Genomic DNA, 56,623 nt, shown 5'->3' with positions numbered 1-56,623 from the left:
CGTCGAGGAGAACTTCGCCCTCAGCGTCGGTGCCGACGCCGTCGGCAACGTCCTGAGCATCCTGGCCTCCTCGATGCTGACGGTGACGACCTTCTCGCTGACCGTGCTGGTGAACGCCCTGGGGGCCGCCTCGTCGGGCGTGACGCCGCGCGCCACGATCCTCTGGAGCGAGGACCGGCGGGCACACGACGCGCTCGCCACCTTCCTCGGGGCGTTCCTGTTCTCGGTTGTGGGGATCGTGGCCTTGTCGACCCGCCTCTACGGGCCGGGCGGGCGCCTCGTCATGCTGGGCGCGACGGTGGTGGTCATCGGCCTGATCGTCGTCACCCTCCTGCTTTGGATGCAGCAGCTCACGCGCTTCGGCCGGGTCGGCGAGACGATCCGGCTGGTCGAGCAGGCGGCGGCCCAGGCGCTGCGCTGCCGGCGCGACCAACCGCATCTCGGTGGCATCCCCCCGGATCCGGCGCACCGCCACACGCGGCCGGTCCTCGCGGATCGGATCGGCTACATCCAGCATGTCGACCTGGCGGTGCTGACGCGGGCCCTCGGTGGCCGCGACGCGATGCTGGACGTGGCCGTGCTCCCCGGCGCCTTCGTCCACGCCGCCACGCCCCTCGCCTTCGTCGACCCGGAGATGGAGGCCGCCGCCCTGGCGGCCGTCCGCCGGGCCTTCCTGATCGCCGACGATCGTGCCTGGGAGCAGGATCCGCGCTTCGGCCTGTCCGTCCTCGCGGAGATCGGATCGAAGGCGCTTCCGCCGACGGCCGCCGATTACGGGACCGCGATCGCGGTGATCGGTGCAGGTTTGCGCGTGCTCTCGGAGTGGATACCGGACCCGGACCGGCCGCCGCGCGAACCCGAGCATCCGCGCATCCGGGTCCCGGCCCTGTCGACCGACGACCTGATTGCGGATTTCTTCCATCCGCTGGCCCGTGAGGGCGGCGGGATCGTGCAGGTCGGCGTGCGGCTGCAGAAGGGCCTGGCGGCCCTGCGAAGCATGTCACCGGAGTGCTTCTCCGCCGCAGCCATGCGCGCCTCGATCCTGGTCACGGAGCATGCGGGCTTCGCCCTGCTGGTCCCGTCCGAGAAGGCCGCCGTGGAGGCCCTGACCCTGCGCTGATGCCCAAGCGGGCTCGGCCGTCTCGACCGCCGTTCGCCTCATGCGCGCAGGGTGACGCCGAGGCGACGCGCCGGAGAAGCCTCGGCGCGGCACCGGTCATCGCCGGTTCGGAACTGCCGATGCGCTGATCCATTGGCTCACCGGACGCGGACCGACCGGCTTTCGAGGATGACTGGATTGATGATCCTGATGCACGCTCTCCCTGTCGGCTTCGCACGGACTGCCATGCGCCGCGCGGCCATGGGGGTTTGCGCGCTGATCGCGCTCTCTGGACCGGTGCTCGCCCAATCGGCGGCGAGCCGGATCGATCAGCCGACGCCGGCCACGCTCCCCCCCGGGGTCAGCACCACGCCGGGCGGCCCTTCCCCTGCCGATCGACCGAGCGGCCCTGTCTCACCCCCGAGCGCCCTCTCTTCATCGACGGACGTCATGCGCGGGGGGAGCACCGGGACCGTATCCGGCCGGAACAAGGACGCGCGCACCAACCCGCTCGATCATCTCTCGCCGGAATACAGGCGGTAGATCGAGGGTTCCCTCGGGGGACGTCTCGGGGTCCCGAACGGCACCGGCGGTCGGATGGGCGGTCCATCGTCGGTCGCCGCACGCCGCCGATGACGGCACGGCGTTCTGGACCGGCCCCTCTGTCGGGTTCTCGTTCCGGTGTCTTTCGGCTGACATGCTTTCGCCGCCTCGCTGTGCGACGGGCTGCGCGAGCGGCATCACAGCCTCGCGGGCCGATCGCGCCCGTGGCAGCCCGAGTTTCGAGAAGCAACGATGAACACGCAGGTCGAGAAGGCGGGGGGCAGGCCTTCGAAAGGCATCGACCGGAACAAGGTGATCGCGCACTCGCTGCGGCAGTTCGCACGCCTGCCGGGCCTTCCCGACACCAAGAAGGGCGTGCGCTCGTACCAGAGTCACGTCAAAAGCGATCCCTGGCTACCGCTCCTCTTCGTCGTCTGCTTCGTCCTGCCGACCCTGGGCGGCGCGATCTTCTACGGCCTGATCGCCTCCGACCGCTTCGTGACCGAGGCACAGTTCGCGATCCGGCCGACCGTCGGGACGGCCGACAAGGCGACACCGGACACGGTCGGCACGAATGCCGGCGTGATCAAGGCGACGGTCGCCCAGGAAACGCTCATCGCACAGGAATACATCCACAGCCGGCCGCTGGTCGAAGCCGTCGCGGCGGAGCTTCCGATCCGCGACTGGTTCGGTCGCGACAGCATCGACATGTTCTCGCGGTTCAGCCCGGAAAAGCCGGTCGAGAAGTTCCTGAAGTACTGGAAGCGCCGCGTCGACGTCGACGTCGAGTCGGCGTCCGGCATCATGTCGCTGACAGTCGAGGCCTTCGACCCCGACGAGTCGCTTGCCATCACGAAGGCCGTGATGGCGGATACCGAGCGGATGTTGAACGACCTGAGCATGAGGTCCCGCCAGGACGCGCTGGACGTCAGCGCGCGTGTCCTGAAGCTCGCCGAGGAGCGGGAGGCGCAGGCCAACGCCGCATTGAACGATCTGCGCAACCGCGAGGGCGTGCTCGACGTCGTCAAGTCGAATACCGCCACCATCAAGGCGATGTCGGAGCTGCGGGACTCGCGCACCAAGCTCGCCATCCAGCTCGCCGTGCTTCAGCGGGATCTCGGCCCGCAATCCCGCAGCATCATCGACCTGAAGCAGCAGATTGCCGATCTCGATGCCAACATCGCCAAGGTTCGGCAGCAGCTGGCCGGCACAGCACCGACGGAGAAGCGGCGCCTCTCGGACGCGCTCACGCGGTTCGAAGACCTCGAGCACGAGCGCGAGAACGCCGAGAAATACCACCGCGACGTGCAACTGGCCTATGACCGGGCCCGGATCGTGGCCCAGCAACAGGTCGTGGCCCTCGTGCCGATCGTCGAACCCGTCAAGGCCGGCTCTTCCACGGAGCCGAGACGGATCCTGATGACGAGCCTCGTCACGGCCGGCGCCGCCGTGCTGTTCGCGGCCGCGATGTTCACCCGCCGGATGATCACGAGCTGACGGGGGCCCGGATCGGTTCTCGTCCGTGACGGTGGACGAGCCGATCGCACCGGAACCTGCCGTGCAGCCGGCGGCGGTATCCCGCGTCGCACCGACGAAAAGGCCCGCCGCGGCGAACCGGGCGGGCTGAGGGAGTGCTTGGGAGGAAGCGCAGCTTTACGAGGCTCGTATCTGGCATACCAGCCCTGGGAACGCAGGGCAGGTCTGCGAAATCACGAGGCATTCCTCAGGGGCATTGGCGCCCACTGCCCCGCGGGTGCGCGGCGGTGGACGACCGTGACATCGCTGAGGCGCTGGCTCCAACGGGCTGGCAGACACGCGGATCGGCTGAAGGGCGGGTGTCTCGGGCGGACCGGGCTCGCCGCTCCGGCCCATCGGCACAGGAAGCCGCCGATCCGGTGTCGATCTCAGGCGGCCACCGCCTGGGCGCGTGTCCGCCCCTCGAGGTCGCGGATCGTCGCGGCGAGAAGGGTCTCCAGCCCGTCGCAGGCCTCTTGCGGCTCGGCGCAGGCCGCGTTCCGGGCGGCATCCTCGATGGCGCGCAACCGCGCGACGAGGGCGCGGGCGCCGATATTCGCACTCATCGACTTGAGGCTGTGGGCCGCCCTGGCGATGGCAGGCTGATCCGAGACGGCGAGGGCCGATCGGAGGGTGGCGAGCGCGACAGGGCCTTGCGCCCGGTACAGATCGAGGACGCGGTCCAGGAAGGCACCGTCTCCGAGGCCGAGGAGCCCGTCCAGCACCTCGGCGTCGAGCAGATCGCCCTCTGGCGATGCTTCGGGTGCTGCTCCGGGTGATACTCCGGTCGGCAAGGCGGCCCGGGCCTCTTCCGATCCCACCGCAGCCTCCCGTGCCGCGTCCCGGAGGGACGGGACATGCGCCTGCAGGAGATCGGCGAGCTGCCGCAGGGTGAAGGGCTTCAGGAGCGTTCCGTTCATGCCGGCGGCCTCTGCGGCTTCCGCAGCCTCGCCGAGGACGTGGGCCGTGAGCGCGACGATCGGGGTGCGCCGGTCCGTGGCCGCCTCGCGCTGCCGGATCGTCCGGGCGGCCGCGAAGCCATCCAGGACCGGCATGCTGCCATCCATCAGGATCAGATCGAAGTGCTGCGACCCGGCCGCCGCCACGGCCGCGGCCCCGTCCTCGACGGTCACGACATCGGTCACGCCGCAGCGGGCCAGGGCCTCGAGGGCGACCTCGCGGTTGACCGCGCTGTCGTCGGCGACGAGCACCCGCGCGCCGGAGAACTGCGGCAGCAGATCGGTCGCGACGGCGACCGCCGCGGACGCGGTGAAGGGATCGCCCGCGGCCAGCGCCGCCAGGAGGGGCCGCCACTCCGCCTGGATCACGGGCCAGCGCAGCACCGCGTCGGCGAGGCCGGACCGGAGAGCCTGATCGGCCGCATTGTCGCCCGCCCCCGCCAGGACGAGCACGCGCCCGGCCCGATCCGGCCGGCGACCCGCCGCCACGAGGGCGGCCGCGTCGAGGACCCAGTGGGCGGGGGCCGCGCCACGGTCCGCCGCGACCGGCGCGAAGCCGGCCCCGCTCAGACTGGCGGCGAGGGCAACCCGGGTCGCGGGACCGGCGGTGTCCAGCACGATCGCGGCCGGCACCGTGCCGTGGCGCAGGATCGGCCGGGCGGGTTCGGCGACGGTCACGGGAATGCGCGCCGAGAAGGTCGAGCCCGCGCCGACGCGGCTCTCCACCGCCACGGTGCCGCCCATCGCGGCGATGATCTGCTGGGCGATCGAGAGCCCGAGGCCGGTCCCGCCGAAACGGCGGGTCGTGGATTGATCGGCCTGCGAGAAGGCCGAGAAGATCGTGGCCAGCTTGTCCTGGGGGATGCCGATCCCGGTATCGGCGACGGCAATGACGAGGCATCCGTCCCCGGCATCGAGCGCCATCCGGACGGAGACGTGCCCGGCCTCGGTGAACTTCAGCGCGTTCGACACGAAATTGCTCACCACCTGACCCAGGCGGACCGGGTCGCCGAGGATCGCCTGCGGCACCTCCGGCGCGATGTCGGCCGCGAGGTCGAGCCCGGCCGCGCGGGCCCGCTCGGCGAAGAGCGTCACCACGGTATCGGCGATCTCGGCGGGGCACACCGGCACGTGTTCGAGATCGAGCTTGCCCGCCTCGACCTTCGCGAAGTCGAGGATGTCGTTGATGATCGCCAGGAGCGACCGGCCGGACCGGGCGATGACTTCGGCGTAGCGGCGCTGGCGCACCGGCAGGTCGGCACTCGCCAGCAGTTCGGCCATGACCAGGACGCCGTTCATCGGCGTCCGGATCTCGTGGCTCATCGTGGCCAGGAAGGTCGACTTGGCGGCGTTGGCGGCGTCGGCGGCCTGCTTGGCCTCCCTCAGATCGGCTGTCCGCGCCTGGACCTCCGCCTCCAGGTGGGCGCTGTGGGCGGCGAGGCGGTGGTCGCGCTCGTTGACCGCGGAGAGCAGGTCATTGAGGGTGCGCGCCAGCGCGCCGACCTCGTCGTCGCTCTCCACGGGGGCGCGCTGCGTGTAATCGTGGCGCAGGCGGACCGCCTCCATGGTCCGGGTGAGGGCCCCCAGGGGCCGCGTGACGCTGCGCTGCAGGTAGAACGACACGCCGATCCCGATCGCGACGGCCAGCAGGGCCGCCAGGGCGGCGTTCTGGCCGGCGGCCCAGACGTGGTCGCGGATGTCGTCGGTCTCGCCGATCAGGACGACCCGACCGACGGGGCGCCCGTTCTCGAGGATCGGCGCGGTCGCCCGGAGACTCTGGGTGGCGAACAGATGAAGGAGCGAGAGATCCGCCCCGTCCAGGGCTGCGTCCTGCGTCAGCCGCAGGCCGATCCCCTGCTCGGCGAGGACGGACCCGTCCGGTCGCTCGATCGCCCCGTAGACGATGGACGGCACGTTGCCGATCGCCCGGAGGGAGGCGGCGGCCGCGGCCTCGTCGTTGGCGGCCGTGGCCCGGGCGCCCCCGTGGGCGAAGACCTGGGCGACGGCCTCCAGCGCCGCTTGCTTGTCGGCGGCGTAGCGGTCGACCTCGCGCCAGACCGAGAGGGCCGCCGCCAGGACGAGAGCCGCCGTGACGGCGCCGGTCACCGCCAGCGCCAGCCGGCCGGCCAGGGAACGTCTCGGCCTGAGCCACGCGAGATGCACGCTCTTCTCCTTCAGGCGGCCCGGAGGGGCCCGGTCGCGGGACGGGGGCGGCGGAAGAGACGGGATCAGGCGGCGGCGCGGATGCAGGTCCGCGTCACCATCTCCCAGCCCGCCAGGAAGGCCTCCACGCAGCGCGGATCGAAGTGGCGGCCTGCCTGGTCCGCCAGGAAGGCCCGTGCGCGCTCGAGGGGCCAGGCCGCCTTGTAGGGCCGCTCGGTCACCAGGGCGTCGAACACGTCCGCCACCGCCACGATGCGACCGGAGATCGGGATCGCCTCGCCGCGCAGGCGCTTGGGATAGCCGGTTCCGTCCCAGCGCTCGTGGTGGCTCTCGGCGATCTCGGCGGCGAGGCGCACGACGTCGGAGGTGCTGCCCTCCAGGATGCGCCGGCCGCGCTCGGCGTGCTTCTCCATCTCGGCGCGCTCCTCGACCGTGAGCGGCCCCGGCTTGAGCAGGATCGCGTCGGGAACGCCGATCTTGCCGACATCGTGCATGGTGGAGGCGAGCTTCAGGATCCGGATCTCCGCCGGATCGAAGCCGAGATTGGCGGCGATGATGCCCACGTAGCCGGCCACCCGGGCGATGTGATCGCCGGTATCGGTGTCCCGGTGCTCGGCGGCGCGCATCAGCAGGGCGATGATCTCGCGCTCCCGCGCCTCGATGACCGCGACCGCCGCCGCGACCTCGCGGGCGAGCACCGCGGCCCGGTCCTGCTCCTGCCGGTGGGCCGCGCTGATCGTCATCAGGTTGGTGATGCGCGCCTGGATCTCGACGGGATCGCAGGGCTTGCCGAGGAAATCCGTCGCGCCGGCGCGCAGGGCCTGATGGCGCAGGCTGCGCTGGTCGAGACTCGTCACCATGACGATCGGCACGTGCGCGAAGCCCGGGACCGCCCGCGCCGCCGCGATGACGTCGAGGCCGGTCAGGCCGGGCATGTCGTAGTCGGTGACGACGACCCCGATCCTGTCGACATGCGCCCGCAGGAAGTCGAGCGCCGCCCTGGGGCAGGTGAAGGCGACCGGCTCGCAGCCGGCCACGGGCTTGAGCGCCTGCATGACCAGCAGGTTGTTCATCTCGGAATCGTCGATGATCAGCGCGAGCACCGCGTCACTCCCAGACGAATGGCCGGCAGCGGAGGATCGGCATCGTGGCTTCCGCTATTGCGAGAGCAGCAGCTTGCCCGAGAGGGGGCCGACCCCCTTGGGCACCGGCACGCTCGTCGCGTCGTAATTCGCGTTCAGATAGAGATTCGGACCCTCGTAGAGATTGACCTGCTGGGCCACGATCACCGTGTAGGCCGATTGGTCGGCAACGGGTTTGCTCGCGTCGATCACCACGCGGCCCGCCGGCAGGTAGAGCGTGCCCAACATGGTCCGCGCATTGTCGCTGATGATCCGGTAAGTCCGCATCGGCTTGGTCGCGGCCAGCGGCGGCGGCGTCGGCGCGATCGGGCTCAATACATCCCCGAGAACGGCCTGGGTGGGGTCGACCGGATCGCTGACCACCCGCTCCTCCATCATCAGCAGGCCGGCCATGGGACCTGTGGTGGGCGCCGACAGACTGACCGTGGTCTTCTTGTCGAAGACGAGGCCGCCCTTGTTGCCGGTGAAGTAGAAGGCGACGTCGATGCCGGTCATGGCGGCATCCTTGTCGACGATGAGCGGCCCGTCCTTCATCACATAGGTGCCGGCGCGCAACGCGACGGAGGCGCTCTTGGTGATGTGCAGGCCGCCGCAATAGGTGCCCGGATCGAGGGTCACGCTCTGATCGACGAGATTGCCGCTGGTGTCGCGCTTGCTGTTGGCCGAGGCCGGGATCGCCGTGCAGGCGCCGATCGGCGGTGGCGCCCGATCCTTCAGGGGATCCTGGATGGGCGGACAGCTCGTCTGCGGCGGCGGGGCAAAATTCGCGCGGGCGCCGTCGAAGCCGCCCGCGGTGCAGATGGTCTGCGCCCGGGCATAGGCGTTGTCCTTGCCGACCATGCCGCGAGGGCTCAGCGAGTTGCTGTAGAGCGAACAGTCCTGGGCCGTGACCTCGGCGCTCTTCTCCAGTTCGAAGGCCCCGTCGGCGAGCGGATCCAGCGTGAGCAGGCACAGGCGCATCTTGCCGACGACGCGCGCCTTCGAGCGCACCGCGACCTTGACCATCGGCACGCCGACGAAGCCGCCGAAGGCGAGCTTGACGGTCTCGTCGACCGTCACGGCGACGCTGGTCCTGTCGTCCGCCACGTCGACCTGGAGCGCATACGGGCTCTCGGTGCGGGGCGCCGCCTGGGCCTGGATCGTGTCGACCACGATACTCTTGGCCGCCGCCGAGGTCGCGACAGCCAGCTTGAGGTAATTGCCCGCCGCCAGAACGCCGGCATCGGCCGCGTTCTGGAGCTGGCTGCGCCGGGAGGCGAGGCGGGCATAGTCGATGCCGCCGCCGGTCAGGCCGAGCAGCACCACGGCGCTCAGACCGAAGGTCAGGGCCACCGAGCCGGACCGGTCCGCCAGGGCGCGCGAGCCGATGCGGAGCGCTCTCCAGAAGGGTAAAATGGGCAGTTCTCCCCGGGCGGGATCGGTGCGGCCATCGCGACGGCACCAACCGCCGACCCGACCTGGCTAGCGCCGAGCTCCTAAGAATCCGTCGCGTTGGAACGCCAAAATGCCAGCGCCGCCCGTCCGGCCACGCTTGGCTGTGAAAATCGTCGGACCCCTTGCAGATCGAAGACCGCTCGCCCCGGAACACAGGGCCGCGATACAAGCAGAAGAGTGTATAATCGAATTATATACAACTAAAGCGCGAAAAGACAGTCCTCCACAGACTCGTCGCCGCCGAACCTCGATAAGGTGGCAAATTCTACTCATGTTTGAACGTTTTCTAAACGAGCCGATCTTACATCTAGCTTCGTCCGGCCGTTGAGCTGGGACGGCAGCAGGCACAGGACCTGCAGAGTTCGTTTGTCATGATGGGCATCTTGCGGCGCGTCGCGACTGTCTGGCGCACACGCGAGCCGGGCGGCCGGGCTGGCACCGACGGAGGGATCCGACGGCTGCGCGGCCACCGCGGCGGCGCCTCGGCGGTGGAGTTCGCGCTCCTGGCGGCGCCGTTCCTGGCACTTCTGGGCGTCGTGGCGGAATCCGGCGTCGTCGCCATCGAGCAGCAGACCCTCGATATCGCCGTCGACCGCAGCGTGCGCCAGCTGCGCACGGGCGCCTTTCAGGACGGCGCCGACGGCAGCGATCCAAGCCAGCGCTTGCGCAAGCTCGTCTGTGCCGGCCCGTCGGCGCTGTTCCCCTGCGCCGATCTGCGCCTCGACGTGTCGCGGACGGCTTCGTTCTCGGCATCGCAGCCGGCGGAGCCGTTCGACAAGACCACGAAGACGTGGACGACGGGCTTCGGCACCCGGTTCGAATGCCCGCAGGGCGGCGATACGGTGACGGTCCGGGTCGCCGTGCCGGTGATGCGCCTCTTCCAGATGCTGGACTTCACCGGGCGGATCATGTCCGACAAGTCGCAGCTGCTCGTCACCACCGAGATCTTCCGGGCCGAGGATTACGAGCCCAAACCGTGCTGAGCCTCCGTCCCCGCGCGGGCCTGACCGGCCTGATCGGCAGCCGGGACGGCGTCAGCGCGATCGAGTTCAGCGTGATCGCGCCGATCCTGCTGCTGATCCTGATGGGGTCAATCGAGTTGCCCCGCGCCTTCATGATCGGGAAGCGGCTCGACAACGCGTCGGCCACGATGGCGGATCTGATCGCCCGCGGCAGCTACGCCGACCTGAAACCGGTCTTCGCCGCGACCAGCGCGATCTCCAACCCCTACGACGTGAGCGGCGCGAGCATCGTGCTGACGGCCGCGGGCACCTACAGCGACGGCAGCTCGGCGACGACCAAGGTCTGCTCGAGTGCCGAATCCAATGGGCAGGCCTACGCGGCCGGCACCTCCCTCGGCCCACCGCCCCCGGGGATGACCCGAAACGGCGATCGCTTCGTCGTGTCGGAGGTGACGATGATCTATAATCCGATCTTCCCGGTGCTCTCGAAGCTGACCCGGTGGACCTTCCGGTCCAGAAAGGTCTGGCCGGTGCGCGGGGGCGAGATCTACAACGGACAGAGCGAGGTGGTTCTGCCCGGCGGCAAGCCCTGCCCGGCCTGAACGGGCGGACGGTGGCAGGCCCGTCAAGCGGAGGCCAATCCTCCGCGGCAATCCGGTCGGCGATGGAGGATGGCGCCTGCGGCACGCAGGACGGGGTGCGCGGGCACGGCGGCGGTCTTCCAAGCGCGGCGCGGGCGATCCGGCGACGCGGCCGGCGCCACCGGATGGACCCGGTGGCGCCGGATCGCGGCCATCGCCCGCCTCAGCGGGTCGAGACCGCGGTGGCGACGACCCGCCGCGAGGCCGGGCTCGCCGGGACAAGACGCGGCGTCGTGGTCAGCTCCGAGGCCGGACGAACCGCGGCGGTGGGACGCGCCTGCTCACGGTAGAGCGGGGGAGTCAGCGCGATGGTCTCGTCGGCCAGGGCGGTGCCGATCATCGGAACGGCGGCGAGGGCGGCGAGAACGATGGTGCGAACGGTCATGATGCGAAGTCCTCTCGTTGTCCGGGTCGTGCCCGGCTTCGAGGGGGTATTTACGTTGCAGAGCAACATGATCCAAACAGATGCAATCGATACCGCATATCGATGCGATCAATGTTTGCCGTGCCGATTCCGTTTCCGAGCGACTAGGCAGGCGGACCTTGCCGCCTGCGCCTCATCGACCGGTCGGCTCGAGGAGACCGCGCTCTGGGAGCCGGCCGATGCATCGCCAAGGATCGGCCGACCGGAAGGACGGACCGAGTTCATACAATATTAAACCGCACACCCGAAGGTCGGTCAGCCCATTGAATGTTTGTGAACCCACAGAGACTTAACGCGTAAAAGTTTATCTTTTCGCGCGGAAGGAGACGGCCCGTTGCTGGTTGCTGCCCTGCTCTTCGCGGTGGGCGTATGGGAGGGCTGGCGGTATCGGGCAGCGGTTCTGATAGCCAGCTCGATGCTGGTCAGCATCGGGTGGCTGGGCCTGTGGGCCTTCGTATGGACGCATCTCGACGCCGAGAAGATCCTATTGCTGTTCGCCTATCTCACCGCCCATCAGGCCGGGTATCTTGTCGGCGCCTATCTCGGGGCGGATTTCGGCGAAGATTCTTGACCGAACGGATCGTCGGCCCGCGGGCTGCAATCATCGTGGCGATGTCGACGCCAGGTTGACGCAGTGGCGCAGACAGGCCGGCGGGGCGATCGAAGACGAAGCCGCGATGCGCAACCCGTTCTCCGGGCGCCGCCACCGGCCGCCAGAGCTCAGTGGCCGAGTTCCACCGGGATGCTGAGATCGACGATCCCGTCCCCGCTCAGGAGAGCGGGCGGCGGGGCGGAGGTCGGGCTGATCCCCTGCAGGGCGCGGAGCGCGCGCTGATCGAGTTTCGGCGAGCCCGAACTCTGCTCGATCTCCGCGCTCTGCACCGCCCCGTCCGGACCGATCTGGACGTGGACCAGCACGGTTCCGCCGCCCCGAGCCGTACCCGATCCCCTCTGAGCGCGGTCGGCGGCATCGATCCGCGTGACGAGGTCCGAGAGCCAGGCCCGCACCGCGGGTCCTGGAGTCGCCTGCGCTCCGCTCGCCAGAGCCAGACCGAACACAACAGCACCGGACATCAGGACGCGCGGCGACATGGGAAACGGTGGCTCCCTGAGCCCAGGATCGAGGGGCGACCCTACGCCCCGAACGGGCCGCTTGCGACCCCGATCCCGTGTCGCCGTCACGCGACGGCGGCGGTTTTCCAGCCTTTCGGGCCGGCGGCGGCCAGCATGACGTCGTCGCTACCGATCTCGAGGCCGGTATAGCCCAGCATCTGCGCGAGTTGCGTCCGGGCCCGCCAGACCCGGCTCTTCACCGTGCCGATCCGGCACCGCATGATCGCGGCGGTCTCCTCGTAGGTCAGGTTCTCGATCGCCACGAGCACGAGCGCTTGCCGCATCGGCGGCGTGAGACGACCGAGGGCCGCCTGGACGTCGCTCAGGTCGAGATGGCCGCCCTGCTCGGGCAGCGAGACCATCCGCTCCGCCTGCGCTCCATCCTCGTCCTGCACCTCGCGCCCGTGCCTCCGGTGCTCGTTGTAGAACGCGTTGCGCATGATCGTGAACAGCCACGCTTCCAGGTTGGTGCCCGGTACGAAGCTGGCGCGCGAGCGCCAAGCCCGCAGAAGCGTGTTCTGCAACAGGTCGTCGGCACCGACGTGGTTGCGCAGCAGCGAGCGCGCGAAGCGCTGCAGGTTCGGCACCATGCCCAGGAGCGAGGCCTGGAATTCCTTCTCACGGCCGTCTTGCGCCTCGCCGAAGGCACCGTCCAGCAACCTCAGCAGTTCGGCGAAGCGCTCCGCGATCGTCGGCTCAACGGCGTCCTGCGCGTAAGTCGCCGCCAGCAGATGGCCGAGATGAGATTGCACGCTGTCGGGGAGCCGGGGCGCCGGTGGGTCGATTGTATCAGCGTCAAGCAAGACTCCGAGCATGATAGCCGATCACCTGAACAGGATGAAAACATGATTTCGGATATTAATCCCGGAATATGTCACACTCGCCGCAACATAGATCAGCCAATACGAATATATATGGACAGAAACATGCCGGTCGGCGCGGCCGACACGAGAAACGCCCCGGAACGAGGAGGGTTTCGATGGCATTGGACGCGCTGAAAAACGCTACGCCCCGGCGCCGAATCTGCGGCGACGCCGTCCGAGACCGCGCCGCTCCGCATGTCGTCTTCGACACGGGGTCAGGCGCGGCGGGTTGAACACAAGGATCGAACCCATGACCAGACTCTCGGATCTCGAGATGGATCCCGCCTTCCAAGAAGCCGTCAGCGCCGTACGAGGCGCGGCCAGCACCTTGAGCGGTCGCTCCGTGACGGCCGCTGAGGCCCGCTTTCTCGTCGGCATCGCCCTGACGACCTTTGCGCATGCCGGTGGCCTCGAGGAGCCGAGCCGTGGGCGGCTCGCCCGCTTCGCGGAGCGCAGCGGGACGGACACGGCCGTCGGGACGCGGACCCGGCACTGAGCCACCGCCGGCCAACGGGAGACGCCCGGACCGCAGATCCGAACGCCGCTCCGGTCTCAGGCATCGCGGCCCGCCAACGCCCGACCCGGATCGCGCGCCACCACGCGCAAGCTCGCAGTGCCCCCCTCGGTGCCATGCGGGCCGAAGATCGGGAGGTTCCCCTCGGGGGCCCCGGCCGCCGCCCGGCCGCGACCCTCGCCGACTGTGCCGCGTGGTCCGCCCCGCGCCCCGACCGATGGACCGCAGGGCGCGGATCCCTCCGAGGAAAACGCCTCGACCGGAGGGCGCGCGGATCGGAGCGTCCGGTCGATCAGCCGATCTGCTGGGACTCGGCGCCGCTGTCGGGGCGCGCCGGGCCGAGCACCGGCTCCTCGCCCATCGGCTGGTTCTGGACGACGCTGAACGTGCCCTTGCCGTCGAGCGACGGGCCCTGCGTCCAGCGGCCGGCCGGCGGCGGCGAACCGTCCGCCGACGTCCCGAAGAAGGCGTAGTTGAACTTCTGGTTCTCCTTCTCCTGCGGGAAGGAGTTCGGGATCGGCAGGGTGCCCGCGTGGCCGCCGAGTTCCTCGATCACCGCCAGCCATTGCTGCTGGTGCATGGTGTCGCGGGCGATGAGGAAGCTCCACATGTCCCGCATGCCGGCGTCGTTCGTGGCGTTGTAGAGCCGCACTGCGAGGACGCGGCCGGTGCTCTCGGCGGCGACGTTGCAGTACATGTCGGCCGCGATGTTGCCGCTGGCGTACACGTGACTCATGTCGAAGGGCAAGCCGTCGGAATTGCCCGGGAAGGCGGCCATGCCGGTGGACAGCAATGTCTTGTGCAGCATGCCCTCGGCGATGTGGCGCGGGTTCTCACCGCCCATGATGGCCCCCACGATCGCGTCGGCCGCCCCGGCCTCCTGCACTTTGGTCGGCGCGTTCTCAAGATTCAGCGCGACCGCCGTCGCGAGCATCTCGATATGGCCGAGTTCCTCGGTCGCGGTGGCGAGCAGCATGTCCCGGTACTTCGTGGTCGGAGCACGATTGCCCCAGGCCTGGAAGAAGTACTGCATACAGACCCGGATCTCGCCCTCGATACCGCCGATCGCCTGCTGGAGCATGCGGGCATAGATCGGGTCGGGGCTGTCGACCTTGACCGGATACTGAAGACGCTTGTCATGATAGTACATGGTGTCTGTCCCTCGCGAGAGGCACGGCGTGCTCAAGCCCACCGCACGATCGGCCGTCGGCTTGGCACCCCCGTGGGAGCATCGAGCCTCGCACCCTGTCCAACCCCGCGTCAGGACGACGGTTCGATTTCTCGATCTATTTATAACGACCAATATTTGGTCAAAGCTATTTTCTTAAGCTCGATCAGGCTATTGGCACGGTCAATCTCGATCATTCCCGCGCCAGAGCATCTCGTATTACATAACGTATGTTAAAGGAGACCAACCCTGGTTCAGGGCGCTTGGCGGGCATCTCCGGCCGGGCACCGTGCAAGCGTCCCCGGTCCGGCGGTCGCGGCCCGTGCGGCCTCACGAGGATGCCGCACCGACGTCCCGGAGCTCAGAGGAGCCCGGCTCGGCGGGCGAGCATGATCGCGAAGGCGAGGCCGGCGGCGAGGCTGACCCCCAGCATGGCGACGTTCGTCCAGAAGCGCACCGGCCGGCTGGAGCCTTCGATCCCGCTGGCGCGCAGCCGGACCCACGGCACATACAGGTAGAGGGCGATCAGCGTCAGGATCAGAAACGCGAAGGTGGCGAGCCGGCCGGTGATCAGGGCCGCGCCGGCCAGGACCGCCCAGCCGAAGACGAGGCCCAGCATGGTGAACAGGGCTGTCGAGTTCACGTCCGCACGTCCCCTTCCGCGGATGATGTCGGCAGGGCAGCCGCTGCGATCCTCAGTCTGCGCCGGGACCCGTCGAGGAACCCGCAGCGTCAGCCGGACCGGTGATCAGATCGAGAAGGTTTCTGGTGCTGCGAGAGAGGATTGAACTCTCGACCTCTTCATTACCAATGAAGTGCTCTACCACTGAGCTACCGCAGCAGGTGACCGGGGCGCCCCCGCGGGGGGCGTGTCCGTCCGGCCGAGTGGGGCCATAACGGATCGCCGCAGCGTTGGCAACGCCGTGTTGCGCTTCCGCGCATTTTACGTGCGCGATGCGGCCCGGATCAGGGCGGCGAGGCCCGGCTCGGAGACCGCCTCGGCGGCTTCCACCGGCGTGAACCAGCGCAGGTCCCGTTGACGTGCCTCGGGAAAGTCCTTGAGCTGCTTGCGCACCTCGAGGGGAAAGACCTTCACTTGGCACAGGACGGTGTCGAGGTTCCTCAGGCGCTTCTGGTAGAGGTAGAAGCCGATCGGACGCTTGCCGACCGCACCGCGCAGGCCCGCCTCCTCGTAGGCCTCCCGCGCGGCCGCCTCGAACGGCTTGCGCCCCTTCATCGGCCATCCTTTCGGGATGACCCACCGACGGCTTTCCCGCGACGTCACCAGCAGGATCTTGGGCTGGCCATCCCGCCCGCGCCGGAACGGCAAGGCTCCCACCTGCCGACGCGGCTCCCCGTCATCGTCGTTGAGGGTCATGGTCGCACCGCGCGAGGCGGAAGGCTGCCCCGACCCGGCGTCATCGACGCCGCGTGCGGGCTCTGTGCAGTCTGGCGGATGATCGGACCCTCGGTCGACGGCTCTGAGCACACGCTATAGGGCGAGCCGGCACATTCAACTGCCAGTAGACGAACGGCGCGACCTCTCCGTGAAGTCGCGCCGGTCCTGTCATGATCTGCGGGGATGATCGGCGCTTGGCGCGGCCGGTCATCCCATCCGACGAACGGCGCGATCCGCCGATCCCGGCGGCAGCGCTGCGGCCGCCATCCCGGCCGAGACCGGATCGGCGCCGGCGGTCTTCGCGCTGGCTGCCTTCGCCGGCAGGACGGTGGGCACAGGCACCGGCGTTCCCGATCCGGGGGCGACCGGTGCAGAGGCCGATGCAGAGGACAGTGCAGAGGCCGACGGGGCGACCGATCCGGGGACGGGCGCAGAGGGGCGCGTCGCGGCCGGGACGAGGGCCGGGGCGGCCGACTCCGCTTCCGGCTCCACTGCGGGTGCGGCGGCCAGGGTGTTCGGCGGCTCGCGCCACGTGAAGGCGTCGAGGCGCCCGGTCACCGGCGAGACCGGCGCCCAGGTTTCGGTGGCGATGCCGTCGGCGATCCAGACGCGGTCGCGCGGGGCGCGGGCGGCCCGGGCCAGCCACTCGCGGGCCTGGCCGGAGGCGGCGCCGTGTTCGGCCTCCTCGATGGCCGCCATCATCAGGCAGGCGCGGGCGGTCGGCCGGTCGGTGAGCAGGGGCTTCACGGCCTCGCGGGCCCGCTTGTAATCCCGCGCGTCGAGGGCGGCCTGCCCCAGGGCGAGCCGGGATTCGGGATCCCAGACGGACAGCTTCGCCAGGACCTCGGCGCGGGCGAGACGGTCGCGGACCGAATCGCCGGGCCGCAGCCCGAGATAGACCTTGGCGAGGTCGGGATGGGGATTGGCCTTCCAGGCCGCCTCGACGATCCGGGCCGCCTTCTTGACGTCGCCGCGGCGGGCGAGGAGGCGTCCGGCGATGCAGGCCGCCGGGACGAGATCGGGGGCGAGCTTGACCGCCTGCAGGATGCGCTCCGCGGCGAGTTCCGGCTCGCCGGCCTCGCGCTCGCCGGCGATCGCGGTCAGCAGCACGGCCCGCTGCCGCCGGGCGGTGGCCTTGTCGATCAGGCCGAGAGACGAGCGGCGCTCGATGGTCTCCAGAGCGGCGGCCCAGTCGCCGTCGGCGCTCTGCGCCTCGAGCAGGGCCTCGTTGGCCCAGGTGACGCTCGGGGCGAGGCGGGCGGCCTCGGTGGCGTAGGCGCGGGCGGCCGTCTCGTCCTCCCGGCGCCGGGCCTCCACGAACAGGCCGCGCAGGCCCAGGACCCGGGTCTCGGGATCGTCGACCATGCGCTGGAAGGCGCTTTCGGCGGCGTCCCGGTCGCCGGAGATCTGCGCGGCCTGGGCCTTGAGCAGCAGGGTCAGCGGCTCGGTGCCGAGGAGCCGCTCGGCGTCGCCCGCGAAGCGGCGGGCCGCCAGGGGATCGCCCGAGCCCACCGCCACCATGCCGCGGGAGAGGGCGGAGAGGCCCTTGGCGCGGCGCCGCTCGGCGGAGCCGCGGACCAGGGCCTCCGGCAGGCCGATGACGCCGCGCACGATCGCCCAGAGCACGCCCAGGACGATCGCCGCCGCGATCACGCCGACGAGGGCGACCGCGAGGCTGGTGCCGATCTGGTAGCCGTTCCAGACGACGGTGACGGTACCGGGCCTGTCGGCGATCCAGACCGCTCCGAAGGCGGCGAGTGCGAGCAGGGCCAGGAAGGCGAGGGCGCGCCACATGGGGTCAGTGTCTCCTGTCGGCGGCCGGCTGGCGACCGTCGCGGGGGGCGGGAGGAGCGGGGCGCCTGCGCGTCCGCTCGGAGAGGGTGCGGCCGCGCAGGGCGCGGATCGGGTCCGTCACCGGACTAGCGCCCGGGGGCGGCCTGGGCCGGTTGGGCGGCGCCGACCGGCAGGGCCTTGAAGGCGCTGTCGAGGAGGGTGCGCACGGCCTGCTCGGCCTCGGCCCGGGCCTTCAGCTTGGCACCGAAATCGCCGGCCGGCTCCTGGGCCTCGGCCGGGAGCGCCGCGAAGGCCGCTGAGGCCGCCGTCAGGTCGCCGCGGTCGAGGGCAGCCTGGACCTTGCCCTCCGGAGCGTCGGAAGCCTCGGGGGCGGGCGCGTCGGCCTTGCGGATCTGCACGAGACCGTCGGCCATGCTGAGGAGCTTGGAGCGGAAATCCCCGGTCTCGGCGGCGCTCTTGGCCCGCTGCGCCTGCCGCTTGGCCGCGATCCGCTCGGCGATCGGCCGGAACGTGTCGGCGAGATCCGCCGCCGAGGGTGCGCCGCCCTCGGCGAAGGGGGCGAGGGCCTTGGCCTGCGCTTCGGTGCCCGGATCGAGCTTGCGCAAGGTCGCCAGCGGCTCCGCATAGGCCGTGCCGGATTCCAGGGCGGCCGCCACGCGATCGGCGACCACGACCCGGAGAGCCGCCTGGACGGTGCTAGCCTCGGCGCGCTGCGCCACGCTCTTGTCCAGCGCTGCGATCTGATCGGCCTGCTCCTGCAGACGCCGATCCACCGCCTTTGCGGACTCGGCGGCCTGGGTCTGTCCCGCCTCAGCGGCGGTGCGGCTCGCCTGAGCGGCGGCCTGGACCGCCTCCGTGGCCGCCTTCACCCGCGCGTCGAGGGCCTGTTGCAGCGCGTCGAGGCGTTGACCGAGCGCCGCGTCGGCCTCGGCATTCGCCTTGGTCTTCTGCTCCACCTCGCCCTGCAGCGCCGCGATCTTCCGGGACGCGTCCTCGGCCGCCCCCTTGTCGCCGCCAGCGTCTTCCACCGCCTTCAGGCGGGTCTCGAGATCGGCGATCTGCTTCGCGTTGTCCTGGACCACGCCGAGCTTCGCGCCCGCCGACTGGTCCCGGCCCGGCTCCTGGCCGGGCTCCTCCTGAAGCGCGGCGACGCGCTGGTCGAGGTTGTCGAGGCGAGCGACGAGATCCGGCGGCACGGCCGGCGCCGCACCGGAGGCCTGGCCGTCCGTCGCGGCCGCCGGCGCCGCGCCGGCCTTGTCCAGGGCCTGCTTGGCGCTCGATTCCGCGGTGGCGACGCGCTTGTCGAGGGCCGCCAGCGCATCGCGCGGGGCCAGCCCGTCAAGGCGCTTGTCAAGGGACGCGATCTGGCTGGAAAGCCGTTGATCCAGGGCGTTCAGGCGCGGATCGGGACCGATCCCGGCCTTCTCGGCACCGAACAGCAGGCCGGCGCCGATCACGCCGCCGAGCAGCCCGGCAGCGGCGATCGATCCGAACCCGGCCCGCGCCCGGGCAGACGATCCAGCCGCAGGTCTGGCCGGATCGACGGAGGCCGCCGCGGGGATCGGCCCCTTCGGCGCCTCCTTGCCATCCCTCGGGGCATCCTTGGAGGCGTCCTTGGCCGCATCCTTGCCGGCCGACGGCGGATCGGAGATGCGCTTGGCCTTGAGGTCGATGATCGGACCGGCCGTCACCGCACTGGCGGCCGCCGGACCCGCGGCACCCGAAGCGGGACCGCCCGGACGGGGACCGCCCTGGGGGCCGGTGCCGGGCTGGGCGGCCTTCGGATCGGCCGTCGCCCCGGTGGCCGCCGACGCGGTGGCGGAGGCCGTCGACGACGATGCCGTTGCCGACGACGAGGTGGTCGTGCCCGGCTTCGTCTCGAACCTGTCGGACCCGGCCTTGAGCGCATCGGGCTTGGCGCCGGGCGGCTGGGCGGCCGGGCCGGACGACGGCTTCAGGCCGTCGGTACCGGGCCCCGGCTTGCCGCCGTCGGGGCGGGCGTCGCTCGTACCGGGCTTGGCGGACACGACGGGCTCGGTCGCCGGCTTGGGCGGTGTTCCGAGCGGGGATCCCTGCGGTCCCTTCACGGTCTCGGCCGGACCCGGGGCACTCGGCTTCGCACCGGCGGCGGTGGACGCCGAGGATGTCGAGGCCGACGCCGAGGCGGTGGACGCCGATGTCGCGGGCGACCGGGACGCGCCCCCGGGCGGCGTGGACGATCCGGGCTTGCCGGGCGCGGCGTCCGGCTTCCGACCGCCGGGACCGGGCTTGTCGGCGTCGCTGGGTGGTGGCGTCACGGGCAAGTCCTCCAACTCTTCGGCGTCGCCGCGCCCCCCTAGCACCGCGGCGGCGCCGGGCGCGAGGGCGAGATACGGCGGCCCGGCCTCCCTGTCACCGCACGGCTAACCCGGTGGCGGCGCCAGGGCGTCGAGCAGATCCGCTTCGCGCGGGCGTGTCGCGACGAAATGGACCGGAACACCGGCGGCTTCCAGGGGGGCCGCGACATCCGACGATAGGCAGTAATGCCCCAGGCGGCGGAAAGCTCCGCCATGACCCGATCCATCCGCGAGGGCGAGGGCGACGGCGGCGCTGCGCCGGGAATAGTGAAGGGCGGCTTCGAGGCGTCCCGCGGCGAGCTCGAGGCCCACCGCCTGCGGGAGCGTCCGCAGCGCCTCGGCCCGGTAGGCGACGAAGGTGGTGATCCGGAACCCCGCGGCCATCAGCGTTGCCGCCGGCTCCGGCTTTCGCTCGGCCCCGGTCGCGTGGAGAAGGGATTCGCCGGGCGCCAGGGCATCCGCCACCAGGGCGGCGAGGCCGGCGGCATCGCCCGGCCCCTCGCGCACGGGACCGAGGCCGGCCGCGCGTGCCAGCGCAGCCGTCCGCGCACCGACGGCGAAGACCGGGAGACCGCGCAGGGGCGGCGCGTCCCGGATCGCCGGCACCGCGTTGGCGCTGGTCAGGAGCAGGGCGGCGAAGGGTCCCGCGGGCGGTGCCGCCGCGGTCGGCCGCACTGCCAGAACGGGCGCGACGAGCGGCGCGTGGCCCTGCGCCGCCAGGGCCGCTCCGGTCCGTGTCGCCCCCGGCTCGGGCCGTGCCACCCAGACGCGCACGGGCTAGGTGTCCAGCGTGAGGCGGACGCCGTGATGCGCGGTGCCGCCGGGGGCGAGCAGACGCTGCGAATCGCGCTCGGCGAGGTCGCCCGCGAAATCCGACCAGTCGGCGTAGCCGGTCCAGCATTCCAGCGACAGGAACGGCGCGGTGGGCTTGGTCCAGACCGCCAGATGGGGAAAATCCGCCATCTCCATGCGGATCGCCCGTCCGGGGCCGGTGAAGCGCATCCAGCGGCTGCGGGCGTTCCGGAACACGAAGGCCTCGGTGAAGAGGGCCGGATCGAGGGGCAGCGTGTCCCCGGCGAGGGGGATCGGCTGCTCGTCGCGCAGCAGCAGGCCGCCTGGGCCGACCTGGGGCGCGAAGGGCCGCTCCGCCTGCTCGAAGGCCACCGCGTAGCCGCCGTCCCGGGCGCGGGTGCCCCCCGCGAAGGGCCACGGGAAGGCCGGGTGGAAGCCGAGGGCGTAGGGCAGGGGGACGTCGCCGGGATTGGCGACGGTCACGTCGAGGTCGAGACCCGCCGGACGGACCCGCGCGGTGATATCGAGGCGGAACGCGAAGGGATAATGCGCCCGCGTCTCGGGGCCGTCGGTCAGGCGCAGGGTCACCGCGTCGGCGCTCCGGTCCACCACCGCGAAGGGCAGGTCGCGGGCGAAGCCGTGCTGGGCCATCGGGTAGCGCTCCGACCCGACCGTCACGTGCCCGCCCGCCGAGGCGCCGACGACCGGGAAGAGCCAGGGGGCGTGCCGGTTCCAGTGCTCGGGATCGCCGCTCCAGAGATACTCGGTCCCGCCGACCCGCCAGGAGACCGGCTCGGCCCCGTGGGTCGCGAGGGTCGCGGTTGTGCCGTCCGGTGCGGTCAGCTCGATGCGCGTGGTCACGGTGCTCTCCCGGTCTGCCTCGGAGAGCCGAGGTAACGGAGGCGGGGCCGGACGCAAGGGGCCAGCAAGGGCCGGCTCACGCCGCCGTGCCGAGCCCCGGCAGGACCGCCTCGGGCGGCCCGGAAGCGACGATCCGGCCCGCCTCCAGGACGTGGACCGCGTCGGCGCCCTCCAGGGTCGACAGCCGGTGGGCGATCAGGATCAGCGTCCGCCGGCCCGACAGGGCGCGGAGTGCCCGCATCACGGCGCCCTGCGTCTCGTCGTCGAGGGCGGAGGTCGCCTCGTCGAACACGATGACGTCCGGGTCGTGGTAGAGCGCCCGGGCGATGCCGATGCGCTGGCGCTGGCCGCCGGACAGCCGGGCCCCGCGCTCGCCGACCCGCTCCGCGTAGCCGTGGGGCAGGGCGGCGACGAAGTCGTGGGCGCCGGCGAGCCGCGCCGCCCGCTCGACGGCGGCGAGGTCCGGCGCGTCGAGGCCCAGGGCGATGTTCTCCGCCACGGTGCCGTCCACCAGGAACACCTCCTGCGGGACGTAGCCGATCCGATTCTGCCAAGCGGGCAGGGTCCCGGCATCGAGGGGGCGGCCGTCCACGGTGATCCGCCCGGCGGTCGGGCTCAGGACGCCGAGGATCAGTCCGGCGAGCGTCGACTTGCCCGAGCCGGTCCGCCCGGCGAGGCCGACCGTGGTGTTGACCGGGATCGTCAGGTCGATCCCGGCGAGGGCCGGACGCCCGGTGCCGTAATCGAAGCCGAGACCCTCGAGCCGGATCGCCCGGGCGAAGGGCAGCCTGTCCGCGGTGCGGGGCGGGGGCTCCCGCTCGTCGGCGAGCTCGTCGACGATCACCCGCACCGCCGGCAGGGTGAAGCGCATCAGCGCCACCGAGGTGAAGATGTTCTGGAAGGCCGGCAGCATGCGGTAGCCCGCAAAGGCGAACAGGCCGAGGAGCGGCAGGATCCCGGCGACGTCGAGCCCCTGGGCGAGCGCGAACAGCACCACCACGATCACCCCGCCGAAAGCCAGGGCCTCGATGACGAAGCGCGGCATCTGGCCGGTGAGCTGGCTCGCCGCGGTGGCGAGGGCGTAGGCCCGGGCCGGGGCGTCGAACCGAGAGGCGAACGCCTCCGCGCGCCCGTAGAGCTTCAGCTCGGTGAGCGCTCCGAAGGTCTCCTGCACGATCCGGAAGCGGGCCTCGTTGTCGGCGACGGTGCGGCTGCCCAGCCGGGCGAGCCGGGCGCGCATCACGAGGAAGATCCCGACATAGAGTCCGCCGAAGCCGCCCCCGAGGATCAGCGCGAGCTGCGGCGCGTAGGCCAGCAGGAAGGCGATCACCGCGAGCGCCGAACTCGCCCGCGAGGCGAGCACCGTGGCGGGCGTCAGCGCGCCGATCACCAGCCGGTCGGTCTCCGACAGCACGTTCTTGGCAAGCTCGGCGCTGTTGGCTTTCGCGAAGAACAGCCGCTCCCGGTCGAGGTAGCGGAACAGCAGCCGCCGGCTGAAGCCGTAGCCGGCCAGATGGGTGAACCGGAGCTGCGCGTAGGTCAGCCCGGCATTCACCAGCGCGGTGACGAGGATCGCCGTAAGCGCCGCGCCGCCGGTGACCAGCAGGAAGCTGCGCTCGTCGGTCAGGCCGAGGACGCTCCGGGCCTGGGCCAGATAGGGGACCCGGGTCGCCGCCGACGGATCCCCGACCAGCGTCAGGAACGGGATCACCGCGGCGACGCCCACGACCTCCAGCAGCGCCGCCGCCGCGAGCCCGAGAGCGATCAGGGCGAGGCGCCGCCGGTCGGCGGCCCGCATGGCCCGGACGAGGTCGATCAGCGCGCGCATGGCGTCGCGGGTGTCAGCGGGACGGCTCGCATGGTCGGCCGGGCTTAAGCGCGCCGTCCCGGCCTGTCCACGCCGGGGCTCAGCCGAGCTTCTTGAGGGCGCCGAGATCCACGTCGCCGTCCTGGCTGGTGAAGGTCAGGGTCTTGGCGGTCCCGTCCGCCTGCGCGACGCCGCCGATCCGGTGGTCGCCGCTGTCGTAGGTCGAGACCTGCCCGTCGCGGTCGATCAGCAGGCGGCGCTTGTCGGGGAAGAAGGCATATTTCATCCCGTTCTGCGCGCCGCTGGTCGCGGGCTCGCCGAGATCCTTCGGCCACCAGGGCTTCATGCCCTTCATCGGTTCCATGGGCTTCATGGGTTCCATAGGCTTCATCGGTTCCATCGGCTTCATCGGTTCCATGGCGCGCACCTCCTGCCGGTCGAGAGACAGGAGGACGCGGCAGGAGAGGAAGGGTTGCATGCGTCCCGCCCGCCGCGGCGGACCTCACAGCGGCGGGAGGCCCGGCGCCGGCCGCTTGCGCACCTGACCGTCGAAGCCGACATGGAGCTGCTGCTCGCGCCCGTCCCGGTCCTTGGCGGCCACCTCCAGATGACGCGGACCGCGGCCCGTGACCCGCACGTCGCTGTAGCCCGCCGCCTGGACCGATGCGGTCAGGGCGGCGGTGTCGAGCTTCGGCCCGAGACCGAGCCGGTCCTTGGCCCAGTCCAGGCTCCCCGTCGGCGGACCGCCCGCCGGCCCGAGCAGCAGCGTGCGCCCGTCCCCGTGGGTCAGGATCCGGGCATGCAGGAAGCCGGTCTCGAAACGGCCCTGCACCGTCACGGTCTCGCCCTTGGCGACGAGGCCGCCGTCCTCGCCCTCGCGACCCGTCTCCACGAGCGCGCGCCCGGTCCCGTCCTGCACCACGAACTTGTTGCCGAAGATCTCCGCGACCTCGCCCTTGATGGCCGTCGCGCCCGAGGGGGCCAGGGCCTGGATCGCCACCGGCGCGACCGGCGTCGGCTGGAACGGCGTTCCCTGCGCCAGGGACAGGCCGACGGCGCCGAGCGCCAGCGGCAGCGCCACCGCGCCGACCACCCAGGTCCGTCGCGGGATCGCCTTCGACGCCGGCGCGGCGGCTTCGGGCTCGCGGATCTCCCGCGCGGTCCCGTCGATGGTCTTGTCGTCGCTCATGATCTCATCCTCTGAAAGGGTCCGGATCCGCTCGATCCGATGCCCCTTCGTAGGGCGCCGCCGGCAATCCGGTCTGAACCGCGCGGTTCAGGCCCGGTTAAACGCGCCGCCCTAGAGCGCTTCGTGTGGAACCCGTGCGCGTTCAAAGGCTTGGCAGCGGGTGCTGATGCGGGCCGGCAGCTCGGCGCCCGCGTGGCCGTCCCGGCGGCCCAGGTGAGACAACGGCCCTAAGTCCTGGCGGCGGCAGGGTTCGCGGCCGCGGCCGCGGGTGAAATCAGCCGGATGCCCGGCGCATCGCTCCGGCGGCGGTCGAAACCGGCCATCGGGGGCCAGACGGGGAGATCAGACGCGTGAAGATCCTGCTGGTGGAGGACGACGCGGCCCTCGCGGCGGAGGTCGCCAAGGTCCTGCGCGCCGAGAATTTCGTGCTCGACCACGCCGCCACCGGCGAGGACGCCCAGCATCTCGGCGAGACCGAGGGCTACGATGCCGTCGTGCTCGATCTCGGCCTGCCGAAGGGCGACGGCGTCTCGGTCCTGCGGGCCTGGCGCGGGGCCGGGCGGACCCTGCCGGTGCTCGTGCTCACCGCCCGGGACGGCTGGAGCGACAAGGTCGCGGCCTTCAAGGCGGGGGCGGACGATTACCTCGTCAAGCCGGTCCGGGTGGAGGAGCTGGTGATCCGCCTGCGCGCCCTTGTCCGCCGGTCCCAGGGCGGCGGGGCGAGCCGGATCACCTGCGGCCCCCTGAGCTTCGATCCGGGGCTCGGCGCCTTCGAGCACGAGGGCCTGCCGCTCAAGCTCACCGGCCTGGAATGGCGGGTCCTCTCCTGCCTGATGCTGAACCGCGAGACCGTGGTGCCGCGCCTGCACCTGATCGAGCGGGTCTACGAGGGCGACGCGGACGTGGACTCGAACTCCGTCGAGGTGATCATCACGCGGCTGCGCCGGAAGATCGCGCCGGCCCGGATCGAGAGCGTGCGCGGCCACGGCTACCGCCTGCACGCGGAGCCCGCCTGATGGCGGAGGCGACGCAGCGGCGCTCGCTCCGCACACGCCTGCTGACCGCGGCCCTGGTGCTGGTGCTGGCCGCCCTGGTGGTGGCGGGCCTCGCCATCGGGGTCATCCTGCACCGGTTCGTTCGCGGGCAGCTCGACGGCCGCCTCGACGCGCAGATCGTGGCCCTGCGCGCGGGGCTCGAGGCCGGGATCCTCCCGCAGACGCTCGACGCACCACCCTTCGACCGGCCCGGCCCCGGCTGGGCCTGGGAGGTGCGCCGGGGACCCGAGACGATCCGCTCCGGCTCCCTGCGGGGCGGCGACATCCGCCTGTCCGACCCCGGTCCGGACGACGATCCGGGCCGGCCGCATCCGGCATCCGGCACGGGGCCGCACGGCGAGCCCCTCATCGCCCGGGTGCTGGTCATGCCAGGGCCCGAGTCCGCGACGATCGTGGCGGCGGCGCCGGAGGGAGAACTGCGCGGGCCGCTGCGCGAGGCGCTGACCAGCCTCGCCGTGGCGCTGGGCATCCTCGGCCTGTGCCTGCTCGCCGGTCTGGCAGTCCAGGTGCGCCTCGGCCTCGCGCCGCTGACGCGCCTGCGCGCGGACCTCGCATCGGTCCGGGCGGGGCGGCGCGAGCGCGTGCCGGCGGACCAGCCCGCCGAGATCGCGCCGGTGGTGGCGGAACTCAACGCCCTCCTCGATCAGAACGCGCAGAACCTCGAACGCGCCCGCGGCCACGTCGCCAACCTCGCCCACGCCCTCAAGACGCCGCTCGCCACCCTGTCGATGGCGCTCGCGGAGCCTGCCCGCGACCCGGACGGGGCCCTGCGCCGGCAGGTGGACGACATGGACCGGCGGGTGCGGCACCACCTCCGGCGCGCCCGGGCCGCGGCCCTGGCGGGATCGGCCCGGGGCCGCACGGCCCTGGCGCCCCGGCTGTCGGACCTGCGGGCTGCGCTCACGCGCATCTATGCCGAGAAGGGCGTGGCGATCGACCTCGACGTCCCGGAGGCCCTGTCGGTCCCCTGCGAGGGCCAGGATCTCGACGAGATGCTCGGCAACCTCGTGGACAATGCCTGCCGCTGGTGCCGGAGCCGCGTGCGGGTCTCCGCGACGGCGCGCGACGGCGGTGTGTCCCTGTCGGTGGAGGATGACGGGCCCGGCCTCGACCCGGCGGCGGCCTCCGCCGTCATGGCGCGGGGCCGCCGCCTCGACGAGGGCGTGCCGGGCCACGGCTTCGGGCTGCCGATCACCCTGGAACTCGCCGAACTCTACGGCGGCGGCCTGAGCCTCGGACGGTCCGAACTCGGCGGCCTGCGGGCGGACCTGGTTCTCCCGGCCTGACCGGGAACGCTCAGCCCAGCGCCTCCCGCAGGATCGGGCGGATCCGCGGATCGGCGCAATGGGCGACGTTGAAGCGCATGTAGCCGTTCCAGGCATCCGACAGGCTGAACGAGGTTCCCGGCGCCAGCACCATGCCGCGGGCGAGCGCCCGGCGGGCGACATCGGCCCCGTCGCGCCCGTCCGGCAGGCGCATCCACAGGAAGAAGCCGCCCCGGGGCTGCGCCCAGGTCTCCAGGCCGCAGGCGCGCAGCTCCGCGGCGGCCTGCACCATCGCGCCGGCGAGCCGGCGGCGGGTCTCGGCGAGGTGCCGCCGGTAGGCGCCCTCGGTGATGAGCGCATGCACCAGCGCGGCCGTGATGTGTCCGTTGCCGAGGCTGAGGGCCAGCTTGAGGTCGACCAGCGGCTCGACCCAGTCGGCCCGGAGCGCGATCCAGCCGCAGCGCGCCGCCGCCGACAGGGTCTTGGAGAAGCTGCCGATCTGGATCACCCGCTCCAGCCCGTCGAAGCCCGCGAGCCGCGGGGCCGCCTCGGGTTCGAGGTCGCCGAAGATCTCGTCCTCCACGATCAGCGTGTCGTGCGCCTCGCACAGCTTCAGCAGGCGGTGCGCCACGGTGGGCGCGAGGCTCGCCCCCGTCGGGTTCTGGAGGGCGGCGTTGGTCAGGTAGAAGCGCGGCCGGTGCTGCTCCAGCAGGGTCGCGAGCGCCCGCAGGTCCGGCCCCTCCGGCGTGATCGGCACGCCGACCACTGCGACGCGCTGTGCGCGCAGCAGCGCCAGGAAGTTGAAATAGCAGGGATCGTCCACCAGCACGGTGTCGCCGGGCTGGAGCAGGAAGCGGCAGACGAGGTCCAGCGCCTGCGTGGCCGATTCGACCAGCACGATCTGGTCCGGCTCGGCGCCGACGCCCTTCTCGCCGATCTTGCGGGCGATCTGGTGGCGCAGGGGCGCGTAGCCCAGGGGCCGGTCGTAATTGGTCATCTCGGCGAGGTCGGCCCGGGCCACCCGGCGCAGGCCCCGGCGGATCGCCTCGTGGGGCATCCAGGAATCGGGCAACCAGCCGGCCCCGGGCTTCAGCTGATCCGAGCCGGCCTGCTGCGCCTGCCGGGTGATCCAGAGCGGGTCGACGATCCGGTCGAGCCGCGGCCCCATCGCCTGGAGCGAGAGCGGCCGCGTCTTGCCGGCGACGTAGAAGCCAGAGCCCGGCCGCGCCACCACGGCGCCCTCGGCGGCGAGGCGCTCGTAGGCTTCCACGACCGTGGATTTCGAGACGCCCATCGTCTCCGCAAAGGCCCGCACCGACGGGATCCGCACGCCCGGAACCAGCCGCCGCGCCGCGATCCGTTCCCGGATCTCGCCGACCACGGCCTCGACGCGCGTCCCGGGACTTCTGACTGCGACCGCCATCCGTACTGCTCTTTCGTCCGGACAATTCTTCGGAACCGTACCGAAGTGTTCCTGTCGCCGCCAGCCCCGCGGCGCCAGGATCGCCCCGCCCCAGAACGATGGAGGAGGGGATCCATGAACCCGTGCATGACCGAAACCGCCACCCTCGAGGCCCGGACCGGGCGGCTCGCCCGGATGGCCGGAACCGTCCTCGCCCTCGCCGCCGAGATCCGCGCCGGCCTGTCGCGGGCGGCCATGAACCGCCGCGTGCTCCAGCGCCTGTCGACCCTGTCGGACCGGGAGCTGAAGGATATCGGGTTGACGCGCCAGGACGTGGCGGATGCCTGCGTTCCGGGCACCGGCGACGCGATCCATCGGCTGATCGGCCGCCGCGACGAGCGCCGCCAGGCACGGGGGGCGGCGCGGCGGTGGTGACGCGGCCGCGTGCGGCGTAGGATCCGCCCATGACGCTGCGCGACGGGCTCGCCGCAATCCTGGTGGTCACGATCCTCGGGCTGGCCTTCGTGGCCATCAAGGCCGGCCTCGAGACGGTGCCGCCGCTGATGCTGTGTGCCCTGCGCTTCGGCTTCGCGGCCCTGCCGGCGGCGCTGGTGATCCGGCCGCCCCGGGCCCCCATGGCCCTGGTGGCCGGATTCGGGCTCGCCCTCGGGGTCGGCCAGTTCGGGCTGCTCATGACCGCCATCCGCTTCGGGATGCCGGCCGGGCTGTCGTCGCTGCTGATCCAGGTCCAGGTGCCGCTCACCGTGGCGCTCGCCTGGGCGGTGCAGAAGGAGCGCCCGCGCGGCCTTCAGGTGGTGGGGGGCGGGATCGCGCTCCTCGGCGTCGCCGCGGTGGCGCTCGAGCGGAGCGGGGGCGCCCCGCCGGGCCCATTGCTCCTGGTCGTCGGCGCGGCCCTGTCCTGGGCCTGCGCGAACGTCATCGTGAAGCGGATCGGCCGGGTCGACATGCTGGCGCTGATGGTCTGGGGCAGCCTCGCCACCACGCCGCCGCTGCTGATCCTGTCGCTGATCATCGAGGGACCGGGCGCCCTGGCGGCACTGGCACATCCGAATTGGACGGCGGTCGGATCGGTCGCGTTCCAGGCCTACCCGACGACGCTCCTCGCGTTCGGCCTCTGGAACGGGCTCCTGACCCGCTACCCGGCGGCCGCGGTGACGCCCTTCGCCCTGCTGGTGCCGGTGGCCGGCATCCTGAGCACACATCTCGTCCTGGGCGAGCCGCTGAGCGCCGACATCCTGGTCGGTGGCAGCCTCATCCTGATCGGGATCGCGTTGAGTCTCAGGGGCGGCCGGTCCGCCGTCCGGTCCTCGGGCCGGGACGTCCTCGGCCCCGCGGCGGATGCTCCGCAGCCCTGACGTCAAAGTCGCGCTGCATGCGCCGCGCAGACCTGCCGCTCATGGCAAGCGTCGTCGCTCATGCGAGATCGGACCGACAAATGTTGAAGAAGGGACGTGGCGCGGGCGACGGGGCTCGAACCCGCGACCTCCGGCGTGACAGGCCGGCACTCTAACCAACTGAGCTACGCCCGCACGGCGTGGTCGCTTCGGAGGGGGCGTTTTGCCCGGCGACGGGGCGGGGTTTATGGGGCGCTTCGGGCCCTGTCAAGCGCATCCGGCGCGGATTCGCATGCGCGTCGCCTCAGGAACGCGGCGAGGCACCCCGACTCGGGGCCTGCGCGCGTCCGCCGTGTTGCGCCAGCGCCGCGCAAGCCCATCTTGGACATGACTGACAAGACGGCTGACAGCGCGCTTTGTGCGACGCGACAAGCCATTGTCACGGGCCGGCGGCTCGACTAAGCCTCCGGCCGCGCGCATCCTGGCATAAGAACAATTCCACGGGCGTATCCGGGTCGGCGTCGCACCGCGGTTTCACTCCTCTCGCGAGGCCCTGGCATGACCGGATTGTTGGCGGATTACCTGCCGCTCATCGTGTTCATCGGCGTGGCGCTGTTCATCGCCACCGCGCTGCTGGTCGTCCCCTTCCTGGTCGCCTTCAAGAGCCCCGATCCCGAGAAGCTTTCGGCCTACGAGTGCGGCTTCAACGCGTTCGACGACGCCCGCATGAAGTTCGACGTGCGCTTCTACCTTGTCGCCATCCTGTTCATCATCTTCGACCTCGAGGTCGCGTTCCTCTTCCCCTGGGCGATCACCTTCGGGGATCTGGGCTGGTTCGGCTTCTGGTCGATGATCGTCTTCCTGGGCGTGTTGACCGTCGGCTTCGTCTACGAGTGGCGCAAGGGCGCCCTCGAATGGGATTGATGCCCCGCCGCTCGCCGCCCGCATTGCATTCCTGAGTCGCCGATGGCCCTGATCACCGACACGAACCGCGCCCTGTCCCGCGCCGCCGCGATCGCGCCCCAGCCTAAGGGGATCATCGATCCCAACACCGGCCGTCCGATCGGCGCGGACGATCCGACCTTCCTGTCGATCAGCGACGAGTTGGCCGATCGGGGCTTCCTGCTGACCACCACGGACGAGCTGATCAACTGGGCCCGCACCGGCTCGCTGATGTGGATGACCTTCGGCCTCGCCTGCTGCGCGGTCGAGATGATGCAGATGTCGATGCCGCGCTACGATTGCGAGCGGTTCGGCTTCGCGCCCCGCGGCTCGCCCCGCCAGTCCGACGTGATGATCGTCGCCGGCACGCTGACCAACAAGATGGCCCCGGCGCTGCGTAAGGTCTACGACCAGATGCCGGAGCCCCGCTACGTCATCTCCATGGGTTCCTGCGCCAACGGCGGCGGCTACTACCACTATTCCTATTCGGTGGTGCGCGGCTGCGACCGGGTGGTGCCGGTGGACATCTACGTGCCCGGCTGCCCGCCCACCGCCGAGGCGCTGCTCTACGGCGTGCTGCTGCTGCAGAAGAAGATCCGCCGGACCGGCACGATCGAGCGCTGAGGAGCGGCCATGACGAACGGCATCTCGATCCTGCCCCACACCCAGCCGGCCTACGGCGCCGACGCCGTCGCCGCCTTGGCCGAGCGGGTCACCGGCGCCCTCGGGCCCGCGGTGGTATCCCACACCATCGCGTTCGGCGAGCTGACGCTGGTGGTCCAGGCCTCCGACATCGTCTACGCGCTGACCTACCTGCGCGACGATCCGGCCTGCGCCTTCCGCAACTTCATCGACATTTGCGGCGTGGACTACCCGCAGCGCGAGAAGCGCTTCGACGTGGTCTATCACCTGCTCTCCCTGCGCCATAACCTGCGAATCCGGGTGAAGGTGCAGACCGACGAGGTGACCCCCGTCCCGTCGGTGATCGAGGTGTTCCCCGCCGCCAACTGGTACGAGCGCGAGACCTACGACCTCTACGGGATCCTGTTCTCGGGCCATCCCGACCTGCGCCGCCTGCTCACCGATTACGGCTTCGAGGGGCACCCCCTGCGCAAGGACTTCCCGCTGACCGGCTTCGTCGAGGTCCGCTACGACCAGGACCAGGCGCGGGTGGTCTACGAGCCGGTCCAGCTGACGCAGGAATTCCGGAACTTCGACTTCTTGTCCCCGTGGGAAGGCACCGACTACGTGCTGCCGGGCGACGAGAAGACGTCGGCATGAGCCGCGGAGACCGCCCGTGACCGAACACAACATCCGCAACTTCGCGATCAACTTCGGCCCGCAGCACCCGGCCGCGCACGGCGTGCTGCGCCTCGTGCTGGAACTCGACGGCGAGGTGGTCGAGCGGGTCGATCCGCATATCGGGCTGCTCCACCGCGGCACCGAGAAGCTCATCGAGTACAAGACCTACCTGCAGGCGACGCCCTATTTCGACCGGCTCGATTACGTGTCGCCGATGAACCAGGAGCACGCCTTCTGCCTGGCGATCGAGAGGCTCGCCGGGATCGAGGTGCCGCGCCGCGCGCAGCTGATCCGCGTGCTGTTCTGCGAGATCGGCCGCCTGCTGTCGCACCTCCTCAACGTCACCACGCAGGCGATGGATGTCGGCGCCCTCACGCCCCCGCTCTGGGGCTTCGAGGAGCGCGAGAAGCTGATGATCTTCTACGAGCGGGCCTCCGGCGCCCGGCTCCACGCCAACTACTTCCGGCCCGGCGGCGTCCATCAGGACCTGCCGCCGAAGCTGATCGACGACATCGACGCGTTCTGCGACCCGTTCCTGCAGGTCGTCCAGGATCTCGACGACCTCGTCATGGCCAACCGCATCTTCAAGCAGCGCAACGTCGATATCGGCATCGTGTCGGTGGACGAGGCGATGGAGTGGGGCTTCTCGGGCGTGATGGTGCGCGGCTCAGGGATTCCCTGGGACCTGCGCAAGGCGCAGCCCTACGAGTGCTACGAGGAGATGGAGTTCGACATCCCCGTCGGAAAGAACGGCGACACCTACGATCGCCAGGTGATCCGCATGGAGGAGATGCGCCAGTCCGTGCGCATCATGAAGCAATGCGTCGCCAAGCTGCGCGAGCCCGCCGGCCAGGGGCCGATCGCCTCGGTTGATGGCAAGTTCGCCCCGCCGCCGCGTCGGGAGATGAAGCGCTCGATGGAGGCGCTCATCCACCACTTCAAGCTCTACACCGAGGGCTTCCACGTGCCCGAGGGCGAGGTCTACGCCGCCGTGGAAGCGCCGAAGGGCGAGTTCGGCGTCTATCTCGTGTCGGATGGAACCAACAAGCCGTATCGCTGCAAGATCCGCGCGCCGGGCTTCGCGCATCTTCAGGCGATGGACTGGATGTGCCGCGGGCACCTCTTAGCCGACGTGTCCTGCGTGCTCGGCACGCTCGACATCGTGTTCGGTGAAGTGGATCGGTAAGTTAGAGCGATGGCAAACCGCAGACTCGCCCCCGCCTCGGAGCAGCCCGAGAGCTTCGCGTTTTCCCCCGAGAACGCCGAGTGGGCCAAGACCCAGATCGCCAAGTACCCGGAAGGCCGTCAGGCCTCCGCGGTGATCTCGCTCCTGTGGCGGGCGCAGGAGCAGAACGGCGGCTGGCTGCCGCGGGCGGCCATCGAGGCGGTGGCGGCCGAGCTCGGCATGCCGAACATCCGCGTGCTGGAGGTGGCCACCTTCTACACGATGTTCGCCCTCGAGCCCGTGGGTCGCTTCTGGATCCAGGTCTGCGGCACGGTGCCGTGCGATTCCTGCGGTGCGCGGGGTCTCAAGGAGATGCTGCAGGCCCGGCTCGGCCCCCCCGGCCACGTCTCGGCGGACGGCACCTTCTCGTGGCTCGAGGTCGAGTGCCTGGGCGCCTGCTGCAACGCGCCGATGGTGCAGATCAACCAGGACTACTACGAGGACCTGACGCCCGAATCCCTCGGCCAGCTGATGGACGACCTCGCCGCCGGACGGCCCGTGAAGGTCGGCTCGCAGACCGGGCGCGTCTCGTCCGAGCCCCAGGGCGCCGTGAACACGCTCACCGACCCGACCCTGTTCGACGGCTCGCGCGTCGGCGCGTGGCGCAAGCGCTTCGAGGAGGCCGGAAAGGTCGAGACGCCGGCCGCCCAGACCGGCGAGGCGGCCTCCGGAACGCAGCAGGCAGCCGAGAACCCGAAGCCGGCGCGGCCCGATGCCGGCCGGCCGATCGAGCGTCCGGCCTCCGACGCGCCGGCCCAGCGCGCCGCCAACGGCGAGACGCCGGTCAAGGCGGAGGATCGCGCCGACGCGGCCGAGCGCGGCCGGTCCACCGCGAAGCACGGCTCCGCCCGGCCGGGCGACGCGGACGTGCTCGATTCGCCGGCCAAGCGTGTCGCCGAGGGCGAGCCCGCCGCCGGCGACCAGGGCCATCAGGACGTGCCGGCGCGCGACGCCGTCCCGCAGCAGCCGGAAGCGTCGGGCGCCAGCGCGGGCGAAGTCGCGGCCGAGGCCGAGGAAGCCCGCATCGCCGGCGCCCTCGCGGCCCTGCCGAAGGATGCGAGCCCGGAGCAGAAGGCCGACGCCGTGGGCAAGCGCCCGCCGGGCCTCGACGCCGCCCGCGCCGGGAAGCCGGACGATCTGACGCGCATCACGGGCGTCGGCCCGGGCAACAGCCAGCGCCTGAACGGGCTCGGCATCTACCATTTCGACCAGATCGCCGCGTGGTCCCGCGACGAGATCACCTGGGTCGGCACCTACCTCGCGTTCCCGGGTCGCATCGACCGGGAGAACTGGGTGGGGCAGGCCAAGGCCCTGTCGGCGCCGGCTCAGTGAGGACCTGACATGCTGTCGGATCAGGATCGCATCTTCACCAACCTCTACGGGCTCCACTCGCCGGGCCTGGACGCCGCCAAGAAGCGTGGCGCCTGGGACGGGACCAAGTTCCTGCTGGAACAGGGCCGCGACTGGATCATCGAGGAGATGAAGGCCTCGGGCCTGCGCGGCCGCGGCGGCGCGGGCTTCCCCACCGGCCTCAAATGGTCGTTCATGCCCAAGAAGTCCGACGGGCGCCCGCACTACCTCGTGGTCAACGCCGACGAGTCGGAGCCGGGCACCTGCAAGGACCGGGAGATCATGCGGCACGACCCGCATCTCCTGATCGAAGGCTGCATGCTGGCCTGCTTCGCGATGAACGCGCATGCCTGCTACGTCTACATCCGCGGCGAGTACGTCGCCGAGAAGCACGCCCTCCAGAAGGCCGTGGACGAGGCCTACGCGGCCCGCCTCGTCGGCCAGTCGAACGTGCACGACTACCCGTTCGACATCTACGTCCACCACGGCGCCGGCGCCTATATCTGCGGCGAGGAGACCGCGCTCATCGAGAGCCTGGAGGGCAAGAAGGGGATGCCGCGGCTGAAGCCGCCGTTCCCGGCCAATATGGGCCTCTACGGCTGCCCCACGACGGTGAACAACGTCGAGTCGATCGCGGTCGCCGGCACGATCCTGCGCCGGGGCGGCGCGTGGTTCGCGGGCCTGGGCGGCAAGAACAACACCGGCACCAAGCTCTTCTGCGTCTCCGGGCACGTCAACAAGCCGTGCAACGTCGAGGAGGAGCTGGGCATCACCTTCCGGGAGCTGATCGACCGTCATTGCGGCGGCATGCGCGGCGGCTGGGACAATCTTTTGTGTTCCATCCCGGGCGGTTCCTCAGTCCCCCTTGTTCCCGCGGAACAAATCATCGACGCGAAGATGGATTTCGACACCCTGCGCAACCTCGGCTCCGGCCTGGGCACGGCAGCGGTGATCGTGCTCGACAAGTCCACCGACATCGTCGCGGCGATCACCCGGATCTCGTACTTCTACAAGCACGAATCCTGCGGCCAGTGCACGCCGTGCCGGGAGGGCACGGGCTGGATGTGGCGGGTGATGCAGCGCATGACCGAGGGCCGCGCCCAGAAGCGCGAGATCGACATGCTGTTCGAGGTGACCAAGCAGATCGAGGGTCACACGATCTGCGCGCTGGGCGACGCGGCGGCCTGGCCGATCCAGGGCCTGATCCGGCACTTCCGCCCCGAGATCGAGAAGCGCATCGACCGCTACACCGCGAACCCGCACAGCGAGCCTGTGCCGATGGCTGCGGAGTAAAGGCGCTATGCCGGTGTCCAACCCACAGCCTCAGCCTGAGATGCCCGCGTCGGCGGGCCTCGCGGGAGGCCTCCCGAGATCGCGAGGCGGGCTGGACATCTCCTTCGAGGCTCGGCTGCGCCTCGCACCTCAGGATGAGGGTGCGGGTGGGATCCGGCCTCGTGCGTTTGGGCCAGTTTACGAGACGATCCGATGACAAAAATCCTCGTCGACGGCACCGAGGTTGACGTCCCCGCCGATTACACGCTGCTCCAGGCCTGCGAGGCCGCGGGGGCCGAGATCCCGCGCTTCTGCTTCCACGAGCGCCTGTCGATCGCCGGCAATTGCCGCATGTGCCTCGTCGAGCTGAAGGGCGCGCCCAAGCCCGTGGCCTCCTGCGCCTACGCGGTGAAGGATTGCCGCCCCGGCCCGAACGGCGAGCCGCCGGAGGTGCTGACCCGCTCGCAGGGGACCAAGAAGGCCCGCGAGGGGGTGATGGAGTTCCTCCTCATCAACCACCCCCTCGACTGCCCGATCTGCGACCAGGGCGGCCATTGCGACCTGCAGGACCAGGCCATGGCCTACGGGGTCGATTCGACCCGCTACACGGAGAACAAGCGGGCGGTCGAGGAGAAGCATATCGGCCCGCTGGTGCGGACCGCGATGAACCGCTGCATCCACTGCACCCGCTGCGTGCGCTTCCTCGCCGAGGTGGCGGGCGTGCCCGACCTCGGCGCCATCGGCCGCGGCGAGGACATGGAGATCACGAGCTACCTCGAGCAGTCGATGGCCTCGGAGCTTCAGGGCAACGTCGCCGATCTCTGCCCGGTCGGCGCGCTCGTGCACCGGCCGCAGAGCTACAACGTCCGGCCGTGGGAGCTGAACAAGACCGAGTCGGTCGACGTGATGGACGCGGTCGGCTCGGCGATCCGCATCGACACCCGCGGCCGCGAGGTCATGCAGATCGAGCCGCGGATCAGCGAGGAGATCAACGAGGAGTGGATCTCCGACAAGACCCGCTACCACATCGACGGGCTGCGGATGCAGCGCCTCGACCGGCCGTACCTGCGCGAGAACGGCCGGCTGCGGCCCGCCTCCTGGGGTGAGGCGTTCCAGGCCATCGCCGCCAAGGTGAAGGGCGCGGATCCGAAGCGCATCGGCGCCGTGGTCGGCGATCTCGCGGGCGTCGAGGAGATGTTCGCGCTCCGCGAGCTGATCAAGAGCCTCGGCACGCCGAACCTCGATTGCCGCCAGACCGATGCCGGGCTCGACCCGGCGCTCGGCCGCGCCTCCTACATCTTCAACCCGACCATTCCGGGCATCGAGGCGGCGGACGCGATCCTGATCGTCGGCGCCAACCCGCGCACCGAGGCCTCGCTGCTCAATGTCCGCATCCGCAAGCGCTGGCGCATGGCGCCGCTGGCGGTGGGCGTGATCGGGGAGCCGGTCGATCTGACCTATCCGAGCCATTATATCGGCGCCAGCCCCGACTCGTTGGCGGCGCTCGCCCGCGGCGAGCACAGCTTCCTCGACGTCCTCAAGGAAGCCAAGGCGCCGCTCGTCCTCGTCGGCGCCCATGCCGAGCCGGGCGTCCTGGCCGCGGCGGCGTCGCTGGCGAAGTCGATCGGCGCGATCTCGGCCGAGTGGAACGGCTTCGGCGTGCTGCACACGGCCGCGGCCCGCGTCGGCGCGCTCGATCTCGGCTTCGTGCCGGGGGAGGGCGGCCTGACCTTCGCGCAGATGCTGGAGCCGGGCGCGCTGGACGTCCTGTTCAACCTCGGCGCCGACGAGCGCGACGTCGCCCCGGGCGCCTTCGTGATCTACCAGGGCAGCCATGGCGACCGCGGCGCCTCCCGCGCCGACGTGATCCTGCCGGGGGCCGCCTACAGCGAGAAGTCGGCGACCTGGGTGAACACGGAAGGCCGGGTCCAGATGGGCAACCGCGCCGCGTTCCCGCCGGGCGACGCCCGCGAGGACTGGGCGATCCTGCGCGCCCTGTCGGACGTCCTCGGCAAGCGCCTGCCCTTCGATTCGCTCACCGCGCTCCGCCAAGCGCTCTATGCCGCCCACCCGCATTTCGCGGCGATCGGCGCCGTGGAGCCGGGCGACGTCGTGGAGGCGGCGGAGAAGCTGATCCGTCTCGGCAGCGCGACCGGCGGGCCGGCCTTCGCTTCGCCCGTGACCGACTTCTACCTCACCAACCCGATCGCCCGCGCCTCGCGGATCCTCGCCGAGTGCTCGCGCCTTGCCCGGGAGCGCGCCGCAGAGGCACAGCCCCTCGCGGCGGCCGAGTAGGAGCCCACCGATGACGTCGCTCGAAATCCTCGGGACCGTGCTCCTGATCGTGCTGAAGAGCTTCGTGCTGCTCTCGGCGCTCCTCGTCTTCATCGCCTACGCGCTGCTCGCCGACCGGAAGATCTGGGCGGCGGTGCAGCTTCGGCGCGGGCCGAACGTGGTCGGACCCTTCGGCCTGTTCCAGTCCTTCGCCGACCTGATCAAGTTCGTGCTCAAGGAGCCGGTGATCCCGGCCGGGGCCAACAAGGCGATCTACCTGCTGGCGCCGCTGGTCTTCGCGATGCTCGCCCTGTCGAGCTGGGCGGTGATTCCGCTCGCCGACGGCTGGGCGATCGCCGACATCAATGTCGGCATCACCTACATCTTCGCGATCTCGTCGCTCGGGGTCTACGGCGTCATCATGGGCGGCTGGGCGTCGAACTCGAAATACGCCTTCCTCGGGGCGCTCCGCTCGGCGGCGCAGATGATCTCCTACGAGGTCTCCCTCGGCTTCGTGATCATCTGCGTGCTGCTCTGCGCCGGCTCGCTCAACCTCTCCCGCATCGTGATGGCGCAGGACACGAGCCTCGGGATCTTCGGCTGGTACTGGCTGTGGCTGTTCCCGATGTTCGTGGTGTTCTTCATCTCGGCGCTCGCCGAGACGAACCGCCCGCCCTTCGACCTGCCGGAGGCCGAATCGGAACTCGTGGCCGGCTACATGGTCGAGTATTCCTCGACCCCGTACCTCCTGTTCATGCTGGGCGAGTACGTCGCCATCATGAGCATGTGCGCGCTCGGAACCATCCTGTTCCTGGGCGGCTGGCTCTCGCCGATCCCCTTCGCGCCCTTCACCTGGGTTCCCGGGGTGATCTGGTTCGTCCTGAAGGCGAGCTTCCTGTTCTTTCTGTTCGCGATGGTGAAATCCATCGTCCCCCGCTACCGCTACGATCAGCTCATGCGCCTCGGCTGGAAGGTCTTCCTGCCGATCTCGCTGGTCTCGGTCGTCGTCGTCGCCTTCGTGCTCAAGCTGACCGGCCTCGCGCCGGGCGCCTGAGCCCACCCGTCGAATCGGAGATCCGGGCATGAAGCTCGATCAGGTCGCCAAGAGCCTTCTGCTGAAAGAGTTCGTGTCGGGGATGGTCCTCGGCATGCGCTACTTCTTCAAGCCGAAGGCCACGATCAACTACCCCTTCGAGATGGGCCATCGCGGCCCGCGCTTCCGGGGTGAGCATGCCCTGCGCCGCTATCCCAACGGCGAGGAGCGCTGCATCGCCTGCAAGCTCTGCGAGGCGATCTGCCCGGCGCAGGCCATCACCATCGAGGCGGGCCCCCGCCGGAACGACGGCACCCGCCGCACGACGCGCTACGACATCGACATGGTGAAGTGCATCTATTGCGGCATGTGCCAGGAGGCCTGCCCGGTGGATGCGATCGTCGAGGGGCCGAATTTCGAGTTCTCGGTCGAGACCCGTGAGGAACTGCTCTACGACAAGCAGAAGCTCCTGCTGAACGGTGACCGTTGGGAACGCGAGATCGCCCGCAACATCGCGATGGACGCACCGTATCGCTGACGCATCGTCCCGAAAGGCGGCCACCTGCTTTCGGAAGAAGGCGGTGAGGCGCAAGGGGATGGCGCAACGTCCCGGTCCCGTTGTCCATGACGATGCGCGAGACATGACGGAGGCGCTGTTGTGCCCCCGCCGACCGGGTTCTATAGACGGGCCGCCCGCTGCGGACCGTTTCAACGCACGGCAGAAGGGGCCGCTCCGGCGGCCGATCCCGATCAGCGCATGACCGCAGCAGCCGCCTTCTTCTACCTGTTCGCGAGCGTCACGGTCGCGTCGGGCTTCATGGTGATCGCCTCGCGCAATCCCGTAGCCTCGGTGCTGTTCCTGATCCTCGCCTTCGTGAACGCCGCCGGGCTGTTCGTCCTGATGGGCGCCGAGTTCCTCGCGATGATCCTCGTGGTCGTCTACGTGGGCGCGGTGGCGGTGCTGTTCCTGTTCGTGGTGATGATGCTCGACGTCGATTTCGCCGAGCTGCGCCAGGGCTTCCAGCAATACCTGCCGATCGGCGGCCTGATCGGGGCGATCTTCCTCGTTGAGCTGTTGCTGGTGGTGGGCTCCTGGAGCATCGATCCGGGCCTCGTCCAGGCGCCCCTCGGCAACGTCGCGTCGGCCGAGAACCTCACCAACGCCCAGGCGCTCGGCCGGGTGCTGTACACCGACTACGCCTACTTCTTTCAGCTCGCCGGCCTGATCCTGCTGGTGGCGATGATCGGCGCCATCGTGCTGACGCTCCGCGACCGGCCGGGCGTGAAGCGCCAGGACATCGCGGTCCAGAACGCCCGCACCCAGGCCATGGCTGTGGAGACCCGCAAGGTCCCGTCGCGCCAGGGTGTCGAGGTCTGATGTCCGCCGGAGGTTTCGAACGATGATCGGCCTGAGCCACTACCTCACCGTCGCGGCGATCCTGTTCACGCTCGGCGTGCTCGGCATCTTCATCAACCGCAAGAACATCATCGTCATCCTGATGTCGATCGAGCTGATCCTGCTCTCGGTCAACATCAACCTCGTCGCCTTCTCGACGCAGCTCAACGACATCACCGGACAGGTCTTCGCCCTGTTCGTGCTGACCGTGGCGGCCGCCGAATCGGCGATCGGCCTCGCCATCCTCGTGGTGTTCTTCCGCAATCGCGGGTCGATCGCGGTGGAAGACGTCAGCATGATGAAGGGCTAGGGCCTTCTTCTTCGCGCGCCCCGAGTGACATCCGGACGCCGCCGCCCCGCGGTCGGCCCGGAGGACGGACTGCAAGAGAGCGATGTATCACGCGATCGTCTTCTTCCCGCTCATCGGCTTCCTGATCGCCGGCCTGTTCGGCCGGTACATCGGGGCGCGGGCCTGTGAGTACATCACCACGTCCTTCCTCGCCTTCACGGCGCTGATCGCCTGGGGCGTGTTCATCGACGGCGGTCCGGCCGAGCGCGTGCAGGTCGCCTCCTGGTTCGCGGCCGGCGACCTCCAGGTCGACTGGGCCTTCAAGATCGACACCCTGACGCGGGTGATGCTGGTGGTGGTCACCACCGTCTCGACCCTCGTGCACCTTTACTCCGTGGGCTACATGGAGGAGGACCCGCACCGGCCGCGCTTCTTCGCCTACCTGTCGCTGTTCACCTTCGCCATGCTGATGCTGGTGACGGCCGACAACCTCGTGCAGATGTTCTTCGGCTGGGAGGGCGTGGGCCTCGCCTCCTACCTGCTGATCGGCTTCTGGTACGAGAAGCCCTCGGCCAACGCCGCCGCCATGAAGGCGTTCATCGTCAACCGCGTGGGCGATTTCGGCTTCTCGCTGGGCATCTTCCTGACCTTCGTCCTCACCGGCTCGGTGGCGTTCGACGCGATCTTCGACAAGGTCGACGCGATCAAGACGCTCTCCTTCCACTTCCTCGGCTACGACTGGAACGCCCTGACGCTCGCCTGCCTGCTCCTGTTCATGGGCGCCATGGGCAAGTCGGCGCAGTTCCTGCTCCACACGTGGCTGCCCGACGCCATGGAGGGCCCGACCCCGGTCTCGGCGCTGATCCATGCCGCCACCATGGTCACCGCCGGCGTCTTCATGGTCGCCCGCCTGTCGCCGCTCTTCGAGGAAGCGCCGAACGCGCTCATCGTCGTGACGGTGATCGGCGGCATCACGGCGTTCTTCGCGGCGACGATCGGCCTCGTGCAGAACGACATCAAGCGGGTGATCGCCTACTCGACCTGCTCGCAGCTCGGCTACATGTTCGTGGCGCTCGGCGTCGGCGCCTATTCGGCCGGCGTGTTCCACCTGTTCACCCACGCCTTCTTCAAGGCGCTGCTGTTCCTCGGGGCCGGCTCGGTCATCCACGCGATGCACCACGAGCAGGACATGCGGAACATGGGCGGCCTGCGCCGTTACATTCCCTATACCAGCGCCATGATGGCGATCGGCTCCCTCGCGCTGATCGGCTTCCCCTACACGGCCGGCTACTACTCGAAGGACGCGATCATCGAGGCCGCCTACGCCTCGACCCGGCCGGGCCACACGCTCGCCTTCCTGTGCGTTGTGGTGGCGGCGTTCTTCACCTCGTTCTACTCCTGGCGCCTGTTCTTCATGACCTTCGAGGGACCGGCCCGCTGGGGTGCGCATGCCGCGCACGACCATCACGACGCTCCCGCGGTGGCGCATTCCACCCTGGCGCACGAGGCCGACGGCCTGCCCGGTCACACCGAGGGCGCGGCCCACGACGATCACGGCCACGACATCGAGCCGGCCCACAGGAGCGACCTCGTCGCCGACGACCATCACGGGCACGGCCACCACGGTGACCACACGCCCCACGAGAGCCCGCTGGTGATGACGATCCCGCTGGCGATCCTCGCCTTCGGCGCGCTGTTCGCCGGGATCATCTTCCACGACCGCTTCATCGGCGAGGGGATGGACGCGTTCTGGGGCCACGCCCTGGCGCACGGGCCGAACAACCACATCATGCACGAGATCCACGAGGTTCCGGCGCTGGTCTCCTACTCCCCGTTGATCATGCTGATCCTCGGCTTCGTCCTGGCCTACTGGATGTACATCCGCCGGCCGGAGCTGCCCGGCGAGCTCGCCGCGCAGCAGCCGTCGCTGTACCGGTTCCTGCTCAACAAGTGGTACTTCGACGAGATCTACGACCGGATCTTCGTCCGCCCGGCCAAGGATTTCGGCCTGTTCCTCTGGAAGCAGGGCGACGGTCGGATCATCGACGGCCTCGGGCCGAACGGCATCGCGGCGCGCGTCGTGGACGTGACCCGCGGCGTGGTCCGGCTCCAGACCGGCTATGTCTACCACTACGCCTTCGTGATGCTCATCGGCGTCGCCGGCCTGATCAGCTGGTACCTGATGTCCGGCCTGCCCAAGGGGGCTCACTGACATGCTCGGCCTCGGCATCCTCTCCGGCCTGCTGATCGTCCCGCTCTGCGGCGCGGCCTTCATCCTGACGCTGAACGGCGACGAGGAATCGGTCGCGCGCAACAGCCGCTGGGCCGCCCTCGCGACGACAATCGTCACCTTCCTGCTCTCCCTGGTGGCCTGGAACCGCTACGACGCCGCCTCGTCGAGCTTCCAGCTGGTGGAGAGCCACGCGTGGCTCACCGAGACGATCCGGTTCAAGCTCGGCGTCGACGGCTTCTCGATGCCGCTGATCCTGCTGACCACCTTCCTGATGCCGTTCTGCATCGGCGCGTCGTGGCACTCGATCCACTTCCGGGTGAAGGAGTACTTCGTCGCCTTCCTCGTCCTCGAGACGACGATGATCGGCGTGTTCGCCTCTCTCGACCTGCTGCTGTTCTACCTGTTCTTCGAGGCCGGCCTGATCCCGATGTTCCTGATCATCGGCATCTGGGGCGGCGCGCGCCGGATCTACGCGAGCTTCAAGTTCTTCCTCTACACCCTGCTCGGCTCGGTGCTGATGCTGCTGGCCGTGATGGCGATGTACTGGCAGGCCGGCACGACCGACATCCCGACCCTGCTGCAGTACCGCTTCCCGGTGCAGATGCAGACATGGCTGTGGCTCGCCTTCTTCGCCTCCTTCGCGGTGAAGATGCCGATGTGGCCGGTCCATACCTGGCTGCCCGACGCCCACGTGGAGGCGCCCACGGCCGGCTCGGTGATCCTGGCCGGCATCCTCCTGAAGATGGGCGGCTACGGCTTCATCCGGATCTCCCTCCCGATGCTGCCGGTGGCGAGCCACGACTTCGCGCCCTTCGTCTTCGCCCTGTCGGTGATCGCGATCATCTTCACGTCGCTCACCGCGATGATGCAGACCGACATCAAGAAGCTGATCGCCTACTCGTCGGTGGCCCATATGGGCTTCGTGACGCTCGGCCTGTTCACTCTGAACGAGCAGGGCATCCAGGGCGCGCTGTTCCTGATGATCTCGCACGGCATCGTGTCGGGGGCGCTCTTCCTCTGCGTCGGCGTGGTCTACGACCGGATGCACACCCGTGAGATCGCCGCCTATGGCGGCCTCGTGAAGCGGATGCCGCTCTACGCGGTGGCCATGCTGATCTTCACCATGGCCAATGTCGGCCTGCCCGGCACCTCCGGCTTCGTGGGCGAGTTCCTGGCGATGCTCGGCGCCTTCAAGGCGAACCCGAATGTGGCCTTCTTCTCGACCTTCGGCATCATCCTGTCGGCGGGCTATGCCCTGTGGCTCTACGCCCGGGTGGTCTACGGCAAGCTGGAGAAGCCCAACCTCCAGGGCATCCTGGATCTGGATACCCGCGAAAAGATCATCCTGGCGCCGCTGGTGGTGCTGACGATCTACTATGGGGTGCACCCGGCTCCCGTGCTCGACGTGTTCGCGCCCTCCACGGATGCGCTGATGGCGAGCATGAAGGCCGCCCTCTCGAACACCCAGACGGCCGCCGCGGCGCTGCCGATCCCGCGCTGAGGCGGACACCATGACCACCGTCCACTCCGTCCTGCCCTCCCTGGCGCCGCTCCTGCCCGAGCTGATCCTCGGCGTCGGCGTCATGGTCCTGATCCTCTACGGCGCCTGGCGCGGCGAACGCTCCGCCGAGACCGTGAGCATCGGCGCCCTGGTCCTGCTCCTCGTCGCCCTGTCGGTGGTGATCTCCCAGCCGGCCCAAGGTCGGGTGACCACCCTGTCGGGCGCGTTCGTGTCGGATGCCTTCTCCAAGGTGATGAAGTCGCTGGTGCTGCTCGGCTCCTCGGCGACGATCCTGCTGGCGCACGACTTTTTCAAGCGCGAGCGCATCGACCGGTTCGAGTTCCCCGTGCTGATCGTGCTCTGCACCATCGGCATGATGGTGATGGTCTCGGCCAACGACCTGATCGCTCTGTATCTCGGCCTCGAGCTTCAGTCGCTCGCTGCCTACGTGATCGCCGCCTTCCACCGGGACGACGTCAAGTCCACCGAGGCCGGCCTCAAGTACTTCGTGCTCGGCGCGCTCTCCTCCGGCATGCTGCTCTACGGCGCCTCGCTGGTCTACGGCTTCACCGGCACCGTCTCGTTCCCCGGCATCGTCTCGGCGCTCACCGAGAATGCCGGCTTCGGCATCGTGCTGGGTATCGTGTTCCTGGCGGCCGGCGTGTGCTTCAAGCTGGCGGCCGTGCCGTTCCACATGTGGACGCCCGACGTCTACGAGGGCTCGCCGACCCCGGTGACGGCCTTCTTCGCCTCGGCGCCCAAGATGGCCGCCGTGGCGATGACCGTGCGGGTGTTCATCGGCGCCATGCCGGACGTGACGGCGATCTGGCAGCAGATCTTCATCTTCGTCTCGATCGCGTCGATGGCGCTCGGCTCCTTCGCGGCCATCGGCCAGACGTCGATCAAGCGCCTGATGGCCTACTCGTCGATCGCCAATATCGGCTACGCGCTGATCGGGCTGGCCTCCGGCTCGGAGGAGGGGATAAGCGGGCTCGTCATCTACATGATCATCTACCTCGCGATGACCCTCGGCACCTTCGCGATCATCCTGTCGCTCCGGCGCCGGGAGGTGATGTTCGAGAAGATCGACGATCTGTCCGGTCTGTCGCGGACGCATCCGTGGCTGGCCTTCTGCCTCGCCGCGATGATGTTCTCGCTGGCCGGCATCCCGCCGCTGGCCGGGTTCTTCGCGAAGTTCTACGTCTTCGCCGCCGCGATCAAGGCGGGCCTGGTCACTCTGGCGGTGATCGGCGTCGTCACCAGCGTCGTCGGCGCCTACTACTACCTGCGGCTGGTCAAGATCATGTATTTCGACGAGCCCCGGGAGCCCTACGAGACGATGGCGCCGGGCCTGCGCGTGGTGCTCGCCCTCTCGAGCGTCGTGGTGGTGCTGTTCTTCCTCCTGCCCGGGCCGCTGGTCGGCGCCGCAGGCCGGGCCGCCCGGTCTCTGTTCTAGGACGGCCTTGCCTTACCGACTGGGGTCCGCGGCGCGCGCCGAGGGCCATCGCCTGCATGTCCACGAGACCCTCGGCTCCACCAACACGGAGGCGATGGCTCAGGCGCGCGCGGGCGAGACCGGCCCCCTCTGGGTGGTGACCCACCGTCAGGAGGCGGGCCGCGGCCGGCGCGGCAACAGCTGGGCCTCGCTGCCGGGCAACCTCGCGGCGAGCGTGCTGTGGCCCATCGCCGGGGTTGCGCCAGACCACCTCGCCGAACTCGGCTTCGTGGCCGGCCTCGCGCTGATCGAGGCGCTGGAGGCGACCTGCGGCACCCTGCCGGATACCGGATCCGGCAGCGCCGCCCGATCTCTGCAGCTCAAGTGGCCGAACGACGTCCTGCTCGGCGGCGCCAAGCTCGCCGGCCTGCTTCTGGAGGCCGAGACGCTGCCGGGCGGACGGCGCGCCGCGGTGATCGGCTTCGGCGTCAACGTCGCGGCGGCCCCGGACGGGCTCGCCGCAATGAGCTTGGCGGCGGCGGGTTACGCCGGGGGCGCCGAGGCGCTACTGGAACATCTCTCGGACCGGATGGCCGCGCAGGCGCGCGCCTGGGACCGGGGACGGAATTTCGCTGACCTGCGCGCGGCTTGGCTCGCGCGGGCCGCGGGTCTCGGAACCGAGATCGCGGTGCGCAGCGGCGGGCACATCCTGCGGGGCGTGTTCGAGACGATCGACGAGGGGGGGCGGCTCGTGATCCTCGCCCCCGATGGGAATCGGCATACCGTGACGGCGGGCGAGGTGCATTTCGGAACGGCCGCGACGGCGGCCTGAGTTTGGACGACGACAGATGGCAATGGGACAGGAGGAGCTGGTCTTCCTGCCGCTCGGCGGCGTGGGCGAGATCGGAATGAATGCGGCGCTCTACGGGTTCGGCCCGGAGAAGGGCCGGAAATGGATCATGGTCGATTGCGGCATGGGCTTCGCAGGCGAAGAGCAGATGCCGGGGGTGGACCTGATGTTCCCCGACCTCTCCTTCATCGAGGAGCGGCGCAAGGATCTGCTGGGGATCTTCATCACCCACGCGCACGAGGACCATATCGGGGCGATCTCGGAGCTGTGGCCCCGGCTCAAGGTCCCGGTCTACGCGACCCGTTTCGCCAAGAACCTGCTGGAGACCCGGCGCCTCTCCGAGCCCGGCGCCCCGAAGGTCGAGCTGCGTGAGGTCAAGCCCGGCCGGCGTGTGACCGTCGGACCGTTCGAGCTCGAGTATGTGCCGGTCTCGCACTCGATCCCGGAATCGAACGCCATCGCGATCCGCACCGCCGCGGGCCTCGTGCTCCACACCGGCGACTGGAAGATCGACCCGACCCCGGTGGCCGGCTCGGTCACCTCGCCGGAGGCGTTCACGGCGCTCGGCGACGAGGGTATCCTCGCCATCGTCTGCGACTCGACCAACGTCGTGCGCGAGGGCTTCTCGCCCAGCGAGAAGACCGTGGCCGAGACCCTCAAGACGCTGATCGCGGACGCCCCCCACCGGGTCGCGGTGACCACCTTCGCGTCGAACGTCGCCCGCATCCGCGCGGTCGCCGAAGCCGCCGTCGCCTGCGGCCGCGAGGTCATCGCAGTCGGCCGCGCCATGGACCGGGTGATCGATGTGGCCCGCGAATGCGGCTACCTCGACGGCCTGCCGGAATTCCGCCGCGCCGATTCCTGGAAGAGCCTGCCGCGGGAGCGGGTCGTGGCCCTGCTCACCGGATCGCAGGGCGAGCCGCGGGCCGCGTTGGCCCGGGTCTCCCGCCGGGACCATCCGGATATCAGCCTCACCGCCGGTGATCAGGTGATCTTCTCCTCGCGCGCCATTCCCGGCAACGAGCGCGATGTCGGGTCGATCATCAACGACCTGATCGAGCAGGGCGTCGAGGTGATCACCGACCGCACCGACCTCGTCCACGTCTCCGGCCACCCGCGCCGGGACGAGATGGTCGAGATGTACAAGTGGACCCGTCCCGGCACGGCGATCCCGGTCCACGGCGAGGCCCTGCACCTCGACGAGCATGCCCGCTTCGCCCGGGCGCAGGGCGTGCAGAACGTGGTCAAGGCCCGCAACGGCAGCCTGATCCGCCTGAGCCCCGGCACGCCGGCGGTGGTCGACCACGTGAAGGCCGGCCGGCTGTTCAAGGACGGCGACGTCCTGATCGACGAGAAGGACCGGGCGATCCCGGAACGGCGCAAGCTCATGCAGGCCGGCCTGGTCTCGGTGGCGATCGCCATCGACGAGGACGGCGTGGTTCTCGGCGAGCCGGCGGTGGACATCATCGGCCTGCCGAACCGCGGCCGGTCCGGCGAGCCGTTGATCGAAACGGTCGTGGATGCGGTCTCCCGCACCCTGTCGGGGATGTCGCGGGGCAAGCTGAAGGACTCGGAGAGCGTCGAGAAGACGGTCGACCGGGCGGTGCGCACCGCGGTCAACGAGGTCTGGGGCAAGAAGCCCGCCTGCCACGTGCAGGTGGTCGAAGTTTAAGTTACGACAACAGACGAACGGACCACGGCAGGTCCGGTCCAGACCCTCATCCTGAGACCCCTGCACAGGGGGTCTCAGGGGCGCCCTCCAGCGGGACGCGCGATCCTTGGCGCGTTCCTCGGGGCCTTCCTCGGGGCGTTCCTTGGCGGGCGCCTTCGCGGCGGCTCGCGCAGGCCCGAGGATGAGGGTGCGCCTGGAAGCAGCGGCCTGCCGATCGGTACGCGAACGGGGAGGAAGCAACATGATCGGCCGTCTCAATCACGTGGCCATCGCCGTACAGGATCTCGACGCCGCCTGCGCGGTCTATCGCGACACGCTCGGCGCCACGATCACCCCGCCGCTCCCGCAGCCGGAGCACGGTGTCACGGTCGTGTTCGTCGAGTTGCCGAACAGCAAGATCGAGCTGATGTCCCCCCTCGGGGAGGGCTCGCCGATCGAAGCCTTCGTGGCCCGCAACCCGGGCGGCGGCATCCACCACGTCTGCTATGAGGTCGACGACATCCTGGCCGCCCGCGACAAGCTCAAGGCCCAGGGCGCCCGGGTCCTCGGCACCGGCGAGCCGCGGATCGGAGCCCACGGCAAGCCGGTCCTGTTCCTTCACCCCAAGGACTTCCTGGGAACCCTGGTCGAGCTGGAGCAGGTGTGAGCCGGATGATGCACAGCCTGGCCCGCTCGACGCCGGTGACCCTGGCGGTGATCACCGTGCTGATCGCCGCCTTCGTGGCCGCGGCGGTGAGCCTGTTCAAGCTGACGGTGGGCGGCGCGATCGCCCTTTACTTCGTGGTCTGGTGGACGCTGCTCTTCGCGGTCCTGCCCCTGCGCAACCAGCCCGAGACGCGGCCCACCCACGTGGTCCCGGGCCAGGATCCCGGCGCTCCGGCGGCGCCGCGGCTGCGCGAGAAGGCCATCTGGACGACGCTGGTCGCAGGGGCCGCCTTCCTGATCGCCCTGGCGGTGTTCCCCCTGGCCGGGCTGTAGGACGGCTCAGGGCCGGGGTTTCTCCGAGCTCGCCGTAAGACAGGCCCATGCCCGGGCTCACGTCTCCGGGCGATGCGTGCGGGACGTCATCGGAGGGGTAGGCCCGCCGCACACGGCGGTCTGACGGCGACCATTTGTCTCCCGGGGGGTCGAAGGGTCGGGACCCGCGCGGCTCTCGGTGCTGAGCGGGTCGCCTCCGGCGGCCTTCAGCGCTGTCCCTCGACAAGCGCCCGGTGGACGGGGCAACGCAGCCCGCCGCCAAGAATAAAAAAAGCAAGGCCCGAGGCCTTGCTTTCAAGCTTCAATGGCTCGACCTTTGAATATCCCACGCATTGGCTGCGGAGCGGTCGCTTTTCCTCCCGAGACTCGGACCTTGCGCCACCTCTTCCGGGCGTCGCAAACATCGCCGGATGCTTATAGGAACAACAATTCGTGTTGTCACCGGGTCTGCGAGAAAAATCTGCGCTTTCTTGCCGGCAAATGGGCATACCGCTTTCCGCCTAGGCAGCGGCCCAACCGCGGCCGGGCCGCCGCCTCCGGTTCGCCTCGATTACGCCCCGCCGTGGTCGCGCAGTGCTTGTAATTTGCGTCTCCGGCGTGTTGTGTGCCGGCGCGCCGCGGCTCCTCCCGGCCGATCCTCTTCCAAGACTCTGACGACATGCGTCTCTCCCGCTATTTCATGCCGACCTTGCGCGAGACGCCCAAGGAAGCCGAGATCGTCTCGCATCGGCTGATGCTGCGCGCCGGCCTGGTGCGTCAGGAGTCGGCCGGCATCTACGCGTGGCTGCCGCTGGGCCTGCGGGTGCTGGAGCGGGTCTGCGCGGTGATCCGGCGGGAGCAGGACCGTTCCGGCGCCATCGAGATCCTGATGCCGACGGTGCAATCCGCCGAGCTGTGGCGGGAATCCGGCCGCTACGACGCCTACGGCAAGGAGATGCTGCGCCTGAAGGACCGACACGAGCGCGAGATGCTCTACGGCCCCACCGCCGAGGAGATGGTCACCGAGATCTTCCGGGCGAGCGTGCGCTCCTACAAGGACCTGCCCAAGAACCTCTACCAGATCTCGTGGAAGTTCCGCGACGAGGTGCGGCCGCGCTTCGGCACGATGCGCTCCCGCGAGTTCCTGATGAAGGACGCCTACTCGTTCGATTTCGACCAGGCCGGCGCCCGCCACGCCTACAACCGGATGTTCGTCGCCTACCTGCGCACCTTCGCCGGGCTCGGCCTCAAGGCGATCCCGATGCGCGCCGATACCGGCCCCATCGGCGGCGACCTGTCCCACGAGTTCATCATCCTGGCCAAGACCGGCGAGAGCGAGGTCTTCTGCGACAAGGCCTATCTCGACTTCGACATCCCGCCGGAGACCGTGGATTTCGACGACGTCGCCGCCCTCCAGGGCATCGTCGATGCCTGGACCTCGCACTACGCGGCCACCGAGGAGATGCACGAGCCGGAGGCCTTTGCGGAGGTTGCGGAGGACAGCCGCCTCGCGGCACGCGGCATCGAGGTCGGGCACATCTTCTATTTCGGCACCAAGTATTCCGAGCCGATGGGCGCCAAGGTCGCCGGGCCGGACGGGATCGAGCGGCCGGTCCATATGGGCTCCTACGGCATCGGTCCGAGCCGGCTGGTGGCGGCGATCATCGAGGCGAGCCACGACGAGGCCGGCATCATCTGGCCGGATTCGGTCGCGCCGTTCGACGTGGCCCTGATCAATCTGAAGGTCGGCGATGCCGGCACCGATGCCGCCTGCGCGCAGATCCAGTCGGATCTCGAGACCGCCGGCCTGTCGGTGCTCTACGACGACCGCGACGAGCGCCCCGGCGCCAAGTTTGCCACCGCGGACCTGATCGGCCTGCCCTGGCAGGTGATCGTCGGGCCGAAGGGCTTGGCGGAGGGCAAGGTCGAGCTGAAGCGGCGTGCCGGGGGCGAGCGCGAGAGCCTCGCCATCGTCGATCTGCTGGCACGCATCCGGCGCGTCTGAGGCGTGCCGATGGCGGCATCAGCGGCGCTGGACCGGGTCAGGACCTTCGCGGCGTCGTTCCGTGCGGGCACCACTGCCCCGTTCGCACCGTTCGAGTGGATCCTCGCCGGCCGCTACCTGCGCGCCCGCCGACGGGGCGGCGGCGTCTCGGTGGTGGCGTTCTTCTCGGTGCTGGGCATCGCGCTGGGTGTCGCCACGCTGATCATCGTCCTGTCGGTGATGAACGGCTTCCGGGCGGAGCTTCTCTCGAAGATCGTGGGCATCAACGGTCACCTGTTCGCCACCCCGATCGACCGGCCGTTCAACGATTGGACCGACCTGTCGGAGCGCCTGTCGAAGGTCGCGGGCGTGCGCGCCGCGGTGCCGCTGGTGGAGGGCCAGGCCTTCGCGTCGTCGCAATATGGCGGCTCCGGCGTGATCATCCGCGGCGTGCGGGCCGCCGACCTCGACGCCCTGGCGGCGGTATCCTCGGCGATCCGCGGGGGCACCCTGGAGGGCTTCGACGACGGCACGGGCGTGCTGATCGGCCGGCGGCTCGCCGACACCCTCGGCCTGCAGGCCGGAGATACGATCACGCTGGTGACGCCCAAGGGCTCTTCGACGCCCTTCGGAACGGCGCCGCGGACCAAGAGCTACACGGTCAAGGCGGTGTTCGAGGTCGGCATGACCGAGTTCGACCAGACCTTCGTGTTCATGCCCCTGGCCGAGGCGCAGGCGTTCTTCAACAGGGACGGCGACGTCAGCATGATCGAGATCTATGTCGACGATCCCGATCATGTCGGCGACATGCGCGAGCCCCTGGAGATGGCGGCCGAGCGCCCGATCCTGCTCACCGACTGGCGCCAGCGCAACCGGACCTTCTTCGGGGCCCTGGAGGTTGAGCGGAACGTGATGTTCCTGATCCTCAGCCTGATCGTCGTGGTGGCGACGCTCAACATCGTCTCCGGCCTGATCCTGCTGGTGCGCGACAAGTCGAGCGACATCGCGATTCTGCGGACCATGGGGGCGACGCCCGGCACGATCATGCGGGTGTTCCTCATCAACGGCGCCCTGATCGGCGTCGTCGGAACGCTGAGCGGGCTGGCGCTGGGCGTCCTGATCACCCTGAACATCAAGCCGATCCAGCACGTGCTGTTTCCCGGCGCCTGGGATCCGACCGTGCGATTCCTCGCCGAGATCCCGGCCCAGATGAATCCGAAGGAGATCACCGCCGTGGTGATCACGTCCCTGCTGCTGTCGCTCGCGGCGACGCTGTATCCCTCCTGGCGCGCCGCCCGGCTCGATCCGGTGCAGGCCCTCCGCTACGGCTGACGGGCCGCATCCGATGAGCGAGTCGAGCCAGACAACCGGCGACCAGCCGGTCCCGGCCCTGTTCTTTTCCCGCGTCGAGCGGCGCTATCCCCAGGCCGAAGGTGCCCTGGAGATCCTGCGCGGGGCTGACCTCGCGATCTGGCCGGGGGAACTGGTGGCGCTGGTGGCGCCGTCGGGCGCCGGCAAATCGACCCTGCTGCATCTGGCCGGCCTTCTGGAGCGGCCGGATGGGGGCGAGATCTTTATCGGCGGCCATCCCACCGCGGCGATGGCCGATGCCGAGCGCACCCGTCTGCGGCGCGAGGAGATGGGCTTCGTCTACCAGTTCCATCATCTCCTGCCGGAATTCTCCGCCCTGGAGAACGTGGTGATGCCGCAGCTCATCCGCGGTCTGAAGGGTCCGGAGGCGAAGGCCCGCGCCACGGAACTCCTGAGCTTCCTGGGCCTCAAGGAACGGCTCCCGCACCGCCCGGCCGAGCTGTCGGGCGGCGAGCAGCAGCGCGTCGCCATCGCGCGGGCGGTGGCCAACGGCCCGCGCCTCCTGCTGGCCGACGAGCCCACCGGCAATCTCGACCCCGGGACGGCAGGCCACGTCTTCTCGGTCCTGATGGCGCTGGTCCGCGCCTCGGGCCTCGCCGCTCTGGTCGCAACCCACAACCTCGAGCTGGCCGCCCGGATGGACCGGCGGGTGACCATCCGCGACGGGCTGATCACGCAGCTCGACTGAGTCCGGCGACGCGTCCGCACGGACCGTCCCGTGTGTCCGCGGATCGGCGCGCGCGGCGCCGCGCGCATCGACGCGGACGGGCTCGGCTCAAGATCGCTCCCGGTCAAGGCGGCGGCGGACTTCGTGCGCCCGGACGTCACCCCCAACGCGCCATGCGGGCGGTCCTTCAACCCCGCGGTTCGCCCCGCCCGCGCCGTCGGCGAAGCCCATGCCTGGCTTCACGCCTCCATAAATGCACACGATTTTTAATCCGTCCCGTCGCGTGCGGCGAGTCACGTCACGGAAGACACCGGCTCCCTATCTTATCATCACGCTAGATAAAACAGAGCCGAACAACCGGCCTGTACTGCGTGATCTCTGGAGCCCTGCCATGAAGACCCGTATCGCCGCCGCCGTCACTGCTCTTTTTCTTGGTGCCGCTCCGATCTCGTCCGCTCTGGCGGAGAACGGCGCGCGCTGGACCGGCTTCGCTCCCTACGAGGTTGAGACGACCGGCTCCCTCGGCCTCGGTGTCCATGACAATCCCAACTACGTGGGCTGCCCGATGAGCTCGGCCGCCGAAGGCAACGCCGATCAGCAGACCCGGCCGGTGAAGCAGTACGGCCAGACCGCCGGCGGTTACCGCTGCTGATCCGACGCGAGGACAGATGAAGCTGAAGGCTCTCTCCTACGTCATGATCGGTGCCTTCGTGAGCGGCCTGCTCATGACGCTCGTCGGCTCGGCCACGACTCTGCTCGGCCAGTAACCGGACGGCGCCGCCCCCCCCCCGGGGCGGCGCCGCTCGCGTTCGGGCCGCCCCGCGCGACCGGTGCGGTCAGGGAGCGACGGAGGGGCCGGAACCGGCCTCGGTCGGCATCAGCCTCTCGACGTAGTCGCAGGCGTCGATGATGGCGTCGGAGCTCCCCGCCATCCGTGCCCGGGCCGCCGCGCAGGCCCGCGCCACGGCGGGATCGGCGAGCAGCCGGCCCAGCACCCGCGCCGCCCGTGCGGGACGGAAGGCGCGGCGGCTCAGGGTGGCGCCGAGATCGCGGTCCTTCAGCCGCCGCCCCTCGTCGAAATGGTCGAAAGCCACGGGCACCACGAGCTGCGGTATCCCCGCGGCCAAAGCCTGCGCCACCGTGCCGACGCCCCCGTGATGGACCAGGGCCGCGCTGCGCGGCAACAGGGCGCTCAGGGGCGCGTAGGGCAGGTGGATGATCCCGGCCGGAAGCGGCTTCGGGATCTGGCCGCCCTGGGGAGCGAGCAGGACGCCGCGCCGGTTCATCCGCCGGCACAGCCGCACCGCGGTGGCAAAGAAGCCGGCCCCCTGGCGCATGGCCGAGCCGTAGGTGAACACGATCGGCGGGTCGCCCGCCGCGAGGAACGCCTCCAGCTCCGGCGGCATGGCCGCCACGTCGCCGAACCGGTCGACCAGCGGGAAGCCGAGCTGCACCGCCTGACCCGGCCAGTCGGCCTGCGGCTCCGCGTACCAGTCGGGGAACATGAGGAGCATGCCGGTCGGGCTGTTCCACCAGTGACGCAGCCGGTAGACCGGATCGAGGCCGAGGCGGGCCCGCAGGGCGTTGAGCGGCGGCAGCGTGAACGGGCCGACCGCCACCTTGTCGACGCCGAGATTCACGTAGGCCCGCAGGGAGGCCGGCAGGACGCGCGGCAGCGGCAGGCCCGGCAGACGCGGCGGATCGTACCGGCTCTCGATCAGGAACGGCATGACGTGCAGCGTCGCGGTCGGGAGATCGTACAGATCCTGCGCGAGCCGGGCGCCCCAACCCAGCGGCGAGGCGACCACCCGCAGGTCGATCCCCCGGGCGCGGGTCGCACCGAGCCACAGGCAGGCCGGCTCGGCCACCTGCAGGGCGTAATCGAACATCGGGCGGAAGCCCTGCTGCGGGTGCCACAGATCCGGCTGGCGGATCACCGCCTCGTAATCCGCGACCGTACCCAGGGGCTGGAAGGCGAGTCCGGCCCGGCGGGCCATCGCCTCGAAGGGCGCCGGGGCCGCCAGCGAGACGCCGTGACCGCGCTTCAGGAGTTCGTGACCCAGCGCGATGAACGGCAGCACGTCACCGTGCGTGCCGACGGCCACGAGGGCGACGTCGAACCGTTCGACCGTCCGGTGCGCGGGAATGGCTTACTCCTTCGAACCCCCCAAGCGGTGACGAGCTCGTCTCGAAGGCGGGGCATGCCAGCCCGCCTGATCCGCATCAAGACACTTTTTACTGTACCGATAAGCGGGCGCCGGTTTGTGGCCCGAACGCCCTTCCATTGGAACAAAACATGAACATACTAGGACCGGAACACGGGAGGCAGGTCGATGCTGAAGCGGTTGGTCCTGACCGGGATGGTCGAGTTCATGGCGTTCGGGCTGTTGTTCGCGGCGGTCGGCGCCTGGGCGATAGCCTTGGCACCGGTTCGTTAGCCGGATTTTTCCAAGGCGCCCCCGGTTCCTGCGATGGGCGGGTTATGCACAGGCGATCCGCCCGGCGCGGCCGATAATCCACAGGCCTGGCCCGAACTGGTGCTTCCGGGGCACGACCGGTGGATATCGCCTTTCGTCGGCCCGGCACACGTCGACTTGGAGCCGGCGAGCGGGGATGCTGGCCGACCCCGGAACAAGGTCGGCCATGCCACGCCAGCTCAAGGAGGTCGGATTCGTCCACCTCCACGTCCACTCGTCCTATTCCCTGCTCGAAGGGGCGCTGAAGGTCGGCTCCCTGATCAAGGCCGCGGTCGCCGACCGGCAGCCCGCCCTGGCGCTGACCGACACCAACAACCTGTTCGGGGCGCTCGAATTCTCCGAGAAGGCGGCCGGCGAGGGCGTCCAGCCGATCGCCGGCATCCAGCTCTCGGTGGCGTTCGAGGCCGCTGATCCGCACCAGCGCCAGGCGCCGACGCACCATGGCATCGTGCTCCTGGCCCAGGACGAGGCCGGCTACGCCAACCTGCTGCGGCTGGCGAGCCGCGCCTATTTCGACACGGCGCTCGGCGAAGCGCCGCGCCTGGACGCCGCGGCCCTCGTCGGAGCCTCGGAGGGACTGATCGCCCTCACCGGCGGC

General features: G+C 70.1%; 52 protein-coding genes and 2 tRNA genes (2 of these 54 only partly in view). 34 read left to right on the top strand and 20 right to left on the bottom strand.

Features of this window, described 5'->3' with window-relative positions:
• Together P9K36_RS12270 and P9K36_RS12265 are read left to right on the top strand one after the other, a co-directional pair.
• Positions 1-1,120, top strand: the 3' portion of a protein-coding gene (locus tag P9K36_RS12270) for a DUF2254 domain-containing protein (RefSeq protein WP_278307118.1). 128 nt of this gene lie to the left of the window's left edge; only the last 1,120 of its 1,248 coding nucleotides appear in the window; its start codon lies off the left edge, out of view; it ends in the stop codon at positions 1,118-1,120.
• Between the two features lie 774 nt (positions 1,121-1,894).
• Positions 1,895-3,139 (top strand): capsule biosynthesis protein, encoded by a 1,245-nt coding sequence (locus P9K36_RS12265; protein ID WP_043381856.1) that lies wholly within the window; start codon positions 1,895-1,897, stop codon positions 3,137-3,139.
• Between the two features lie 407 nt (positions 3,140-3,546).
• On the opposite strand, the gene P9K36_RS12260 is transcribed toward P9K36_RS12265, so the two are convergent.
• The 3 genes from P9K36_RS12260 to P9K36_RS12250 all read right to left on the bottom strand — a co-directional run bounded on the left by P9K36_RS12260 (position 3,547) and on the right by P9K36_RS12250 (position 8,816).
• Complete coding sequence (locus P9K36_RS12260) at positions 3,547-6,279, bottom strand: ATP-binding protein (protein ID WP_043757283.1); 2,733 nt, start codon at positions 6,277-6,279, stop codon at positions 3,547-3,549.
• A gap of 65 nt (positions 6,280-6,344) precedes the next feature.
• Positions 6,345-7,382: an HD domain-containing phosphohydrolase gene (locus tag P9K36_RS12255; protein ID WP_043381861.1), complete on the bottom strand. Its 1,038-nt coding sequence runs from the start codon at positions 7,380-7,382 to the stop codon at positions 6,345-6,347.
• A gap of 54 nt (positions 7,383-7,436) precedes the next feature.
• The gene (locus P9K36_RS12250; protein WP_306307444.1) at positions 7,437-8,816 is read right to left on the bottom strand and encodes a TadE/TadG family type IV pilus assembly protein; all 1,380 of its coding nucleotides are present in this window, start codon (positions 8,814-8,816) and stop codon (positions 7,437-7,439) included.
• 410 nt (positions 8,817-9,226) lie between these two features.
• Here P9K36_RS12250 and P9K36_RS12245 point away from each other — a divergent pair, with 410 nt between their 5' ends.
• Together P9K36_RS12245 and P9K36_RS12240 are read left to right on the top strand one after the other, a co-directional pair.
• Positions 9,227-9,838, top strand: a complete 612-nt coding sequence (locus tag P9K36_RS12245) for a TadE/TadG family type IV pilus assembly protein (RefSeq protein ID WP_051044870.1) — start codon at positions 9,227-9,229, stop codon at positions 9,836-9,838.
• The gene (locus P9K36_RS12240; RefSeq protein ID WP_043353026.1) at positions 9,832-10,419 is read left to right on the top strand and encodes a TadE/TadG family type IV pilus assembly protein; all 588 of its coding nucleotides are present in this window, start codon (positions 9,832-9,834) and stop codon (positions 10,417-10,419) included. The genes P9K36_RS12245 and P9K36_RS12240 overlap by 7 nt, the downstream gene beginning before the upstream one ends.
• Positions 10,420-10,621: 202 nt before the next feature.
• Here P9K36_RS12240 and P9K36_RS12235 read toward each other — a convergent pair whose 3' ends face one another.
• Positions 10,622-10,843 carry a hypothetical protein gene (locus P9K36_RS12235; protein ID WP_078946968.1) on the bottom strand — a complete coding sequence of 74 codons (222 nt, stop codon included), beginning with the start codon at positions 10,841-10,843 and terminating at the stop codon, positions 10,622-10,624.
• 373 nt (positions 10,844-11,216) lie between these two features.
• On the opposite strand from P9K36_RS12235, the gene P9K36_RS12230 reads away from it, so the two are divergent.
• On the top strand, positions 11,217-11,453 hold the full coding sequence (locus P9K36_RS12230; protein ID WP_043353028.1) for a hypothetical protein: 237 nt from the start codon (positions 11,217-11,219) through the stop codon (positions 11,451-11,453).
• 149 nt (positions 11,454-11,602) lie between these two features.
• Here the strand turns inward: P9K36_RS12230 and P9K36_RS12225 are convergent, their stop codons facing one another.
• On the bottom strand, positions 11,603-11,974 hold the full coding sequence (locus tag P9K36_RS12225) for an energy transducer TonB (protein ID WP_043353029.1): 372 nt from the start codon (positions 11,972-11,974) through the stop codon (positions 11,603-11,605).
• Between the two features lie 86 nt (positions 11,975-12,060).
• Positions 12,061-12,810, bottom strand: a complete 750-nt coding sequence (locus P9K36_RS12220) for a sigma-70 family RNA polymerase sigma factor (RefSeq protein ID WP_051044873.1) — start codon at positions 12,808-12,810, stop codon at positions 12,061-12,063.
• A gap of 298 nt (positions 12,811-13,108) precedes the next feature.
• Between P9K36_RS12220 and P9K36_RS12215 the strand changes: the two genes are divergently transcribed.
• A complete protein-coding gene (locus tag P9K36_RS12215; protein ID WP_278307117.1) occupies positions 13,109-13,354 on the top strand; it encodes a hypothetical protein in 246 nt (81 codons plus the stop codon).
• 310 nt (positions 13,355-13,664) lie between these two features.
• On the opposite strand, the gene P9K36_RS12210 is transcribed toward P9K36_RS12215, so the two are convergent.
• The 6 genes from P9K36_RS12210 to P9K36_RS12185 form a co-directional block, all read right to left on the bottom strand.
• Positions 13,665-14,522 carry a manganese catalase family protein gene (locus P9K36_RS12210; protein WP_278307116.1) on the bottom strand — a complete coding sequence of 286 codons (858 nt, stop codon included), beginning with the start codon at positions 14,520-14,522 and terminating at the stop codon, positions 13,665-13,667.
• Between the two features lie 379 nt (positions 14,523-14,901).
• Positions 14,902-15,183, bottom strand: a complete 282-nt coding sequence (locus tag P9K36_RS12205; protein ID WP_278307115.1) for a hypothetical protein — start codon at positions 15,181-15,183, stop codon at positions 14,902-14,904.
• Positions 15,184-15,306: 123 nt separating this feature from the next.
• Positions 15,307-15,381: transfer RNA gene (locus P9K36_RS12200), tRNA-Thr, on the bottom strand.
• 102 nt (positions 15,382-15,483) lie between these two features.
• On the bottom strand, positions 15,484-15,918 hold the full coding sequence (locus tag P9K36_RS12195; RefSeq protein ID WP_043353036.1) for an NUDIX hydrolase: 435 nt from the start codon (positions 15,916-15,918) through the stop codon (positions 15,484-15,486).
• A 228-nt stretch (positions 15,919-16,146) separates the two neighbouring features.
• Positions 16,147-17,733: a heme biosynthesis HemY N-terminal domain-containing protein gene (locus P9K36_RS12190; RefSeq protein ID WP_278307114.1), complete on the bottom strand. Its 1,587-nt coding sequence runs from the start codon at positions 17,731-17,733 to the stop codon at positions 16,147-16,149.
• A gap of 125 nt (positions 17,734-17,858) precedes the next feature.
• Positions 17,859-19,424 (bottom strand): translation initiation factor 2, encoded by a 1,566-nt coding sequence (locus P9K36_RS12185; RefSeq protein WP_236961423.1) that lies wholly within the window; start codon positions 19,422-19,424, stop codon positions 17,859-17,861.
• Here P9K36_RS12185 and P9K36_RS12180 point away from each other — a divergent pair.
• Positions 19,405-20,139 (top strand): hypothetical protein, encoded by a 735-nt coding sequence (locus P9K36_RS12180; protein WP_236961424.1) that lies wholly within the window; start codon positions 19,405-19,407, stop codon positions 20,137-20,139. The genes P9K36_RS12185 and P9K36_RS12180 overlap by 20 nt on opposite strands.
• Here P9K36_RS12180 and P9K36_RS12175 read toward each other — a convergent pair.
• From P9K36_RS12175 to P9K36_RS12155, 5 genes are all read right to left on the bottom strand, one after another.
• Positions 20,136-20,843 carry a uroporphyrinogen-III synthase gene (locus P9K36_RS12175; RefSeq protein WP_043757278.1) on the bottom strand — a complete coding sequence of 236 codons (708 nt, stop codon included), beginning with the start codon at positions 20,841-20,843 and terminating at the stop codon, positions 20,136-20,138. The genes P9K36_RS12180 and P9K36_RS12175 overlap by 4 nt on opposite strands.
• 3 nt (positions 20,844-20,846) lie before the next feature.
• On the bottom strand, positions 20,847-21,722 hold the full coding sequence (locus P9K36_RS12170; protein WP_043757276.1) for an aldose 1-epimerase family protein: 876 nt from the start codon (positions 21,720-21,722) through the stop codon (positions 20,847-20,849).
• Positions 21,723-21,798: 76 nt separating this feature from the next.
• Complete coding sequence (locus P9K36_RS12165) at positions 21,799-23,550, bottom strand: ABC transporter ATP-binding protein (RefSeq protein WP_043757274.1); 1,752 nt, start codon at positions 23,548-23,550, stop codon at positions 21,799-21,801.
• 79 nt (positions 23,551-23,629) lie between these two features.
• Positions 23,630-24,007, bottom strand: a complete 378-nt coding sequence (locus P9K36_RS12160; protein WP_236961426.1) for a hypothetical protein — start codon at positions 24,005-24,007, stop codon at positions 23,630-23,632.
• Positions 24,008-24,031: 24 nt separating this feature from the next.
• Complete coding sequence (locus P9K36_RS12155) at positions 24,032-24,718, bottom strand: DNA-binding protein (RefSeq protein WP_043356205.1); 687 nt, start codon at positions 24,716-24,718, stop codon at positions 24,032-24,034.
• 350 nt (positions 24,719-25,068) lie between these two features.
• On the opposite strand from P9K36_RS12155, the gene P9K36_RS12150 reads away from it, so the two are divergent.
• Complete coding sequence (locus tag P9K36_RS12150; protein ID WP_043381882.1) at positions 25,069-25,734, top strand: response regulator transcription factor; 666 nt, start codon at positions 25,069-25,071, stop codon at positions 25,732-25,734.
• Positions 25,734-27,059 carry a sensor histidine kinase gene (locus P9K36_RS12145; RefSeq protein ID WP_043757269.1) on the top strand — a complete coding sequence of 442 codons (1,326 nt, stop codon included), beginning with the start codon at positions 25,734-25,736 and terminating at the stop codon, positions 27,057-27,059. The genes P9K36_RS12150 and P9K36_RS12145 overlap by 1 nt, the downstream gene beginning before the upstream one ends.
• 10 nt (positions 27,060-27,069) lie before the next feature.
• On the opposite strand, the gene P9K36_RS12140 is transcribed toward P9K36_RS12145, so the two are convergent.
• Positions 27,070-28,461, bottom strand: coding sequence for a PLP-dependent aminotransferase family protein (locus P9K36_RS12140; protein WP_043381887.1), 1,392 nt, complete (start codon positions 28,459-28,461; stop codon positions 27,070-27,072).
• A 126-nt stretch (positions 28,462-28,587) separates the two neighbouring features.
• Here P9K36_RS12140 and P9K36_RS12135 point away from each other — a divergent pair, with 126 nt between their 5' ends.
• Both P9K36_RS12135 and P9K36_RS12130 read left to right on the top strand, forming a co-directional pair.
• Positions 28,588-28,875 carry a DUF1127 domain-containing protein gene (locus tag P9K36_RS12135; protein WP_335645384.1) on the top strand — a complete coding sequence of 96 codons (288 nt, stop codon included), beginning with the start codon at positions 28,588-28,590 and terminating at the stop codon, positions 28,873-28,875.
• A 29-nt stretch (positions 28,876-28,904) separates the two neighbouring features.
• Positions 28,905-29,816, top strand: a complete 912-nt coding sequence (locus tag P9K36_RS12130; protein ID WP_043757262.1) for an EamA family transporter — start codon at positions 28,905-28,907, stop codon at positions 29,814-29,816.
• A gap of 97 nt (positions 29,817-29,913) precedes the next feature.
• Here the strand turns inward: P9K36_RS12130 and P9K36_RS12125 are convergent.
• Positions 29,914-29,990, bottom strand: a tRNA-Asp gene (locus P9K36_RS12125).
• A 363-nt stretch (positions 29,991-30,353) separates the two neighbouring features.
• On the opposite strand from P9K36_RS12125, the gene P9K36_RS12120 reads away from it, so the two are divergent.
• The 22 genes from P9K36_RS12120 (at position 30,354) to P9K36_RS12015 (ending at position 54,200) form a co-directional block, all read left to right on the top strand.
• Complete coding sequence (locus P9K36_RS12120) at positions 30,354-30,719, top strand: NADH-quinone oxidoreductase subunit A (RefSeq protein ID WP_007560754.1); 366 nt, start codon at positions 30,354-30,356, stop codon at positions 30,717-30,719.
• A 42-nt stretch (positions 30,720-30,761) separates the two neighbouring features.
• Entirely contained in the window at positions 30,762-31,361 is a 600-nt protein-coding gene (locus P9K36_RS12115; protein ID WP_278307113.1) for an NADH-quinone oxidoreductase subunit B, read from the top strand.
• Positions 31,362-31,370: 9 nt separating this feature from the next.
• The gene (locus P9K36_RS12110) at positions 31,371-32,018 is read left to right on the top strand and encodes an NADH-quinone oxidoreductase subunit C (RefSeq protein ID WP_043381896.1); all 648 of its coding nucleotides are present in this window, start codon (positions 31,371-31,373) and stop codon (positions 32,016-32,018) included.
• A gap of 16 nt (positions 32,019-32,034) precedes the next feature.
• Complete coding sequence (locus tag P9K36_RS12105) at positions 32,035-33,225, top strand: NADH-quinone oxidoreductase subunit D (protein WP_043353981.1); 1,191 nt, start codon at positions 32,035-32,037, stop codon at positions 33,223-33,225.
• A 9-nt stretch (positions 33,226-33,234) separates the two neighbouring features.
• On the top strand, positions 33,235-34,596 hold the full coding sequence (gene nuoE, locus P9K36_RS12100; RefSeq protein WP_043757258.1) for an NADH-quinone oxidoreductase subunit NuoE: 1,362 nt from the start codon (positions 33,235-33,237) through the stop codon (positions 34,594-34,596).
• A 9-nt stretch (positions 34,597-34,605) separates the two neighbouring features.
• Positions 34,606-35,907, top strand: a complete 1,302-nt coding sequence (gene nuoF, locus P9K36_RS12095) for an NADH-quinone oxidoreductase subunit NuoF (RefSeq protein WP_043353978.1) — start codon at positions 34,606-34,608, stop codon at positions 35,905-35,907.
• Between the two features lie 192 nt (positions 35,908-36,099).
• The gene (gene nuoG / locus P9K36_RS12090; RefSeq protein ID WP_043757255.1) at positions 36,100-38,181 is read left to right on the top strand and encodes an NADH-quinone oxidoreductase subunit NuoG; all 2,082 of its coding nucleotides are present in this window, start codon (positions 36,100-36,102) and stop codon (positions 38,179-38,181) included.
• Positions 38,182-38,191: 10 nt separating this feature from the next.
• Positions 38,192-39,214 (top strand): NADH-quinone oxidoreductase subunit NuoH, encoded by a 1,023-nt coding sequence (nuoH, locus tag P9K36_RS12085; protein WP_043354215.1) that lies wholly within the window; start codon positions 38,192-38,194, stop codon positions 39,212-39,214.
• 28 nt (positions 39,215-39,242) lie between these two features.
• Positions 39,243-39,731 carry an NADH-quinone oxidoreductase subunit NuoI gene (gene nuoI / locus P9K36_RS12080; RefSeq protein ID WP_043354217.1) on the top strand — a complete coding sequence of 163 codons (489 nt, stop codon included), beginning with the start codon at positions 39,243-39,245 and terminating at the stop codon, positions 39,729-39,731.
• Positions 39,732-39,950: 219 nt separating this feature from the next.
• On the top strand, positions 39,951-40,571 hold the full coding sequence (locus P9K36_RS12075; protein ID WP_043354219.1) for an NADH-quinone oxidoreductase subunit J: 621 nt from the start codon (positions 39,951-39,953) through the stop codon (positions 40,569-40,571).
• A 22-nt stretch (positions 40,572-40,593) separates the two neighbouring features.
• Positions 40,594-40,899, top strand: coding sequence for an NADH-quinone oxidoreductase subunit NuoK (gene nuoK / locus P9K36_RS12070; RefSeq protein WP_043351891.1), 306 nt, complete (start codon positions 40,594-40,596; stop codon positions 40,897-40,899).
• A gap of 82 nt (positions 40,900-40,981) precedes the next feature.
• Positions 40,982-43,090 carry an NADH-quinone oxidoreductase subunit L gene (nuoL, locus tag P9K36_RS12065; protein WP_043757252.1) on the top strand — a complete coding sequence of 703 codons (2,109 nt, stop codon included), beginning with the start codon at positions 40,982-40,984 and terminating at the stop codon, positions 43,088-43,090.
• Between the two features lies 1 nt (position 43,091).
• Positions 43,092-44,612: an NADH-quinone oxidoreductase subunit M gene (locus P9K36_RS12060; protein ID WP_043757247.1), complete on the top strand. Its 1,521-nt coding sequence runs from the start codon at positions 43,092-43,094 to the stop codon at positions 44,610-44,612.
• 10 nt (positions 44,613-44,622) lie between these two features.
• Positions 44,623-46,068 (top strand): NADH-quinone oxidoreductase subunit NuoN, encoded by a 1,446-nt coding sequence (gene nuoN, locus P9K36_RS12055; protein WP_043354226.1) that lies wholly within the window; start codon positions 44,623-44,625, stop codon positions 46,066-46,068.
• 7 nt (positions 46,069-46,075) lie between these two features.
• Positions 46,076-46,879, top strand: a complete 804-nt coding sequence (locus tag P9K36_RS12050; RefSeq protein ID WP_043354228.1) for a biotin--[acetyl-CoA-carboxylase] ligase — start codon at positions 46,076-46,078, stop codon at positions 46,877-46,879.
• 16 nt (positions 46,880-46,895) lie between these two features.
• The gene (locus tag P9K36_RS12045) at positions 46,896-48,569 is read left to right on the top strand and encodes a ribonuclease J (protein ID WP_043354241.1); all 1,674 of its coding nucleotides are present in this window, start codon (positions 46,896-46,898) and stop codon (positions 48,567-48,569) included.
• Between the two features lie 241 nt (positions 48,570-48,810).
• Positions 48,811-49,215, top strand: a complete 405-nt coding sequence (mce, locus tag P9K36_RS12040) for a methylmalonyl-CoA epimerase (RefSeq protein WP_043381911.1) — start codon at positions 48,811-48,813, stop codon at positions 49,213-49,215.
• A gap of 5 nt (positions 49,216-49,220) precedes the next feature.
• The gene (locus P9K36_RS12035; RefSeq protein WP_043381913.1) at positions 49,221-49,547 is read left to right on the top strand and encodes a DUF1467 family protein; all 327 of its coding nucleotides are present in this window, start codon (positions 49,221-49,223) and stop codon (positions 49,545-49,547) included.
• Between the two features lie 658 nt (positions 49,548-50,205).
• The gene (proS, locus tag P9K36_RS12030) at positions 50,206-51,531 is read left to right on the top strand and encodes a proline--tRNA ligase (RefSeq protein ID WP_043381915.1); all 1,326 of its coding nucleotides are present in this window, start codon (positions 50,206-50,208) and stop codon (positions 51,529-51,531) included.
• 9 nt (positions 51,532-51,540) lie between these two features.
• A complete protein-coding gene (locus tag P9K36_RS12025; protein ID WP_043381918.1) occupies positions 51,541-52,842 on the top strand; it encodes a lipoprotein-releasing ABC transporter permease subunit in 1,302 nt (433 codons plus the stop codon).
• Positions 52,843-52,855: 13 nt separating this feature from the next.
• Positions 52,856-53,569: an ABC transporter ATP-binding protein gene (locus tag P9K36_RS12020; protein ID WP_043354253.1), complete on the top strand. Its 714-nt coding sequence runs from the start codon at positions 52,856-52,858 to the stop codon at positions 53,567-53,569.
• 370 nt (positions 53,570-53,939) lie between these two features.
• Entirely contained in the window at positions 53,940-54,200 is a 261-nt protein-coding gene (locus tag P9K36_RS12015; RefSeq protein WP_043757242.1) for a hypothetical protein, read from the top strand.
• 184 nt (positions 54,201-54,384) lie between these two features.
• Here the strand turns inward: P9K36_RS12015 and P9K36_RS12010 are convergent, their stop codons facing one another.
• On the bottom strand, positions 54,385-55,653 hold the full coding sequence (locus P9K36_RS12010; protein ID WP_043354256.1) for a nucleotide disphospho-sugar-binding domain-containing protein: 1,269 nt from the start codon (positions 55,651-55,653) through the stop codon (positions 54,385-54,387).
• A gap of 538 nt (positions 55,654-56,191) precedes the next feature.
• On the opposite strand from P9K36_RS12010, the gene dnaE reads away from it, so the two are divergent.
• Positions 56,192-56,623: the 5' portion of a DNA polymerase III subunit alpha gene (gene dnaE / locus P9K36_RS12005; protein WP_043757240.1), read on the top strand. 3,087 nt of this gene lie beyond the right edge of the window; only the first 432 of its 3,519 coding nucleotides appear in the window; the start codon lies at positions 56,192-56,194; its stop codon lies beyond the right edge, outside the window.

This window comes from Methylobacterium sp. 391_Methyba4, assembly GCF_029691625.1.
Lineage (GTDB): Bacteria > Pseudomonadota > Alphaproteobacteria > Rhizobiales > Beijerinckiaceae > Methylobacterium > Methylobacterium fujisawaense.
Note: the sequence above shows the minus strand (reverse complement) of the source record. Positions and strands in the feature narration are given on the sequence as shown.

What these genes read in the sequence shown, in the direction of transcription:
- P9K36_RS12265 (WP_043381856.1), top strand. Translation starts at nt 1,895, where the DNA reads ATGAACACGCAGGTCGAGAAGGCGGGGGGCAGGCCTTCGAAAGGCATC.
- P9K36_RS12245 (WP_051044870.1), top strand. Translation starts at nt 9,227, where the DNA reads ATGATGGGCATCTTGCGGCGCGTCGCGACTGTCTGGCGCACACGCGAG.
- P9K36_RS12235 (WP_078946968.1), bottom strand. Translation starts at nt 10,843, where the DNA reads ATGACCGTTCGCACCATCGTTCTCGCCGCCCTCGCCGCCGTTCCGATG.
- P9K36_RS12225 (WP_043353029.1), bottom strand. Translation starts at nt 11,974, where the DNA reads ATGTCGCCGCGCGTCCTGATGTCCGGTGCTGTTGTGTTCGGTCTGGCT.
- P9K36_RS12220 (WP_051044873.1), bottom strand. Translation starts at nt 12,810, where the DNA reads ATGCTCGGAGTCTTGCTTGACGCTGATACAATCGACCCACCGGCGCCC.
- P9K36_RS12215 (WP_278307117.1), top strand. Translation starts at nt 13,109, where the DNA reads ATGACCAGACTCTCGGATCTCGAGATGGATCCCGCCTTCCAAGAAGCC.
- P9K36_RS12210 (WP_278307116.1), bottom strand. Translation starts at nt 14,522, where the DNA reads ATGTACTATCATGACAAGCGTCTTCAGTATCCGGTCAAGGTCGACAGC.
- P9K36_RS12195 (WP_043353036.1), bottom strand. Translation starts at nt 15,918, where the DNA reads ATGACCCTCAACGACGATGACGGGGAGCCGCGTCGGCAGGTGGGAGCC.
- P9K36_RS12190 (WP_278307114.1), bottom strand. Translation starts at nt 17,733, where the DNA reads ATGTGGCGCGCCCTCGCCTTCCTGGCCCTGCTCGCACTCGCCGCCTTC.
- P9K36_RS12180 (WP_236961424.1), top strand. Translation starts at nt 19,405, where the DNA reads ATGATCGGACCGGCCGTCACCGCACTGGCGGCCGCCGGACCCGCGGCA.
- P9K36_RS12165 (WP_043757274.1), bottom strand. Translation starts at nt 23,550, where the DNA reads ATGCGCGCGCTGATCGACCTCGTCCGGGCCATGCGGGCCGCCGACCGG.
- P9K36_RS12160 (WP_236961426.1), bottom strand. Translation starts at nt 24,007, where the DNA reads ATGCAACCCTTCCTCTCCTGCCGCGTCCTCCTGTCTCTCGACCGGCAG.
- P9K36_RS12155 (WP_043356205.1), bottom strand. Translation starts at nt 24,718, where the DNA reads ATGAGCGACGACAAGACCATCGACGGGACCGCGCGGGAGATCCGCGAG.
- P9K36_RS12145 (WP_043757269.1), top strand. Translation starts at nt 25,734, where the DNA reads ATGGCGGAGGCGACGCAGCGGCGCTCGCTCCGCACACGCCTGCTGACC.
- P9K36_RS12140 (WP_043381887.1), bottom strand. Translation starts at nt 28,461, where the DNA reads ATGGCGGTCGCAGTCAGAAGTCCCGGGACGCGCGTCGAGGCCGTGGTC.
- P9K36_RS12135 (WP_335645384.1), top strand. Translation starts at nt 28,588, where the DNA reads ATGACCGAAACCGCCACCCTCGAGGCCCGGACCGGGCGGCTCGCCCGG.
- P9K36_RS12130 (WP_043757262.1), top strand. Translation starts at nt 28,905, where the DNA reads ATGACGCTGCGCGACGGGCTCGCCGCAATCCTGGTGGTCACGATCCTC.
- P9K36_RS12120 (WP_007560754.1), top strand. Translation starts at nt 30,354, where the DNA reads ATGACCGGATTGTTGGCGGATTACCTGCCGCTCATCGTGTTCATCGGC.
- P9K36_RS12115 (WP_278307113.1), top strand. Translation starts at nt 30,762, where the DNA reads ATGGCCCTGATCACCGACACGAACCGCGCCCTGTCCCGCGCCGCCGCG.
- P9K36_RS12110 (WP_043381896.1), top strand. Translation starts at nt 31,371, where the DNA reads ATGACGAACGGCATCTCGATCCTGCCCCACACCCAGCCGGCCTACGGC.
- nuoE (WP_043757258.1), top strand. Translation starts at nt 33,235, where the DNA reads ATGGCAAACCGCAGACTCGCCCCCGCCTCGGAGCAGCCCGAGAGCTTC.
- nuoF (WP_043353978.1), top strand. Translation starts at nt 34,606, where the DNA reads ATGCTGTCGGATCAGGATCGCATCTTCACCAACCTCTACGGGCTCCAC.
- nuoG (WP_043757255.1), top strand. Translation starts at nt 36,100, where the DNA reads ATGACAAAAATCCTCGTCGACGGCACCGAGGTTGACGTCCCCGCCGAT.
- nuoH (WP_043354215.1), top strand. Translation starts at nt 38,192, where the DNA reads ATGACGTCGCTCGAAATCCTCGGGACCGTGCTCCTGATCGTGCTGAAG.
- nuoI (WP_043354217.1), top strand. Translation starts at nt 39,243, where the DNA reads ATGAAGCTCGATCAGGTCGCCAAGAGCCTTCTGCTGAAAGAGTTCGTG.
- P9K36_RS12075 (WP_043354219.1), top strand. Translation starts at nt 39,951, where the DNA reads ATGACCGCAGCAGCCGCCTTCTTCTACCTGTTCGCGAGCGTCACGGTC.
- nuoK (WP_043351891.1), top strand. Translation starts at nt 40,594, where the DNA reads ATGATCGGCCTGAGCCACTACCTCACCGTCGCGGCGATCCTGTTCACG.
- nuoL (WP_043757252.1), top strand. Translation starts at nt 40,982, where the DNA reads ATGTATCACGCGATCGTCTTCTTCCCGCTCATCGGCTTCCTGATCGCC.
- P9K36_RS12060 (WP_043757247.1), top strand. Translation starts at nt 43,092, where the DNA reads ATGCTCGGCCTCGGCATCCTCTCCGGCCTGCTGATCGTCCCGCTCTGC.
- nuoN (WP_043354226.1), top strand. Translation starts at nt 44,623, where the DNA reads ATGACCACCGTCCACTCCGTCCTGCCCTCCCTGGCGCCGCTCCTGCCC.
- P9K36_RS12045 (WP_043354241.1), top strand. Translation starts at nt 46,896, where the DNA reads ATGGCAATGGGACAGGAGGAGCTGGTCTTCCTGCCGCTCGGCGGCGTG.
- mce (WP_043381911.1), top strand. Translation starts at nt 48,811, where the DNA reads ATGATCGGCCGTCTCAATCACGTGGCCATCGCCGTACAGGATCTCGAC.
- P9K36_RS12035 (WP_043381913.1), top strand. Translation starts at nt 49,221, where the DNA reads ATGATGCACAGCCTGGCCCGCTCGACGCCGGTGACCCTGGCGGTGATC.
- proS (WP_043381915.1), top strand. Translation starts at nt 50,206, where the DNA reads ATGCGTCTCTCCCGCTATTTCATGCCGACCTTGCGCGAGACGCCCAAG.
- P9K36_RS12025 (WP_043381918.1), top strand. Translation starts at nt 51,541, where the DNA reads ATGGCGGCATCAGCGGCGCTGGACCGGGTCAGGACCTTCGCGGCGTCG.
- P9K36_RS12020 (WP_043354253.1), top strand. Translation starts at nt 52,856, where the DNA reads ATGAGCGAGTCGAGCCAGACAACCGGCGACCAGCCGGTCCCGGCCCTG.
- P9K36_RS12015 (WP_043757242.1), top strand. Translation starts at nt 53,940, where the DNA reads ATGAAGACCCGTATCGCCGCCGCCGTCACTGCTCTTTTTCTTGGTGCC.